This window comes from Nonomuraea maheshkhaliensis, from assembly GCF_039529435.1.
Lineage (GTDB): Bacteria > Actinomycetota > Actinomycetes > Streptosporangiales > Streptosporangiaceae > Nonomuraea > Nonomuraea maheshkhaliensis.
In genome coordinates this window covers 1-56885 of record NZ_BAAAMU010000062.1, presented here as the reverse complement: position 1 = coordinate 56885, position 56885 = coordinate 1, and the positions used below count along the sequence as shown (strand labels likewise).

The window sequence follows — 56885 nt, the reverse complement described above, 5'->3', positions numbered from 1 at the left end:
GGTGTTGTGCTTCTTCGGCGGCACCGACAGCGCGGGCGTCGCCCCCGCCTGGGCGCGGGCGCTCACGGAGACCGGGCGGCCCTTCGCGGCCACGGTCGTCAGCCCGGTCCCGTTCGAGGCCGCGCATTCCGGAGGAGGCGGGCCGATCGAGGTGATCGCGCCGACGGACCGGCTCCCCGAGCTGATGGCCGGCGCCGACCTCGTGCTCACCGCGGCCGGCTCGGCCGTCTGGGAGCTGCTCCACCTCGGCGTCCCCACCGCGCTGACCTGGGTGGCCGGCAACCAGCTCATCGGGTACGAGGAACTGGTCGGCAGGGGAGTGGCCGCCGGACTCGGCCCCGAACCGGGACCCGGGGCGGTCGGTGTGCTGGCCGGCCTGCTCGCCGACCCCGCCGCCCGTGAGGAGCACGGCCGGCGCGGCCGCGGCCTCGTGGACGGCAGAGGCCGCGAACGCGTCGCCGACGCCCTCCTCGCACCCCGCTGACACACAGCTCCCCGCGCGAGCGGGCCCGGTCAGCGCGAGCGTCCGGCTAGACGAGGTCCCACGACAGCGGTGTGCCGAACGGGACGTCGCGGGTGAAGCGGCGCCCCATCACCTGCTCGGCCGCGTCCGGCGGCAGGCCGCCCGCGGGCCGGATCGAACGCACGTTGTCAGGGGTGACCTGCTCGCCCGCCCGCACGTCGCGCACCACGTACAGGGAACGCCGGAAGCGCAGCCCCTCACGCTCCGACGGCCGCGGCCCGATCGCGGCCTCGCCCAGCGACCGCCAGGCCCGCTCGCTCTCCACCACCAGCGCCGCCAGCTCGGCCGGCTCCAGAGAGAACGCGGAGTCCACCCCGCCGTCCGCCCGCGCCATGGTGACGTGCTTCTCGATCAGGCAGGCGCCCAGCCCCACCGCGGCCAGCGCGGCCCCGAGCCCCGGCGTGTGGTCGGACAGGCCCACGACCTCACCCGTGAGCGCGGCCAGCAGCGGCAGCGAGCGCAGGTTGCTCTCGGCGGGGTCGGCGGGGTAGGAGGCGGTGCACGACAGCACGGCGAGCTGGGTGCAGCCGGCCGCGCGGGCGGCCGACACCGCGGCGTCGATCTCGGCGGCCGAGGCCATCCCGGTGGAGATGATCAGCGGCTTGCCGGTGGCCGCCGCGAGCCGGATCAGCGGCAGGTCCACGATCTCGGACGAGGCGATCTTGTACGCCGGCACGCCCAGCTTCTCCAGCAGCTCGACCGCCGTCGGGTCGAAGGGCGCCGAGAACGCGGCCAGCCCCCGCTCGCGCGCCCGCTCGAAGATCGGCCGGTGCCACTCCCACGGCGTGTGGGCCCGTTCGAAGAGCCGGTAGAGGTTCTCCCCGCCCCACAGCTCGTGCTCCTCGCCCAGCCGGAACGCGGGCCCGTCACAGTCGATGGTCAGCGTGTCGGGCCGGTAGGTCTGCAGCTTCAGCGCGTGCGCCCCGGCCTCGGCCACCGCGTCCACGATGGCAAGGGCCCGCTCCAGGCTGCCGTTGTGGTTGCCGGACAGCTCCGCGACGACGTACGGCGGCTGTCCCGGCCCGATCGTGCGTCCCCCGATGGTGATCATGTGTGTTCCCTTCTCAGCTCGATCCGCACGACCTGGCGCGGCACCCCGTCCACGTTCCTCCGATACGCCCCGACCTCGACGAACCCGAAGCGCCTGTGCAGCCGCATGACCGGCTCGTTTCCCGCCAGCACCTCGCCGCGCAGCGTGCTCACCCCGAGCGGCCCGAAGGCGTGCTCGACGGCCGCCCGCTCCAGCCCGATCCAGGCCGGCAGCAGCGCGCCCGCCCGGTCGAGGCCGTCGAAGTCGAGGTAGTAGCCCCAGAGTGCGCTTCCGCCGGACACGTCCGAGTAGGTCACCACCCCGGCGGGGACCCGCTCGTGGTCGTAGACCAGCACCCGCCTGGCCGGGTCGGAGCGGACGGCCGCCCACCAGCGGGCGTGCTCGTCCTCGGTGATCTCGTGGGTGGTGAAGCTGGCGGCGCGCACGCGCGGGTGGTTGCGCCAGCGGAGCATGACCGGCAGGTCGCCGTCGTGGACGTCTCTGAGCACCGCTCCCCCTACTGTTCGTGCTCGATGACTTGCACAACGTAGCGGATTCCGCGTCAGGTAAAGAGCTCATCAGGGACGGGCATCGAAGCCGGGATCGGCCCGCCGCTCGCGTCATGCTGCCCTCGAACCACACCGAGCCTAGGAGTGAATTCGGCATGATCCCCCTGCTCAGCGTCGTCGTCCCGTTCTACAACGTGGAGCCGTACCTCACCGAGTGCCTCAAGTCGCTGGCCGCGCAGACGCTCGACGACATCGAGGTGATCCTGGTGGACGACGGCTCCGTGGACGGCAGCCGGCGCGTCGCCGAGGACTTCGCCGCCAGGGATGAGCGCTTCGTCCTGATCGGTCAGCGCAACCTGGGCCCGGGCCCGGCCCGCAACCAGGCGGTACGCCAGGCGCGCGGCGCCTACCTGGCCTTCGCCGACAGCGACGACGTCGTGCCGCCGGAGGCGTACGAGCTGCTCGTCGGCAAGCTCGCCGAGACCGGCTCCGACCTGGCCTGCGGCGCGGTGCGGCGGCTGGTGGACGGCGAGCTGGAGGAGTCCGTCCTGCACGAGAAGGTGTTCAGGCGACCGCAGCTGTGCACCCATATCACCGACAAGCAGGTGCTGATCAGGGATCGCACGGTGTGGAACAAGGTCTACCGGCGCGACTTCTGGGAGCGCTGCGGCCTGAGCTTCCCGTCCGGCATCTACGAGGACGTGCCCGTCGCCATGCAGGCCCACGTGCTGGCCACCAGCGTGGACATGCTGGGCGAGGTGGTCTACCACTGGCGCAAGCGCGAGGAGGGGGAGCACTCGATCACGCAGCGCCGTTCCGAGCTGTCCAACCTGCGCGAGCGGCTGACGGCCATCCAGTCGGTGCGCGCCTTCCTGGACGAGCGCGCGCCCGAGCTGCTCGACGGCTTCGACGCCCTGGTGCTGGAGAAGGACACCGTCTTCCTGTTCCAGGCGCTGGAGCGCGGGGAGGAGGATCCTGGGCCGCTGCTCGACCTGGGCCGCGCCTGGATGGCCGCGCTCGGCCCGCACGTGCTGGCGAGCGCGCCGTCGCTGCGCCGCCTTGAGCTGCACCTGCTCGGCCGCGGCCTGATCTCGGAGCTGCGCGCGGTGCGCGAGTTCCGGCGTGGTCGCGAGGATCTCGCCCGGGTGGTCCCGCGCGGCCTGCGCGTCACCAACTGGTACGGCGACTACCCCTTCTTCCGCAGCCGCCGCCTGCGCATCCCCGACGAGGTGTTCGACGCCCGCGACGAGGTCAAGCTGATCGCCAGGGTCGACGCGTGCGAGTGGACCGGCACCGAGTACCGCCTGCGCGCCCACGTGGCCTTCCACCGCGTCGATCGCAGGATCCCGAAGGTCGGCCTGTGGCTGAGTGACGGCAAACGCCGCGTCCCCCTGGAGGCGCGGCGGCGGGGCCGCTACGGCGTCGTGGCCTCGTTCGACCCCGGGCGTCTCGGCGGCGCGGGGCCGTGGCGGCTGCAGGTGCGGGCCGAGCTGCGCGGCCTGGTGTTCAAGGGCTGGTGCCGCGACGGGGAGGCCGGCTCGGCGTGGCGGTTTTCCGTGCCGGGTTGGTCAAGAAGCGGCATGGACATCCCCCAGTAGTTCCAGACAGTAATCGCTCGGGCGCGGTGCGTGGTCATGCTGGAAGGCATGAGGACCTATTCGCTCGATGACGTCCACGAGACACGCAAGCGGAGAGACTCCTGGTGGACCGTGTATTTCGTGGACCCGGTCGCCTGCCGGGTCACCCTGCCCGTCGCCAATCACACCCGGTTGACGCCCAACGGGCTCACCGTGATCTCGCTGGTCCTCGGCCTGGTCTCGGCCGCCTGTTTCGCGACGAACCAGCTCATTGCGGGCGCGGGCTTCTTCTATCTCAGCTTCATGATCGACTGCGTGGACGGCAAAGTGGCCCGGCTCAAGGGCACGGGGACGCCCTTCGGCCTCTGGCTCGACTACGTGGGGGACCGGGTCAGGGTCGTCCTGTGTGCAGGGGGGCTGGCATACGGGCAGTACACGCTGACCGGCGACGTGAGCTTCGTCGTCCTCGGGGCGGCGGTGGCCGTGCTCGACCTGTTCAGGTACGTCAACGCGCCGCAGATGAAGCGCGTGCGCGAGGCGGTCAGGGAGGAGCGGCAGGAGAACGGGCTGGAGCCGCTGGGGCCGGACCCGCTGGCGGTGGACGTGATGTCACCGGATCCGCTGGCGGCCGATCCCCTCACGGGGGATCCCTTCGCGGCGGATTCCTTCACGCCGGGCCCGTACCCGGGCCGGTACAGGGCGGATCCCTTCTCGGTGGATCCGCTGGAGCCGCCGGAGCGGGAGCGGATGGGGCGGGGGCCCCGGCCGCGCGCGTTCTTCCGGCTCTTCAAGCGGCTCAACAGGTTCCTGGCCCGCCACCGCGTCCGCTCGCACTTGGTGAGCGGCATCGAGTTCCACGCGGCGGTGTTCGTGATCGCGCCCCTTGCGGGGGCATGGGCGCTGATCCCGCTGGCCGCCGCGTCCGGAGCTCTGCTGCTCGCCAACGAGATCTTCCTTGTCTACCGGATGTGGCTCTTCACGCGCAGGCACGGCGCGAGCTCGTCTCAGGAGAGCCGAGAACACGTTCTCGTCTAAGTTTTCGGGGGTTAGTACGAAATGTCAGACCGACCAGTCTTCGTCATCGGATGCCCGCGGTCCGGCACCACGATGCTCCAGCTGATGCTCCACTCGCACCCCCGCATGGCGGTGCCGCCGGAGACGCGCTTCCTCATTCCCGCTTATTACCGCCGCCGCACGTGGGGGGACCTGCGGCTCGACCAGCGCCGCCGCGCGCTCGCCGAGTGGATCGCGACCGACCGCAGCACGAAGTTCCGCGAGCTCAAGATCGACAAGGACGAGTTCGTCAGGCAGGCCGTGGAGGGCCCCGGCTCGCTCGGCTCGGTGATCGGCACGGCCTTCCGCATGTACGCCGACCGGTTCGACAAGGCCCGCTGGGGCGACAAGCGGCCCAGCTACGTCAAGCAGGTCGACCTGCTGCTCCGGCTCTTCCCCGACGCCCAGTTCATCCACCTCATCAGGGACGGCCGCGACTGCGTGGCCTCGCTGAAGGAGATGCCCTGGTACACGCTGGACTCCTTCCACGCCGTCTCCACCTGGGCCGAGGCCATCGACGCGGGCGGCCGGCTCAGGCGCACGCTGCCCGAGGACACCTACTACGAGCTGCGCTACGAGGACCTCACCGACGACCCGATGACCGAGCTGAAGAAGCTCTGCCACTTCCTGGACGAGGACTTCTCCCCAGCGATGATCTCGCCGCGCGAGGCGGCCAGCGTGGCCGTGCCGCAGCACAAGGTCTGGCACAGCAACACCCACCGCGAGGTCACCCGCAGCCGGGTCGGGAGCTGGGCGAGCCGGCTGGACGACTGGGAGATCGCGCTGTGCGAGCACATGCTCGGCGACCGCCTGGAGTCCATGGGGTACGAGCTGACCGGCGCGCCCAAGCCGGCCAAGGAGCACGTGACGGCCGCGCAGAAGACGATGCAGAAGCGCAAGGCCAGCCGTATGCGCAAGGCCATGCGCGACCGGTTCAACCGGCTGCGCGAGCCCAGCCCGGTGGCCGCCATGCTCACCACCCGCCAGCGTTCGCTGGCCGGGGTGCCGCAGCAGCGCAAGGAACTCACCGAACCGGTCTGAGCCCGACCCTCTGGGAGCCGGCACAGCTTTGAGCGCTCAGCGCTCGATGTGGGCGAACAGCGACTCCCAGCGGTCCAGCACGTGGTCGAGGCGGAACGCCTCGGCCCGTGCGCGGGCGTCGGCCCCGAGCCGGCGCCGCTCCTCCTCGTCCCCGGCCAGCCGGGCCAGCTCCGCCGCGAACGCGTCCACGTCGCCCGGCGGCACCAGCACGGGACCGGCCGAGCGCACCCCTCCCGACACGTCGAACGCCACCGCGGGCACCCCGCGCGCCGCCGCCTCCAGCAGCACGATCGGCAGCCCCTCGTGCTCGCTGGTCAGCGCCAGGACCGAGGCCGCCAGGTACTCGGCCGGCATGAGCGCGGCCGGCACCAGCCCCCTGAACACCACGCGGTCGGCCACGCCGTCCCGCTCCGCGTGCGCGCGCAGCCGTTCCCGCTCGCCGCCGTCCCCGATGAGGTGCAGCTCCCACGGGCGCGGCAGCTTCGCGCGGGCGAACGCGCTGATCAGCCGGTCGAACCGCTTGACGCCTTCCAGCCGGCCCACGCCGAGCACGCGCGGCGAGGCGAGGTCCGACATCTCCTCCGGCCAGACCGCCAGCGGGTTCGGCAGCGTGTACGCGTTCGGCAGCAGCGCGTGCTCGGAGAACAGCCTGGCGTCGTCGTCGCTGAGGAAGAGCGCCTGGTCGAGCCCGGCGTAGTGGCGGCGGATCGAGGCCAGGTGCCAGCAGCCGCGGGCGTGGTCGTACGAGCTGTGATACTGACCGATCGGCCGGAACCCCTCGGGCAGCAGCCCCGACAGCCTGGCCACCACGGACGGCGAGGTCAGGACCGCGTAGCCGGGCCCGATCCGGCGCAGCAACTCCTTGAGCCGGCGGTCGCTCAGCCGGCGCGCCAGCGGGCCCTCGGCGGCGCGGCGGCCGATCACGTGCCGCTGGTAACGCGGGTGCCGGACGTAGCGGAACGGGCTGGCGGCCGGTTGCAGGCCGATGACGTGCACCTCGTGCCCGCGCCGCGCCAGGCCCTGGGCCAGGGTGTGGGTGACCTGCTGGGTGCCGCCGAGCGTGTCGGCGTCCAGGCAGGTGAAGACCACCGTCATTGGACCCCCTCCCTGGCGTCCTGCCCTGCGTCGGCGAAGAAGTCGGCGACGATCCTGGCCGCCGCGTCGCCGTGCTCGTCGGCGCACCACAGCTCGCGGAAGGCCGCGTACCGTTCGGCGTAGGAGGCGTGCACGGCGGGCAGGTCGCGCAGCGCGGTGATCAGGTCTCCGGTCGTCGCGACGCACGGGCCCGGGGCGATGGCCGGCAGGTCGTGGTAGACGCCGCGCTCGGCGAGCCGGTAGTCGTCCCAGTCGTCGATGTAGAACAGCATCGGCTTGCCCGTCAGCGCGTAGTCGCACATGACGGAGGAGTAGTCGGTCAGCAGCGCGTCCGAGGCCAGCATCAGATCGTTGATGTCCGGATACGACCCGGCCGAGCGGACGAAGTGCTTGAGGTGCTCGGGCGGCTGGTAGCGCTCGACCGGATGCGTACGCAGCAGCACCACCCAGTCCTCGGCCAGTTCCTCGGCCATGAGCTCCAGGTCGGCCCGTACGGACCGGCCGCTGCCGATGCCCCGGTCCCGGTAGGTGGGTGCGTAGAGCAGCACCCGGCGCCCGGGCGGCACCTCCAGCCGCCGCCGCACCTCGGCCGCCTTGTCCGCCTGGTCCGGCGCCGGCTCGGCGCGGACGAGGGCGTCGCACCGGGGCGTGCCGCACCGGTACACCTTGCCCGAGTAGCCGTTCGACGGCAGGAACACCCGCGAGAACTCGGCGCTCGGCGACACCAGCGCGTCCCACCGCGCGACCGCCGCCCGCCACCGCGCCCGCGGCTTGTCGAAGTCGCCGCGCAGGTCGGGCGCGTCGAACCCGATCGACTTGATCCCCTGCCCGTGCCACGTCTGCAGGTAGCGGGTGCCCTTGGGCTTGGGGTAGTCGAGCGGGAAGCCGTGGCTGTCCACCCAGACGCCGGCCCTGGCCATGGTGTAGATGTAGCGCCAGCTCCCGCGGCGGACGAGCCGCACGTCCGCGGGGAAGTTCCTGCGCCCCCTGGCCACCGACCAGACCACCTCGATCGGCAGGCCGCGCCGGCGCAGCTCCTCGTAGATGGCCCTGGGGCTGCCGCTGTAGCCCTTGCCGACGTCCGACTCGAACAGGGCGAGGTCGTGCCGGCGCGGCAACACCTTGATCATCAGCTTGTACGCCCGCAGCTTGTTCGCCGGCGTGTTGACCCGCTTCATCAGCTGCCGCCTGATCCGCCGCCACACCGAGCGGGCGATGGAGTCGGGCCGCACGCACAGGTAGGCCGCGTAGCCTTCGACCTTGAGCGTGCAGCCGGGCAGCTCGATCGGCTCGGTGTGCGGGTCGGCGATGATCCGGTCGGTCGTGGTGTGCCCGTCGGAGGTCCTGGTGAAGCCGATGCGCGGGTCGCACCGGCCCTTGGGCGTGAACGTGACCCGGCTGACGTAGCCGCCCGCGCTCGACGGCTCCGGCGCGATGGGCACCCGGTCCCCGCCGAGCTGCAGGAACGCCGTCCAGGCCGGCGGCAGCACGCCGAACGGGTCGTAGGTGCGCACGGTCATCCGCACCCGGTCCCCGTCGGAGGACAGGTCCGCCACCTCGTGCCGCAGCCTGGAGGAGGTGTAGGGCAGCTCGGCCAGCCGCAGCCGGGTGATGTCCATGCCGGGTGAGGCCGTCGTGCCCCAGTACGTCCGCCCGTCGAGCTGCACCGCCGCCCTCGGCGCCGCCCTGGGCCCGGTCAGCGAGCCGGCCGCGATGCGTAGGTCCTCGATCCGGTCGTCGAGGATGAGCCGGCAGCAGACCCGGTCGAGCGGGGCGATCCGCTCGAACACCTCCTCCGCCACCTCCTCCAGGTACGGCCGCACCACCGAGGCGAACTCCTTGACCCACACCAGGTCGCGCCGGGGCAGCGGGTTGAGGTAGACGCGCAGGTCCTGCCGGACGAACCGGTACTGCCGGTGCGGCACCAGGTCCGCGGCCCCGTGCTCACGCAGGATGTCGTCGCTCAGCCGGGCCGCGATCACCCGTTGCCGCACGTTGTCCAGGTCGTCGATGCTGAGCGAGATGGAGTCGTTCACGGGCGCGCGGTGCCAGTGGTAGACCACCCACGGCACGACCGCGAACCTGCGGCTGGTCGCGTACAGCTCGGCGGCGAAGACGTGGTCCTCGTAGTGGATGTCCTCGGGGAAGCGCAGCACGTTGTCGCGCAGCCGGCCGACGTCGTAGAGCTTGTTGGTGCTGAAGCTGTCCAGGAACAGCTCGGGCTCCTCGCGGATGCCCTCGACCACCCGCCTCCTGGCGAACAACGACGGGTAGTACGGCTGCAGCCGCCCGCTCGGCTCGTACAGGCGGGAGATCTGCCCGGAGACGAAGTCGGCGCCGGTGCGTTCGATCTCGGCCAGCAGGCTCTTGCACGCGTGCCTGGGCAGCTCGTCGTCGCTGTCGAGGAACATGACGTACGGCGCGGCGGCCGCGTCGATGCCGTCGTTGCGCGGCGCGCCGCAGCCGCCGGAGTTGACCGGTCTGCGCAGGTAACGCACCCGCGGATCGGCCTGGGCGAGCCGCCGCGCCACCTCCGGCGTGCCATCCGTGCTGGCGTCGTCGGCGATGATCACCTCAAGGTCGCGCAGCGACTGCCCGAGCACGGAACGGACGGCCCTGGGCAGGCGGGCCGCGTCGTTGTACGTGATGACGACGACCGTGCAGTCCGGCATGCCAAGTCCCCCGTAGCTAGTTCTACCTGCGGGAATGGCACTTCCCTCAGCCACGGCGAAGTGTCCGGACTTGATGCACTATTTGCCGAAAATCACCGCATAAGGCGACGAATAATCCAGACGATGGCGAGCAGCGCCACGAGCGCGCCCGCGACCGGCGCCAGCCGCTTCAGCAGCGGCTGCCCGGCGATCCGCAGCAGGTCGAGCGCCTCCTCGTCGGGCGTGCGCGAGGTGCGCAGCGGGGCCGCGGGCCGTACTTCCTGCTCAGGCTGCTCGGGCGCCGTCGGCACCGCGCTCAGGTGCCGCTCCTCCTCCTGGCCCTGGCCCTGGTCTTGCTCTTGGACTGGGGGCACTTGTTCGACCGTGGGCTCGGAGATCAGCTCGGCCAGGTTGTCGGCGAACCTCTCGATGAGCTTGCCGCCGACGTCGGCCATGACCCCCCGCCCGAACTGCGCCGGCCGGCCCGTCACGTTGAACGACGTCTCCACCGTGACCAGCGTGGCCTCGTCGCGTTCGCGCAGGCGCGCCTTGACCGTGGCGGAAGCGGTGCCCGAGCCCCTGGCCTCCTTGCCCGACGCCTGGATGGTGAGCGTGTAGGAGTCTTTGTCCACGTCCTGGAACTTGGCCGTGCCCCGGTAGGTGACCGTGATCGGGCCGACCTTGACCTTCATCCTGCCGGTGAACTCGTCGCCCTCGAAGACGTCGAGCGCCGCACCCGGCAGGCAGGGCGCGACCCGCTCGACGTCGAGCAGCACCGCCCACGCCTGCTCGATCGGGACGGGAACAGTGAACTCGTGCTCGAACCGCATCGCCATCGATCCGCTCCTTCTCCCACGTGCCTGTGACGATATGCCGCAGCGGGGGCGCCCCGGAAGAGGCGCCCCCTTCAGATCACGGCGAGGCCGTCGCCGTCCGCACCGCGCGGTGGGTCAGCACCCTGGCCAGATGCCGCCGGTAGTCGGGCTGGGCGTGCAGATCGGCGGGCGGAGAGGTGTCGGCCGCCGCCTCCTCGCACGCCTGGCGTACCTGATCGCCCAGCTCCACGCCCTGCAGCGCGGCCTCGGTGGCACGAGCGCGCACCGGAGTGGCGCCCATGTTGGTCAGCCCGATCCTGGCCTCGGCGATCGAGCCGTTGGAGCGCCTGACCGCCGCCGCCACGCCGACGATGGCCCACGCCTGCGCGGTCCGGTGGAACTTCTCGTAGTGGAAGCCCCAGCCCGCGCCCAGTTTCGGCACCTTCACCCCGGTCAGGATCTCGCCCTGCCGCAGCGCGGACTCCCAGTAGTCGACGAAGAACGCGGCGGCCGGGATCTCCCGCTCGCCCTGCGCCGAGGCGGCCACGAACACCGCCTCCAGCGCCAGCGCCACCGCCGGCAGGTCGCCCGCCGGATCCGCGTGCGCCAGCGAGCCGCCGAACGTGCCCCGGTGCCTGATCGCCGGATCGGCCACTTGGGCCGCGGCCAGCGCCACCAGCGGGCAGCCGTCCCGCACCACGGGCGAGCGCAGCACCTCGTCGTGCGTGGCCATCGCGCCGATGAAGACGTGGTCACCGCGGTCGTGCACGCCCTTCAGCTCGGCGATCCTGCCGACGTCCACCAGCTTCGACGGGTAGGCCAGCCGCAACCGCAGCAGCGGCAGCAGCGACTGGCCGCCGGCCAGGACTTTGGCGTCCTCGTCCGAGGCGAGCGCCTGGCACGCCTGCTCCAGCGAGCTCGGACGTTCGTAGTCGAACTGAGCGGGAATCATCGCCGCACTCCTTCCAGGGCCCGCCAGACGCGCTCGGGCGTGCACGGCATCCGTAGGTCCTCGATCCCGTACGGCCGCAGCGCGTCCACGATCGCGTTCACCACGGCCGGGGTCGAGGCGATCGTGCCCGCCTCGCCGACACCCTTGGCGCCCAGCGGGTTGCTGGTCGCCGGGGTCTCGGTCCGGTCGAGGGTGAACATCGGCAGGTCGGCGGCCGACGGCAGCAGGTAGTCGGCCATCGTGGTGGTGAGCAGGTTGCCCTCGGCGTCGTACGTGGCCTCCTCGAAGAGCGCCTGCGCGATGCCCTGGGCGATGCCGCCGTGGACCTGGCCCTCCACGATCAGCGGGTTGACGACCTTGCCGATGTCGTCCACCGCCACGTACGAGCGCAGCTTCACCATGCCCGTCTCCGTGTCGACCTCCACCGCGCACAGGTGGGTGCCGTGCGGGAAGGAGTAGTTGTCCGGGTCGAACGTGGCGTCGGAGTCGAGGTTCGGCTCGACCCCTTCGGGCAGGTCGTGCGCGGTGAACGTGGCGTAGGCCAGCTCCTGGATCGTCCTGCTCGAATCCGTGCCGCGCACCTTGAACGCCCCGGCCTCGAACTCCAGGTCGTCCGGCGAGCACTCCAGCACGTACGCGGCCAGCTTGCGGGCCTTCTCCTTCACCTTCTCGCACGCCTTGAGCACCGCGACACCGCCGATGACCAGCGAGCGCGAGCCGTAGGTGTCCATGCCCTTGTGCGCGATCGCCGTGTCGCCGTGCAGCACCGTGACGTCCTCGAACGGAACGCCGAGCGCGTCGGCCACGATCTGGCTCCACGACGTCACGTGGCCCTGCCCGTGCGGCGAGGTGCCGGTGATGACCTCGACCTTGCCCGTGGGCAGCATGCGCACCGAGCCGTGCTCCCAGCCGCCCGCGCCGAAGTTCGCGTCCGCCAGCCATCGGGACGGGGCCAGGCCGCACATCTCCGTGTACGTGCTGACGCCGATCCCGAGCTGCACCGGGTCACCCCGGTCCCGCCGGTCGGCCTGTTCGGCGCGCAGCTTGTCGTAGCCGAACAGCGACAGCGCCCGGTCGGTGGCCGCCTCGTAGTTGCCCGAGTCGTACGTCAACCCCGAGATCGTGGCGTAGGGGAACTCCTCGTGCTTGATCCAGTTGCGCCTGCGCACCTCGACCGGGTCCACGTTCACCGCGGCCGCGAGCTCGTCCATCATCCGCTCGATGAGGAACGTGGCCTCGGGCCGGCCCGCCCCGCGGTAGGCGTCGGTCGGCATCTTCGTGGTGAACACGCCTGTGCAGTTGAACTGGTACGCGTCCATCTTGTAGATCGCGTTGCACATCGACGCGCCCAGCAGCGGGATGCCCGGCGTGAGCAGCATCAGGTACGCGCCCATGTCGGCCAGCAGGCTGACCTGCAGCCCCCTGATGCGCCCGTCGGCCTCGGCCGCCAGCCGTACGTGCTGGATCTGGTCACGGCCGTGGTGCACGGTCAGGTTGCCCTCTGAGCGCGACTCCGTCCACTTGACCGGCCGGCCCAGCTTGCGGGCCAGCAGCAGGCAGAGCACCTCCTCAGCGGTGACCTGCAGCTTCGAGCCGAACCCGCCGCCCACGTCGGGCGCGATCACGCGCAGCTTGTGCTCGGGGATGCCGGTGACCACGGCCAGCATGACCCGCAGCACGTGCGGGATCTGCGTGGACGACCACAGCGTGAACGACTCGCCGTCGGTGTCGGCCAGGATCGCCCGCGGCTCCATCGCGGTCGGGATGAGCCGCTGCTGGACGAAGGTCCGGTCCACGACCACGGGCGCGTCCCTGAACGCGGCCTCGATGTCGCCGAAGTCGGCCGTCATCTCGTACGCCTTGTTGCCCGACTCGTGCACCTTCGGGCTGTCCGCCGACAGCGCCTCGGTCATGTCGACCACCGCGGGCAACGGCTCGTAGTCGACCTCGATCGCCTCCAGCGCGTCGGCCGCCCGGTAGCGGTCGACCGCGATCACGCAGGCCACGGCCTCGCCCACGTACCGGACCTCGGAGACCGCCATCGGCGGGTGATCGGGGATCACGATGTCCTCGGTGACCGGCCACGCGCACGGCAGGCTGCCCTGCTCGGCGGCGAGGTCCTGGCCGCTGAAGGCCGCCACGACCCCGGGCAGTGCGCGCGCCCCCGACACGTCCACCCCGGTGATCCTGGCGTGCGCCATCGGGCTGCGCAGGAACGTCACGTGCAGCATCCCGGGACGGGACAGGTTGTCCGTCCACTGCGTGCGGCCCGTCAGCAGCCTGGCGTCCTCTTTGCGCTTACGCGGCTCGCCCACCTCCTGAACGGTCACGGCGTGCTCACCGCCTGACCCATCTCCTGCGCGCCCTTGCGGACGGCGCGCACGATGTTGCAGTAGCCGGTGCAGCGGCAGAGGTTGCCCTCAAGCCCCTGCCTGATCGTCTCTTCCGACGGCTCAGGGTCCTCCCTGAGCAGGTCTATCGCGGCCATGACCATGCCGGGCGTGCAGTAGCCGCACTGCAGCGCGTGCTCCTCGTGGAAGGCCCGCTGCATCGGGTGCATCTCGCCGGCCGCGCCCAGGCCCTCGATCGTGACGACGTCGCCGCCGTCGGCCTGCACGGCCAGCACCGAGCAGCTCTTGACGCTCTTGCCGTCGAGCATCACCGTGCAGGCGCCGCAGTTACTGGTGTCGCATCCGACCGGCGTGCCGGTCTTGCCCAGTCGTTCTCGTAGGAGATGAACGAGCAGGAGTCGCGGCTCGACTTCCTCCTCGTACGTGATCCCGTCGACAGTGACGGTGATTCGGGGCATACGTCCTCCCTCATCGAGCAGGGGGGGAAAGGCGGACACTCCGAACCTACGCCGGTGTTCTTACCGGTCAAGGGTCACTTACCGCGGACCACCCGCGCGACGATCGCGACCAGGCCCGCGAAGGCCAGTCCCAGCACCGTCACCCCGACCAGAACCAGCGGCTCGCGGATCGTGCGTGTCACCGTCAAGATGCCCAGAACGATGAAGAGCACACCGCTGAGCAGGGCCATCCAGTCCGTCCTGTGCACCCGCCTGCGCACTCGCTGGGGCCGGTCGAGGTCACGCGGCACGTCGCACCTCCATGTCGCCGACGCCGCCCTTGAGGTTCAGCACGATCGTGGAGACCTTGCCCTCCGGCTTCGTCTCCGGCTCCAGCACCTTGTCCGAGCGCACCTGCACCCCGCCCTTGAGCGACTGGTCGATGACGATGTCACCGATCTTGTTGGTGGCGTGCACCTCGACCCTGGCGGTCGGCGGCACGATCACCACCAGCTCTCCCGCCGACACCGCGGCGTTGAACGTCACGTGGGTCCCAGGCGGCAGCCGCAGCTCCGACAGGTCCAGCCGGCCGTCTCCCAGGCCCACGTCGTAGAGCTGGTTCGCCTCGGCGATCGTGGTCGGGGTCCACTCCGACGGGCCGATGTTGCGCGGCAGGCCGCCGAGCACCAGCCCCATCGCCACGATCAGCACGAGCGCGGTGCCCGCGGCCACCAGACCGGCGCCACGGCCCCACCAGGCGGCGATGAGCAGACCCGCGCCGACGGTGATGAGCATGGCGCCGCCGACGACGGTCGGGCTCACTCCGCCGGCCGACCTGGCTTGGACCGCCACGACGATCCCTCCAATGATGATTGCCAGCAGGATGGTGATGGCGCCGATGTACGACCTGGGCCGGGGCTCTCGCTTGTCCCGCCTGGGCGGGATCGGGCGGCCGTACAGGGCGGGGTCGTAAGGGGAGTGGCCGCCGGCCCGCTTGGCCGGGTCGAGCGGCTGGTAGGGGCCGTTCGGCGCGAACGGCTCGCCGTAGCCGGAGTAGTCGAGCGCGGTCGGGGGGTCGGGTCGGTAGGCGGGCCGCGGGTCGCCCGGGGCGGCCTCGGGGCGCTGGGGCCCCGGCACGGCGTGCTCCGCGGTCACCGCCTCCGGCGACACGTCCCGCCCCCGGCGGGCCGCGGCCTGGCGGGCCCGGTAGGCCGCGTCCCTGGCACTGTCGGCCGCCGCCCGCAACTCCTCGACAGAGGCCGCCTCCCGCGCCTCCCTGCCCGGCGCCGTGCTCTCTTGGGGTGCCGCGCTCTCGGCCGGCATCGCGCTCTCGGCCGGAGCCGACGGCGTGGTCGGGGGGCGCACGCTGCCGGTCGCCGGCTCCCGTCCCGCGCCCGCTGACGTGACGGATTCGTTCGCTGATGTGACAGATTCGTCCGCGTTCGCCGGGGAGACGGCCTCGTCCACGCCCTCCCGCGCCGGCGCGGGGCGCGAGGCGCGGGGGACCGGGGTGGTCGGCGGAGCCGGGGAGAAGTGGGCGGCGGGTCGTTCGCCCTGCCGCCTGAGCAGCCGTTCCGGCATCGACCTGGCCAGCCCGAGCAGATCCACCCCGCTGGAATGGGCGGCCAGCAGCGACACGGCCAGGAACACCCCGACCACCAGCGTCCCCGTGTCGAGCCAGACCGTCGCCAGGTTGAGCGCCAGCCCGAACGCCAGCACCGCCGACAGCAACGCCATCACGGCCTCGGCGTCGAAGTCGCGCCGCGTCCACTGCTCGATCAGCCCCGGCCGGCCGTTCGGCTCCTTCATCAGCAGGAACGCCGCCAAATAGAGAAGCAGCCCGACCCCTGACCCCAGCAGCAGCACGGCGACGCCCACCCGGAACACCACCGGGTCGATGCCGGTGTAGCGTCCCAGGCCCGCGCAGACTCCCATGAGGAAGCGCCCCTCGCTGCTGCGTCGCAGCTCACGGGGTGGGGCGGCCGGTTGCCTGGGCGGAGCTTCTGTCATGCCTACATCGTGGACCCACGCGCGGGCGGCTCGCATCCGGGAGACCCCTGACCCGACCCGGGGGTTGTTCCCTGATGCTGGAATGCCCCCGACATGTGACTATGGCCATGTTATGGCTGACCAGAAGCTTCTCGCCGAGCAGAGCGGCGACACGCCCTACCGCCGGATGATGCGCCCCATGGAGGGGCGCCTGCTCGGCGGTGTCGCCCAGGGGCTGGCTGCGCAGCTCAAGCTTGATCCCGTGGTGATCAGGCTGATGTTCGTGCTGCTCACCGTCGTCCATGGGATCGGCGCGGTGGCGTACGCCGTGCTGTGGATGGTCACGCCGCGGCAGCCCTACCAGGGGCAGCAGCCGCAGCGTGACTGGAGCCAGCTGGCCGCGTTCAGCGCGATCGGGGTGGCGCTGCTGGCGTTCGGCTGGCTGACGGGGGCCTCGCAGGGCGGCATCGGCATGCTGCCGTTCGCCGTCGGCGGGATCGGCGCGCTGATCCTCTGGCAGCAGGCCGACCCGGAACGCCGCAAGGGCTGGGTCAGCGGCGCCACGCTCAGCATGCGCAAGAACCGGGTGCGCACCCTGCTCGGCGTCGGCCTGGTCGTGATCGGCGCGACCGGGTTCCTGGCCGCGGAGGGCGAGCTGCCCCAGATCAGGGACAGCCTGCTGTTCACCGTGGTCGTGGTCGGCGGGCTGGCCGTCATCGCCGCACCCTGGCTGGCGGGCCTGTGGAAAGAGCTGCAGCTTGAGCGGCGCGAGCGCATCAGGCAGGAGGAGCGGGCCGAGGTCGCGGCCATGGTGCACGACTCCGTGCTGCACACGCTCACGCTGATCCAGCGGGTCGCGCACGACCCGCGCGAGGTCTCGCGGCTGGCTCGCTCGCAGGAGCGCGAGCTGCGCAACTGGCTCTACCAGCCGGCGCAGGACGCCGACGCCACGGTGGCGGCGGCCGTACGCAGGATCGCGGCCGAGGAGGAGGACTCCCACGGGGTGCCGATCGAGGTCGTCTGCGTCGGGGACATCGCCCTCGACCCGGCGGGCAAGCTGGGGGCCATGCTCAAGGCGGCCCGGCAGGCGATGGTCAACGCGGCCAAATACTCTGAGAGTCCCTCTATTTCCGTCTATGCCGAAGTGGAGGGTGAAGAGGTCACGATTTTCGTGAAGGATCGTGGCAAGGGGTTCGACCTTGAGGCGGTGCCGCTCGACAGGATGGGGATCAGGGAGTCCATCATCGGGAGAATGGAACGTCACGGAGGCGCGGCCCGCGTTCGCACGGAGCCCGGCGAGGGCACGGAAGTGATGTTGACGATGAAGGTGGAGAAGGCATGACGCGCGTACTGATCGTCGACGATCACCGGCTGTTCCGATCGGGCGTGCGCGCCGAGCTCGGCGACTCCATCGAGGTGGTCGGCGAGGCGGAGGACGTCGAGAGCGCGGTCAAGGCGATCGCCGCGCACCAGCCCGACGTGGTGCTGCTCGACGTGCACATGCCCGGTGGCGGCGGCCAGGAGGTGCTGCGCCGGGTGCTGGGCGCCGGCTCCCAGGTGCGCTTCCTCGCGCTGTCGGTCTCCGACGCCGCCGAGGACGTCATCGGCGTGATCAGGGGAGGTGCCCGCGGCTACGTGACCAAGAACATCAGCGGCAAGGAGCTCACCGACGCCATCCGCCGGGTGGCCGACGGCGACGCGGTGTTCTCGCCGCGGCTGGCGGGGTTCGTGCTGGACGCGTTCGCCTCGTCGGAGGCGCCCTCCATCGATCCCGAGCTCGACTCGCTGACGCAGCGCGAGCGGGAGGTGCTGCGGCTGATCGCGCGGGGGTACGCGTACAAGGAGATCGCCAAGGAGCTGTTCATCTCGGTCAAGACCGTGGAGACCCACGTGTCGTCCGTCCTGCGCAAACTCCAGCTCTCCAACCGCCACGAGCTGTCCCGCTGGGCCACCGCGCGGCGCCTCGTCTGATCTGTCCCTTACGCCGATCTCGCCAGTTTTTGGCGGGTCTTGGACCGTTACAGGAAAGTTATCGGGATTTCGCCAGCGAAACTCTCGTCTCCGTTGTCACACAAGGAGGTAGTCGAAGCACTTAAGTCCAGGAGTAACCCCTTTGAAGCGCGTCACCCGGATGCTTCCGGCTCTGCTCGCTCTGGCCGCCGCCACGGCATGTGCGGCGGAGAGCGTCCCCGCTCCACAGCCCGGCGCCCGAGCCGCCGCTGTGGCCCAGAGCACCACGATCCCTGCTCCCGCCCCCGCCGCGGGTGCCGTCGCCGCCCCGGCGAAGAAGGCGAAGCTGGAGATCGCCGACATCACCCCCATGGGGGAGAAGACGGAGAAGGTGGGGGTCGGGTTCCCGATCATCGTCACCTTCGACCGTGACGTCAAAGACAAGGCCACGGTCGAGGCCCTGCTCGACGTCGAACCGGAGAAGCCCGTCGAGGGCGCCTGGCGCTGGGTGTCCCCGCGCAAGGTCATCTACCGGACGAAGACGTACTGGAAGCCGTACCAGAAGGTGCTCTTCACCGCGCGGCTGTCCGAGCTGCCCGGCAACGAGAAGACCAAGAACGTCTCACGCCGCTTCGCGGTCGGCTCCCAGCAGATCTCCTTGGTCAACACGCGGAACCACACGATGAAGGTCTACCGCAACGGCAAGCTGGCCAAGAAGATCGCGATCAGCGCCGGCAAGGGCGGCTTCGTCCGCAACGGCGTGGACGTGTACCTCACCACGAGCGGCACCCACCTCACGATGGGCAAGAAGGCCGTCGAGACCATGACCTCCTCCTGGATGGGCGTGACGGATCCCAAGGATCCGCGCTACTACAAGGAGGAGATCCCGTGGGCGGTGCGCATCTCCGACAGCGGCGAGTACGTGCACCAGAGCGCCGGCTACTACCAGTTCCTGGGGCGCTCGAACCAGAGCCACGGCTGCGTGCGCGCCACCCCGGCCGGGGCCAAGTGGTTCTACACGATCGCCCAGCGCGGTGACGTCGTGAAGATCACCGGCACCAAGCGCAAGCTGCAGTGGAACAACGGCTGGAGCTACTGGCAGCTCAACTGGACCCAGTGGAAGAAGGGCAGCGCCCTCAAGCCCTGACCCACGGCACTCGGCATAAACGGAGGGGCCGCTCCCCGGCAACGGGAAACGGCCCCTCTTGCGTTCTCTGGGGTCGCGGCCCTTCCACGCGCGCTCGCAACCCTCCAGACCACAGGCTCAGCCCAGACCCAGACCACACACTCAGCCCAGATCCAGCCCAACGCAGCCCAGCCCCACCCAGGCTCAGAGCTTTTCCAGCGGGGCGTAGGCCAGCAGCAGGGTCTTCTCGCCGCCACTGCCGAAGTCGATCTTCACCTTGGTCTTCTCCGCCACCCCGTCCACGGACACCACCGTGCCCAGCCCGAACGCGTCGTGCGTGACCCGGTCGCCCGGCGTCAGGGACGGGATCTTGCGCCCGCCGCTCTTGGCCGGAGCCGGGCGCGCGGCCGGCTCGCGCTTCGTGGCGGCGCTCCAGGCGGACTTCTCCGGGTCGGTACGCCAGTCGATCAGCGTGCCCGGCACCTCGTTGACGAAGCGCGAGGCCGGGTTGAACGACGGCGCCCCCCACGAGCTGCGCACGGCCGCCCGCGTCAGGTAGAGCCGCTTCTGCGCCCTGGTGATGCCGACGTAGGCCAGCCGCCGCTCCTCCTCCAGCTCCTTGGGCTCGCCCAGGGACCGGATGTGCGGGAACACGCCGTCCTCCATGGCCGTCAGGAACACGACGGGGAACTCCAGCCCCTTGGCGGTGTGCAGGGTCATCAGGGTGACCACTCCCTGCCCGCCGTCGGCGTCGGGGATCTGGTCGGCGTCGGCCACCAGCGACACCTGCTCCAGGAACTCCACCAGCGTGCCCTCCGGGTTGGCCTCCTCGAACTCGGAGGCCACGGAGATGAGCTCGTTGAGGTTTTCCAGGCGGGACTCGTCCTGCGGATCCTCCGACGCCTCAAGCTCGGCGCGGTAGCCGGTGGCCACCAGGATCTCCTCGGCCAGCGCGGACGGCGGCATGCCCTCGGCCTTGGCGATCAGCCCTTCGAGCATCGAGACGAACTCGCGGATGGCGTTGAGCGAGCGCGTGGCCATCCCGTACGCCTCGTCGGCCCGGCGCAGCGCGTCCCAGAACGGGATCTGCTCGCGCGAGGACAGCGCCTCCACCATCGCCTCGGCCCGGTCGCCGATGCCGCGCTTGGGCACGTTGAGAATGCGCCGCAGCGACACCACGTCGGCCGGGTTGGCCAGCACCCGCAGGTAGGCCAGCAGGTCCTTGACCTCCTTGCGCTCGTAGAAGCGCACCCCGCCGACGACCTTGTAGGGCAGGCCGGTGCGGATGAAGATCTCCTCGAACACGCGGGAAGCGGCGTTGGTGCGGTAGAAGACCGCGACCTCGCCCGGCTTGACGTCCTCCTCGTCGCTGAGCCGATCGACCTCCTGGGCCACGAACATGGCCTCGTCGTGCTCGTTGTCGGCCACGTAGCCCACGATCTTGGGCCCGTCGCCCTGGTCGGACCAGAGGTTCTTCGGCTTGCGCGACTCGTTGCGCGAGATCACCGCGTTGGCGGCGGCCAGGATGTTCTGCGTGGAGCGGTAGTTCTGCTCCAGCAGGATGGTGCGCGCGTCGGGATAGTCGCGCTCGAACTCCAGGATGTTGCGGATCGTCGCGCCGCGGAAGGCGTAGATCGACTGGTCGGCGTCGCCCACCACGCACAACTGCGACATGTCGGCGCCCGAGCGCACCAGCTCACCGTCGCCGGTGCGCAGCTCGGGATGGCCGACCAGCTCCCTGATCAGGATGTATTGGGCGTGGTTGGTGTCCTGGTATTCGTCGACCAGCACGTGCCTGAACCGCATCCGGTAGTGCTCGGCCACCTCGGGGAAGAGCTGGAACAACGTCACCGTGTTCATGATGATGTCGTCGAAGTCCATCGCGCCGGCCTCGGTCAGCTTGAGCTGATAGGCCTTGTACGCCTGCGCGAGCGTCTTCTCCAGATGCGAGCCGGCCCGGTCGATCGCGCTCTCGTAGTCGACCAGCTCGTTCTTGAAGTTGCTGACCTGCGCCGAGAACGAACGCGGCGGATAACGCTTGGGGTCGAGCTCCATCTCCCTGCAGACCATGGCCATCAGCCGCTGGGAGTCGGCCTGGTCGTAGATCGAGAAGCTGGACGGGAAGCCCAGCCGCTTGGCCTCCCTGCGCAGGATGCGCATGCAGGCGCTGTGGAACGTCATCACCCACATCGCCTTGGAGCGCGGCCCGACGAGCTTGTCGATGCGCTCCTTCATCTCCCTGGCGGCCTTGTTGGTGAAGGTGATGGCCAGGATCTCGCCCGGATGCACCCCACGTTCGGCCAGCAGATAGGCGATGCGGTGCGTGAGCACCCGCGTCTTTCCCGAGCCCGCCCCGGCCACGATGAGCAGTGGACTGCCGTGATGGATCACGGCCTCGCGCTGTTGCGGGTTGAGGCCGTCGAGCAAGGGGTGGTCAACAGAGACTTGGGTCGGCACCTACCTAGGTTAAGACGCTCCACCGACATTCGGCGCCCGGAATGCCTCCGGCGGGGTCCCGGTTGTCCTCCATGGAAGGTCCAGAGAGGGGAATCATGCTGCCGGAGAGCGAGATCAACCGGGTGCTCGTCGTGACCGCCCACCCTGACGACGCCGATTTCGGCTCGGCGGGCAGCGTGGCGCTGTTCGTGGACCGCGGCGTCGAGGTCACCTACCTGCTGGTCACGGACGGCGACGCGGGCGGCAACGAGCGCGAGCTGGACAACTCCGGCATGGCCGAGCTGCGCAGGGCTGAGCAACTGGCCGCGGCCAAGGCGGTCGGGGTCACCGACGTGCGCTTCCTCGGCCGCCCCGACGGGCAGGTGGTGCCCTCGCTCGACCTGCGGCGCTCGATCGCCAGGGTCATCCGCCAGGTCAGGCCCGACCTGGTCATCACCCATCACCCCGACCGCAACTACCAGTTCATCGCCCCCAGCCATCCGGACCACCGCGCCGTGGGCGGCGCCACCCTGGACGCGGTCTATCCGGACGCGCGCAACCCGTACGCGTTCCCGGAGCTGATCAAGGAGGAGGGGCTGGAGGCGTGGACCGTACGTGAGGTGTGGCTGAACGGGGGCTCCACCCCCAACCACTTCGTGGACATCACCGAGGCCATGGACCGCAAGCTCGCGGCCTTGCAGTCACATGTCAGCCAGGTCGCCCACGTGGACGGCTTCGCCGACTTCGTCAAGAGCCGCTTCGCCGCCTGGGCGAAGCAGGCCGGCCTCGGCGACGACCGCTACGCGGAGGGCTTCCAGGTCGTCCCCACGGCCTGACCCGCGCGACCCGCGCCGCCCTCGCCATCCGGGGCGGGTCAGGGGGAGCAAGCCAGGTGACACCACCCCGAGCAAGGGCCGCCCTGTCACCCGGGGCGGTCACGGGACGGAGCCTGGTGGCACCACCCAGAGCGACGGCTGCCCCGTCACCTCCGAGATGATGTCGAAGGCGTGCCCGTAGTGCAGGATCGTCGCCCCGTGCACCTCGGCGCAGGCGGCGATCAGCAGCTCGTCGGGGCCGATGCCCCGGTGCTGGGAGATCTCGACGAGCTGCCGCTGCACGACCATGGCCCGCGTCTGCACCTCCTGGTCGACCGGCAGCACGATGCACTGCCGCTGGGCGTGCACCATGCGCTGGTAGTGGCCGTAGTCCTGGGCGCTGTAGAACACCTCGAGATCCACGACGCTGCAGGTCGCCACCGCCCTGGCCGCGTAGAGCGGCTGGAGGGCCTTGGCGATCACGTCGCTGGCCCTGATGCGGGCCAGCGCGCTCTTGTCGAGGAGGTACATCAGTCCTGTCGTCGCCACACCTGCGTCGTGATCTCCGGATCCAGCAGGTCCGGGCTCCCCTCCGTGCGCCAGAACTCGAACGCTCTGATCGCACACTCCTTGTCCGCGTCCTTGTCGACCACTCCGCGCAGCGCGGCGTGGACCGTTTCTCTCATGGTCGGCGTACCGAGCTTCTGCTGGGCCGCTTCCAGCAGTTCCTGGTCGATGTCGATTACCGTACGCATGCGACAGCACCTCCGTACCTCCGGCGTATCTGAGTTTCCGTGTTCATCCGTCTTTTTCGGGCATGCGCCAAGCCGGAACCGGGGTGGGCTCGAAACAGGCGCCTCGGAGACGGTAAAGCCTGGACATGCGCAGGTCACAGCGGGGCCGGCTGAGCGGGGGAGAAAATCCTTCCGTTAGGTGAAAACTCTTATCCCGCACGACGCGGATGATCTATCGCGACGCGATCTGCCGGTCACCTCATTCGCTCACTTTTCATGGCGAACAGGTGCCAACCCGCCTTCTCCTGATATGCCGCCCTCGCGTTTGGCGGCGATTCTGGCGAAAAGGTAGCCGAGCGAGTTGGTGGCGAGATGCAGCATGGCCGGAGTGAGCAGGCCACGGCGGCGGCGCAGCTCGCAGAACAGCACCCCGGCCGCCGCCGTGGACACGACGCTGCCCGCGACCACCCTGGCGGTGTCGAGATGCCCGGGCGACTCACCGGCCGTCAGTGCGCCCAGCGCCGGGTTGGCGCGCGCCATGTCGATCGCGGGAAGGATGTGCCAGAGCCCGAACAGGGTGGACGAGACCGCCGTCGCGGCGGCCGTGCCCCGGCGGCGCCGCACCATGCCGTAGAGAGCGCCGCGGAACCCGACCTCCTCCAGCAGAACCGTGCCCAGCGGCACCTGGAGCAGCGCCTCCTCCAGGACGCGGGCCCGCGACAGCGACAGGGCGCGCTCGTCACGGAAGAACGGCCTGGTGCGGGGGGAGAGGATGCCGACGGTGTAGACGGCCGCCACACCCGCCGCCAGCGCCCCACCGGCCACGGCGCCCCGCCGCCCGTCCTCGAACCCGATCTCCTGCCAGGACAGCCCGGAGCGACGAGCCATCGCGACGAGGGCGGCCGTGGCCAGGGTGGAGGTCAAGGGGCCCAGGCGCGGGGCGACCTTGTTGTTCAGCAGGTTGGCGGCGGTGAGCACGACGATCGACCGAAGCAGCACCCTTGCAGGCTACGCAATCCCCACGCAGCCACCGCCCCGCAACCTCGATCCGCCCCTGACCCACCGTCCAGCCACCCTCAGCCCAACCCACCAGACCGCGCGACCCTCCCGAGCCCACCCGGCCAGATCGCGCGACGGTCCTGAGGTCCGCCCGGACAGCCTGCGCGGCGCCCCCGAGGGCTGACCGTGCTGGGCGAGGGCGAGTCCGGGCAGGCCGCGTGATGGTCCCACGGTTGCCCGGACGGGCTGGGCGATGGTCAGGAGGCCGCGGGGCGGCGCCAGGTTTCGGGGGTGCGGGCGCGGCGGCGTTCTTCCGGGGTGAGGCCGCCCCAGATGCCGTCCGACTCGCCGGCTCGTAAGGCGTAGGAACGGCACTCCTGGATGACCTGGCAGCCGGCGCAGACCGCCTTGGCTCTGGCCTCCTGCAACGGCGTGGGGGCGAGAGGGAAGAAGAGGTCAGGGTCGCTGGATCTGCACGCCCCCCTGCGCAGCCAGCCGATCTCCTCCAGTTGCATGGGTCAAAGGTAGAGCGTGGTCATGATCGACCACATCATTCTCCGGGTTGACTCTCGTGTACGTCCTACGGTTTGATCACACACCCCCCGAGTAGACCCTGTGCCGGTGCCGGTCACATGTCCGGCATTTCGCCGCACGCGTCCTCGGCGGCCCCGCCCTCGGCAGGCGTCCGCTGTCAGGAGGCGTGCATTCCGGCGGGCGTCCCGTTCAGCAGGCGTCCCCCTTCAGCGGCGTCCCCCTTCAGCAGGCGTTCACCGTCAGCAGGAGTCCACGCTGTCCCGGTAGCCCGTCGCGAACGACGCCTGTCGTTGTTCGGCCGTCCCGTGGGCCGCCGGGTCGAGCCAGTCGTCGGTCGGGTCGCCCGCCGCCTCCAGGCTCAGCAGCAACTCGTCCTCGTCACCCGCCTCCGCCGTCAGCGCCCCCGAGCCGACCAGGGCCGACAGCGTGCCACCCGCGTAGCAGTCGGCCTGCAGCTCCATCTGGACGTTGAGCCGGAAGTTCGTCTGCAACTGGGCCTGGACGGCGTGCCCGAACTCGTGCGGAATGATCACATAGACGGAGCCGTCGCCCATCTCGCTCCAGAGCGACTCCATCCAGTCCTGGTCATAGGCGATGAAATGGCCGATAGGGCAGTAGAAGGCATTGTTCGGTGCGGACTTCTCCCCGCCGCAGGACGGCCCGGAGGTTCCCGAATACGGGACGAAGTCGGCGATCGGTCGATAGGTCTGGCCGAGCTGCTGGAAGTGCTGCGTCCAGAACTGCTCCGTGAGCGTGCGCGCCGTGCGGATGTCGTCCTCGAACGAGTCGGCCCCCTGGCGGTCCATCGACCGCGGGGCGACGATGCCGCAGCCGGCGACCAGCAGCACCAGTACGGCCGCGAGCCGGGCGAGGCCGGTGCGGGAGGTCAGGGCGGGGGAGATCCGGTCACGCGTCACGGGTTTCACGCATCCCAGGTGTGCGAGGTGGTCGGTCGGCATCCGGCTGCGCATTCCAGCCGTGCGGGGGTGGTCGATGTGTCCCAGCCGTGCGGCAGCGGTCGGTGTGTGCGGGTTTCACGTGTCCCAAGTGTGCACGGGGTCGTTGGTGTGCATGCGTTCGATGTAGTCGAGTGTCATGCCTCGCAGGGCCTCGTGTCGATCACCCTTCCGTGCCCGTACGTGCTCGACCTGCCACGTGGCCCCCGTACGCCCGGTCAGGCACCGCCCCTCGATGACCGACAGCAGCCGGTCCGCCACGGGACCGTCCACGCCCCACCGGACCAGGCCCTCGTGCGCCACGGGCAGCAGCCGCCGCAGGATCAGCTCGGCGGCGGGCACCTCGCCCAGCCCGGGCCAGTACAGCCGCGCGTCCAGCCCGTGCCTGGCCGCCGCGGCGAGGTTGTCCTCGGCCGCGCGGAACGACATCTGGCTCCAGATCGGACGCTCGTCGTACGGCAGCATGCGCATCAACCCGTAGTAGAAGGCCGCGTTGGCCGAGATGTCGGCCACGGACGGCCCGGCGGGCAGCACCCGGTTCTCCACGCGCAGGTGCGGCACCCCTTCGACCACCGCGTACACCGGCCGGTTCCACCGGTAGATCGTGCCGTTGTGCAGGGTGAGCTCGTGGAGCTGGGGGATGCGGCCCTGTCCGAGTTCGGCGCGCGGGTCCTCCTCCTCGCAGACGGGCAGCAGGGCCGGGTAGTAGTTGACGTTCTCCTCGAACAGGTCGAAGACGCTGGTGATCCACCGCTCCCCGAACCACACCCTGGGCCGTACGCCCTGCGCCTTGAGCTCGGCCGGACGCGTGTCCGTGGACTGCTCGAACAGCGCGATCCTGGTCTCCCTGTGCAGTTCCTTGCCGAACAGGAACGGCGAGTTCGCCGCCACCGCGACCTGGGCCCCGGCGATGGCCTGGGCGGCGTTCCAGTGGGCGGCGAACATCTCGGGGCTGACCTGCAGATGGAGCTGCACGCTCGTGCAGGCGGCCTCGGGCGCGAGGCTGTCGGCGCGCGTGTCGAGGCGTTCGACGCCCTCGATGGAGATGTGCAGGTCCTCGCCCCTGGCGGCGAAGATCTGCTCGTTCAGCAGGCGGTAGCGCGGGTTGGCCGACAGGATGCCCTCGCTGATGTCCTGCTCGCGCAGCGTGGGCAGGATGCCGATCAGGACCAGGTGGGCGTCCTGCGAACGGGCGCGTTCGTTGGCGTGGTTGAGCCGGGCCCTGACGTCGTTCTCCAGGCGCAGGGCCCCGTCGCCGGCCAGGTCCTGGGGCTGGACGTTGATCTCGATGTTGAACTGGCCCAGCTCCGTGGCCCAGTCCGGCTCGGCGATGGCGTTGAGCACCTGGGCGTTGCGCATGGCGGCCTCGCCGAGGCCGTCCACGATGTTGAGCTCGATCTCCAGGCCGGCCAGCGGGTGGTCGAAGTCGAAACGCGCTTCCCGCAGCATCTGGGCGAAGACGTCGAGACACTGATGGACCTTTTCACGATATTTCCGGCGGTCGTCCCGGCTGAACACGACTGCTGGCACATCTCTGCCCATAACTCGAAATGTCGCACGTCAAAGCCCGCAAGACCAGTGCCCGAATGTGAAAGACCGGGTCCAGCCCGCATGACGGAGCCGCCGCCCTCTCCACAGGTGCGGAAGTTGTCCACAGGCCGTCCGCGAGACGACTCCCGGGACGCACGGCAATGGCTAGGGTTCAGGGATGCGCGTTTTGATAACCGGCGGGGCGGGATATATCGGCAGCACGATCGCGTCGGCGTGCCTCGACGCCGGGATCGAGCCCGTCATCCTCGACAGTCTCGTGACGGGGCGGCGGGAGTTCGCCGAGGGCCGGGCGTTCTACGAGGGGAAGATCAGCGACGGCCCGCTGATTGACAGGATATTTACCGAAAATCCCGATATCGAGGCCGTCATCCATTGCGCGGCGCTCATCGTGGTCCCCGATTCCGTGGCCGACCCCATCGGCTACTACCGCGCCAACGTCGCCGAGAGCCTGGAGCTCGTCGACCACCTGATCCGCAACGGCCGCACCCGCATGATCTTCAGCTCCTCGGCGTCGATCTACCGCGCGGGCGACGACCACACGGTGACCGAGGAGTCCCCGCTCGACCCGCAGAGCCCCTACGCGCGCACCAAGGCCGTCTGCGAGGGCATGTTCGCCGACATCGCGGCCGGCGCGCCGATCAGGATCCTGTCCCTGCGTTACTTCAACCCGATCGGCGCCGACCCCAAGATGCGCACGGGCCTGCAACTGCGCCGCCCGAGCCACGCCCTGGGCAAGCTGATCGAGGCGTACGACGACGGCGTCCCGTTCCGGATCACCGGCACCGGCTGGCCGACCGCCGACGGCACGGGCATCCGCGACTACGTCCACGTCTGGGACCTGGCCACCGCCCACGTCGCGGCGCTCGAACGCTTCGACGGGCTGGAGGCCGGCGTGATCAACCTGGGCACCGGCGCGGGCACCACCGTGCGCGAGCTGGTCGACGCCTTCAACCGGGTCGTCGACCGTCCCGTCGAGGTCGTCGAGGCCCCGGCCAGGCCAGGCGACGTCGCCGGCGCCTACACCCGCAGCGACCTGGCCCACCGCCTGCTCGGCTGGCGGGCCCGCCACTCGATCGAGGAGGGGATCAGGCATTCGCTCGAATGGGCCGCCCTGCGCGACTCCCGCCTGACCTGAGGCGCCTGACCTGAGGCGCCGCGGCCGCTCCGGCCGCGTGAGATGCCGCGGCCGGACCGGCCGCGGCGTGGGTCCTCCGTGGGAGGGGCCTGAGCTATCCGGCGATGGCGCCGACGGAGCTCTCCGAGAGCTGGTCCGGGACCTCGCTGTCCTCACCGAGGTCCTTGGCGTCGATCCACAGGTCCTCGGCCGGCGCCTTGATGGTGACCTTGGAGCCCCAGCCGATGTACTTGGTGGCGGTGCTGGAGCTGTACTTGCCGAGCACGCCGAAGTCCATGGTCCAGCTCGACCGCAGCTCCCTGACCAGCCCCTTGGAGTTGACCGACAGGGCGTACTCCACCTTGATCTTGCCCAGCTTGCCGCCGAGCTTGCGGCTGTGCGAGGCGGCGGCGAGCTGGTCCTGGGTCAGCGCGCCCTTGTACGTGCCGCCCTTGACGCTCTTGGCCTTCGTCACCAGAGCCTTGAGCACGCCCGGCTGGAACACGTCGATCATCTGGTTGAACGTGGCCCCGGCGGCCACGCCCGGGTAGCGCACCCACTTCTTGCCCTCGGGCAGGTCCTGGCTGAAGGCACCGCCCTGGACGTAACTGTGGCCGCCGATCGTGATGATGCGCGGCGGCGCCACGGCGGCGGCGGCCTTGGGCGCCTTGTTCTTCATGTCGGAGGCCACGACCCCCGACTTGCCGAAGAGGAAGGTCCCGCTGCTCTTGCCGGTCGAGGCGCTCTTGCCGTCCACGGCCATCCGCGACGTCTCGACGATGCGCACGCCCTTGCCCGCGACGAACTGCTTCTTCAGCGCCTTCACGGGGTCCACGGGGGCGGCATGGGCCGGCGCCACGGTCACGAGCGCGGCGGCCGTCGTCAACGCGAGGCCCGCGAGAATTCGCTTCATGGGTTTTCCTTCGCTTCAAAGAAGAGGGAAGCAGCAGCCTGCCAATGGAAGATCACGACCCTATATCGAGAAACTGGCCATATGCCCCCGAAACGGTGCACTTCCGGTGCACGTCCCGCCCTGAAGAAGTGAGATCACCGTCACATAGTGGAAGAACCACGACCCGATGACCTGGTCAGGTCAAGCTTCGGGCTAGGCTTCACTGGCGGAAACGCCCGGCACGCATCCCCGAGCGTAGGAGCTCGCCGTGAAAGGGCAAGGCACGATGCCAAGGAGCGGCGAAGCGGACGCGACCGTCAGTGCCGTTGCCCGGGCCGCCGAACATCAGTCGCAATGGAAGAGGACGGACCCTCGTGGACCTGTTCGAACATCAAGCGAAGGAGCTCTTCGCTGACTACGGCATCCCGGTGCCACGTGGCATCGTCGCCCACACCGTGGAGGAGGTACGGTCGGCGGCCACGGAGCTGACCGGCCGCGTTGTCGTCAAGGCCCAGGTCAAGACCGGCGGCCGCGGCAAGGCCGGCGGCGTGAAGGTGGCCGACGACGCCGCCGACGCCGTCACCAAGGCCGAGGCCATCCTCGGCATGGACATCAAGGGCCACACGGTCCACAAGGTCCTCGTGGAGGAGGCCAGCGCGATCGCGGAGGAGTACTACTTCTCCTTCCTGCTCGACCGCGCGAACCGTACCTTCCTCGCCATCTGCTCCGCCGCGGGCGGCATGGACATCGAAGAAGTAGCCCACACCTCGCCGGAGAAGGTCGCCAAGGTGCCGGTCTCGGCGCTGAGCGGCGTCGACCGGGCGAAGGCCCGCGAGATCGCGGTGGCCGGCGGCCTGCCGGAGAAGTCGCTCGACGGCGCGGCCGAGCTCATCGAGAAGCTCTGGTGCTGCTTCGTCGACGAGGACGCCACGCTGGTCGAGGTCAACCCGATGATCCTGTCCGCCGACGGCCAGGTGAAGGCCCTCGACGGCAAGGTCACGCTCGACGAGAACGCCGCGTTCCGCCAGCCCGACCACGAGGCGCTGGCCGACAAGGCCGCCGAGGACCCGCTCGAGGCCAAGGCCAAGGAGAAGGACCTCAACTACGTCAAGCTCGACGGCGACGTCGGCATCATCGGCAACGGCGCGGGCCTGGTCATGTCCACCCTCGACGTGGTGGCCTACGCCGGCGAGGCGTTCCCCGGCAAGCCGTCCCCCGCCAACTTCCTCGACATCGGCGGCGGCGCCTCGGCCGAGGTCATGGCCGCGGGCCTGGAGATCATCCTCTCCGACCCGAGCGTCAAGTCGATCTTCGTGAACGTCTTCGGCGGCATCACCGCCTGCGACGCCGTCGCCAACGGCATCGTCTCGGCGTTCAAGCTGCTGGAAAGCCGCGGCGAGGCCGTCACCCACCCGCTGGTGGTCCGCCTCGACGGCAACAACGCCCAGCTCGGGCGGCAGATCCTGGCCGACGCCGCGCTCCCGCGCGTCGAGCTGGTTGACACGATGGACGAGGCGGCCAAGCGTGCCGCCGAGCTCGCTGCGGTAGGTGCGTGACCCATGGCCATCTGGTTGACTGAGAACAGCAAGATCATCGTTCAGGGCATGACCGGCGGCGAGGGCACCAAGCACACCCGCCGCATGCTCGCCTCCGGTGCCCGCGTCGTCGGCGGCGTGAACGCGCGCAAGGCCGGCACCACGCACGAGGGCCTGCCCGTGTTCGGCACGGTCAAGGAGGCCATCGCACAGACCGGCGCCGACGTGTCGGTCGTCTTCGTGCCGCCGGCGTTCACCAAGGACGCGGTCATCGAGGCCATCGACGCCGAGATCCCGCTCGTCGTGGTGATCACCGAGGGCGTGCCGGTGCACGACTCGACGGCCTTCTGGGCGTACGCCGTCGAAAAGGGCAACAAGACCCGCATCATCGGCCCCAACTGCCCGGGCATCGCCTCTCCCGGCGCCTCCAACGCCGGCATCATCCCCGCCGACATCACCACCGCCGGCCGCATCGGCCTGGTCTCGAAGTCCGGCACGCTCACCTACCAGCTCATGTACGAGCTGCGTGACTTCGGCTTCTCGACCGCCGTCGGCATCGGTGGCGACCCCGTGATCGGCACCACCCACATCGACGCCCTCCAGGCCTTCCAGGAGGACCCGGGCACCGACGCCATCGTGATGATCGGCGAGATCGGCGGCGACGCCGAAGAGCGGGCCGCTGCCTACATCGAGGAGCACGTCACCAAGCCGGTCGTCGCCTACGTCGCGGGCTTCACCGCCCCCGAGGGCAAGACGATGGGCCACGCGGGCGCCATCGTGTCCGGCTCGGCCGGCACCGCGCAGGCCAAGAAGGAAGCGCTGGAGAAGGTCGGCGTCCGCGTCGGCAAGACTCCGTCCGAGACGGCTCGCCTCATGCGCGAGATCATGCAGGCGCGCTGACGGGCTTCCGTCCGTCAACACCGCGCTTCACCGTTTTTCGCCAGGGCCCTGCTCGATGCGGGGCCCTTCGCGTTCCCTCACCGTCCGACGGAACCCGCCGGACGGTGCCGCGGCCCGCGCTGTACGGCCTCAGAGCCCGTGCGGAGGCCCACAAAGTGGGCGGCGGGCGGCGCGTCAACCAAGCTTCGGTCGGGAAAGCTTGAGAAAATCGCCTACTGTGACGGCGATTCTCGACCAGCTGCGTACCGCCCCCCGGTCGGTGCTCGGCAAGCTCCCCGGGGTCTCGAGCGACGACGACGAGACACGGCGGCCGCTGCCGGTGTCGGGAATGCTGGCCGCCGCCTGCACCCTCGGCGTCGGCCTGGCCGCACTCACCACACTCACCCTGGTCGGCTGGATCGCCGCGCCACGCGGCGCGCTGGGCGCGGGCCTGCCGGGAGTGTTCAGAACGGCGGCGCAGCTCTGGCTGGCCGCCCACCACGCCGGGTTCGCGATCCCCGGCGGGCGCGTCGGGCTGCTGCCGCTCGGGCTGATGATCCTGCCCGCCATGCTGCTCTACCGCGCGGGCCGCTGGATGGCGAATGACGCCGACCTGCGCCTGCGGCTGCCCGCCCGGCTGCCCAAGAACAGCCCGAAGGAGCAGGCGGGAGCCCGCCGCCGGGCCCAGCTCGTGCTGGTGATGCAGGCCGGGGTGTCGCTGGCGGCCCCGTACGCGCTGCTCGCCGGACTGATCGCGCTCGTCGCGAGCAACGAGATCACCCAGCCCTTCATCGGCGAGGCGCTGCTCAGCCACTTCGTGCTGGCGTTCCTGTGCGGCGCGCTGGCCACCGCGCGCATGATCGGGCCGTGGCGGGTGATGCTGCGGCTGCTGCCCGAACGGGTGCGGGCGCTGACCGTCGGCACGGCGCTCGCCACGGCGGTGCTGCTGGTGGCCGGGCTGGCGCTGGTGCTGGTCGCCGTCGTGCTGAACTTCGGGCAGGTCAAGCAGCTGTCCGACGTGCTCGCGCCCGGGTTCGTCGGCGGGGTGCTGCTGGCCCTGGTCCAGCTCCTCTACCTGCTCAACGCCGTCATCTGGGCCTTCTCCTACATCGCCGGCCCCGGCTTCGCGATCGGCGCCGAGACGCTGGTCGCGCCGACGGGCGTGCAACTCGGCACCGTGCCGAGCCTGCCGCTGCTGGGGGCGCTGCCGGAGAGCGGGCCCGTGCCGGCGTGGATGATGGCGGTGATCGCGCTGCCGTTCGCGGCCGGGGCCGTGGCGGGCGTGATGGTGGCCAGGATCGCGCCCTCGCCGTCGTACGAGGCGGCGCCGCTGTGGGGGTTCATCAGCGGGGTGTCGACCGGGCTGGTTGCCGGGGTGCTGGCGGCGCTGTCGGGTGGGCCCATCGGCGGCGGACGGCTGGCCACGGTCGGGCCCTCGCCCTGGGAGGTGGCGCTGTCGGTCGCGATCGAGGTCGGGGTGGCGGCCGGCATCTCGGCGGGCGTGACCAACCTGCTGCTGATCAACAAACGCGCCAGGACCCCGCTCGACAAGGCGGCCGCCCCCGTACGCAAGGCCGGCGCCGCCATCGCCAAGGCGGCCAGCAAGGTCGGGCTGGCCGAGTCCGACCCGCGCCCGCTGCCCGGCCACTGGATGGACGCCACCGAGGCCGACACCCAGGAGATCCCGGTCATCAGGGACGACTGGCAGGACGAGCACGCGTCCGCCGAGGCCGAGACCCTGGCCCAGGCCCGGCCCCGCCCACCGGAGCCCGAGCCCGCCGCCCGCCCGCCCCGCAAGGACATCGTGGACGAGTCGGACGACCGGGGCGGCCACGTCATCTACGTCGATCCGTATGCCTGGGACCGCGACTAGCCGGACGATCGCCGCCCTGGCTGGGCCCGGCAGCGTCACCGATCGTGGGCGCGCGCGTGTGCTAGCGTCTGTGGCGACTTCTCACCGTAGGGTCTCCGCCCTCGCCAGCCAGCCTCCTCGTGTCCGGTGACACCGGGAAGGTGAAAGTCACACTAGATCCTGTTCAGGGGTGTGACGATGGGTGCTGCCCAGAAAGCGGATCCGGCCGTGGAGGCCGTCGATCTGACCAAGACCTATGCCGCGGGCCGACGCAAGGCGCCGCTCCCGGCGCTGCGGGGGCTGAGCTTCGCCGCGGTGAAGGGAAGCGTTTTCGGGCTGCTCGGCCCGAACGGAGCCGGCAAGTCCACCACGGTGAGGATCCTCTCGACGCTGACGGCCGCCGACTCGGGATCCGCGCGCGTGGCCGGGATCGACGTACGGACCCGGCCCGAGCAGGTGCGCCGGGCGATCGGGTTCGTGTCCCAGAAGCCCGGCACCGACCCGATGGCCACCGCGACTGAGAACCTGCTGCTGGCCGGGCGCCTGCACGGGATGTCCCGTCGGGACGCCGTGGCGCGGGCCCGCGAGCTCGTCGACCGGTTCGGCCTGGCCGATGTGGCGGACCGGCTGGTGCGGACGTACTCCGGCGGGATGGCGCGCAAGCTCGACCTCGCGCTAGGGCTGATGCACCGCCCCCAGGTGTTGTTCCTCGACGAGCCGACGACGGGGCTCGACCCGCAGGCCCGCGGTGAGCTGTGGGCCGAGATCGCGCGGATGGCCGGGGAGGAGGAGATGACGGTGCTCCTGACGACGCACTACCTGGAGGAGGCCGACCGCCTCGCCGACCGGCTCGCGATCGTCGATCACGGCACCGTGGTCGCCGCGGGCCGCCCCGACGAGCTCAAGAGCGAGCTGCGTGGCGATGCGGTGCTCGTGGAACTCGTCCAGACCGACGACAGGGCGCTCGCGGTGTTGCGGACGGTGCCGGGGCTGCGGGAGGTCGCCCTGGAGGGCCGTACCGTACGCGGCCGTACCGGTGACGGCGCCCGGGCGTTGCCGGAGGTCCTCGCCGCGCTGGAGGAGGCGGGCGTCGCGGTGAGCTCCGCGACGCTCGCCAGGCCTTCGCTCGATGACGTCTATCTCCGGCACACCGGTCACAGCCTCGGCGTCGGCCCGGCCCCGAAGCCGCTGGAGGCGATGAATCCTCTGGAGGCGACGGAGGCTTCGGAGGGGACGAAGTGACCACCGTGCGCCCGGCCGGTCCGGCCCCGCTGACCGTGATCACGCACTCCGTACTGCTGACCGGCAGGCTGCTGCGCGGCCTGCGGCGGATGCCCACGTTCCTCGTCATCGGCCTGGTCCAGCCGGTGATCTGGCTGCTGCTGTTCGGCCGGCTCTTCGGCTCGGTCGTGGACCTGCCCGGCTTCGCCCACGCGGACGGCGGCTTCCTGCGGTTCCTCACCCCGGGCGTGGTGATGATGACCGCGCTGTTCAGCAGCGCGTGGGCGGGAACGACCTACCTCCAGGACATTGACCGCGGCGTGATGGACCGGATGCTCACCTCGCCCGCCAGCCGGGCCGCGCTGGTGATCGCGACCATGGCGTACCAGGCGATCCAGACGGTCGTCCAGAGTCTGATCATCGTGGTCATCGCGCTGGCCGGCGGTGCCCGTTTCCCCGGAGGAGTGGTGGGTGTCGCGACCACTGTCCTGGCCGCGGTGCTGCTCAGCCTGATCTTCTCGGCGCTGTCCGGTGCCGTCGCCCTGATGACCCGTACGCAGGCGACGCTCGTCGCGATCTCCCAGTTCACCACGCTGCCGCTGATGTTCCTCAGCTCGGCCGTGATGGACCTGGCCCTGGCGCCTGCCTGGGTCGGCCACGTCGCCGGCTACAACCCCATGGAATGGGCCGTTACCGCGGCCCGGGAGGCGCTGCTCGCCCCCGCCGGCTGGGGCACGGTGTGGGCTCGCCTGGGGCTGCTCGCGGCGACGGTCCTGGTGATGGGCCTGGTGTCCGCGCGGGCCTTCCGTGCCTATCGGCAGGCGGTCTGACCTGGTACGTCAGGGTGTCTCCGCCGGAACCGCCCGCCGGTAGCGGTCGGCCAGGGCGCGGATCTCCGCGACGAGTTCGGGCGGCTCGGTGACCTCGAAAGGGGCGCCGAGCATGCCGAGGTAGGAGGCCAGCAGCTGTGGCGTGTCCGAGCCGACCTCGGCCACGCAGGCGTCGTCGCCCAGGGGTTCCACCCGGACGCCGGACGGCAGCCGGTCGCGTACGTGCTGGGCCGGCGCGCGGACCGTCACCCGCGCCCGGCACTGCCAGGTCGCGGTGGCCAGGCCGGTGGTGACGTGGCCTGCCAGGTCGCCGCCGGGGTCCTCGCGCGGGGTGAAGCGGGGGCCGTTCGGCGTCCGCAGCCGCATCCGGTCCACCCGGAACGTACGCCAGTCGGACCGCGCGATGTCCCATCCGACCAGGTACCAGCGGCCCCGGCTGTGCGCGAGCCGGTGCGGCTCGACCTCGCGGCGGGTGGCTGACCCGTCGTGGGCGGCGTAGTCGAACCGGAGCCGCTCGTGGTCGCGGGCGGCCGCCGCGATCGCGGTGAGCGTCTCGGCGTCCACGTGGGAGCCCGCGTGCGGCAGTGGGACGACGGAGGCGCGCAGGCCGTTGAGCCGGTGCCGAAGCCGTGACGGCAGCAACTGCTCCAGCTTGGTCAGCGCACGCAGCGCCGCCTCCTCGATTCCGGTGACCGCGCCCTGCGTGGCACCCACCCGCAGCCCGACCGCGACTGCGACCGCCTCGTCGTCGTCGAGCAGCAGGGGTGGCAGCTGCGCGCCGGGCCCGAGCCGGTATCCGCCGGTGACGCCCCTGATGCCGTGCACCGGATAGCCGAGGCCGCGCAGGCGTTCGACGTCGTTGCGCACGGTGCGCCCGGTGACGCCGAGCCGCTCGGCCAGCTCGGGCCCGCTCCAGTCGCGTGGCGTCTGCAACAGGGAGAGCAGCCGCAGCAGTCGTTGTGCTGTGTCCGACATATTTGCCAGTCTGCCTTGATACAGGAACGTATGGTTCCTGTATCGATCCTAGATTTCCGGTATGACGAACAACACGGACATCCGCCCGTTCCGCATCGACATCCCCCAGGCCGAGCTGGACGACCTGCGCGACCGCCTCACCCGCGCCCGCTGGCCCCGGCAGCTCCACGGCGCCGGCTGGGAGCGCGGCGTTCCCGTGGACCACCTCAAGGACCTGGCGGACTACTGGGCGAACGGCTTCGACTGGCGCGCGCAGGAGAAGGCGCTGAACGAATTCCCGCAGTTCATGACCACGATCGACGGCCAGGACCTGCACTTCCTGCACGTCCGCTCACCCGAGCCGGACGCGCTGCCGCTGATCCTCTCCCACGGCTGGCCGGGCTCGTTCGCGGACTTCCTGGACGTCATCGGGCCGCTGACCGACCCCCGCGCGCACGGCGGTGACCCGGCAGACGCGTTCCACGTCGTGATCCCGTCGCTGCCCGGCTTCGGCTTCTCCAACCCGGTGCGGGAGCCGGGCTGGGGCAACCTGTTCCGGGTGGCCGCCGCGTTCGCGGAGCTGATGACCCGGCTCGGGTACGAGCGGTTCGCCGCGCAGGGCGGGGACGTCGGGGGCGGCGTGACCATGCTGCTGCCCATGGTCGCCCCCGGCCGGGTGGTCGCCACCCACATCAACGGTCCTTCGCCGTACCCGTTCGGGCCGCCCATCGAGCTGGACGGCCTGTCCGGCGCGGACCGGGATCGTGCCGAGCGCTTCAACGCCTTCCGCGAGGACGGTCTCGGGTATCTGCACCTGCAGTCCACCCGCCCGCAGACGCTGGGCTACTCGCTGAACGACTCGCCGATCGGGCAGCTGGCGTGGATCGTGGAGAAGTTCAAGGAATGGACGGATCCCGCCGCCGCACTGCCGGAGGACGCGGTGGACCGTGATCGGCTGCTCACCGAGGTGAGTCTTTACTGGTTCACCGGGTCCGGGGCGTCTTCGGCCGGCGTTCTTTACGAGGGCATGCGCGCCTATCGAGAGATGGCCGCCTCCTCATCGCACAACGACGACGATCAGTCCGGCGACCAGGCCGGTGCCGAGCAGGCCGGGTGGCCGTCCGTGCCGGTGCCGCCGCAGGGGATCGCGGTGTTCGCGGCGGACATGACGATCCGCGCCCTCGCCGACCCGGCGAACACCGTCGGCCACTGGTCGGAGTTCGACCGGGGCGGCCACTTCCCGGCGCTGGAGACGCCGGACCTGCTGGTCGGCGACCTGCGCGCGTTCTTCCGCATCGCGCGCTGATCCCGGCGGCGGGCGGGCGGCAGGCGGCGCTCGACGCGGCGAACAGCCGCCGTCGGCCGGCGGCGGGACGGCAGGCGGCGCGAGGGGACGCGCCGCCTACGGCTGCATGGCGCCGAGCATCTCCAGGACGTCGGGCGGAAGCTTGCGCTGGGCCGCCTCCCTGAACTGGGCGAAGCACTCGCCCTGCGACGACACCGTGCCCGCGCCCTTCAGGCACTCCTGATAGGCGGAGTATTCGTCCATCAGGTAGAGCTGCATGCCCGTGGCCATGGCCGACAGCGCCAGCGCGATGGAGGAGACCGTGATGCCGCCCACCGCCACGCCCGTCGGCTTGCCCTCGGCCCTCAGCAGCGGCAGCGCCCGGACCCCGGCCATCAGCGCGAACAGCGCCATGACCAGACCCGCGAGCGGCAACATGAACGTCATGGCCAGCGCTGCGATGGACAACCAAATCGCTCGGCGGCCCGCTGCGTCAGCGGGCTGCTGGCCTGCCGGTGCCTTCACCGGTGTCGACACCTGACCTCCTCTGCGTCGCCGGGCGAGGAACAGATACCCTGTGACCCCCACCCTGTTTCCTCTTTGGAGTATGTGTGTCTAAGGCTGGGCGGCTCGTCGTCCTCGTCTCCGGCTCTGGAACCAACCTACAGGCCCTGCTGGACGCTTCTGCCGACCCGTCGTACGGCGCTCGCGTGATAGCGGTCGGCGCCGACAGGGAGGGCATCGAAGGACTGGCCAGAGCATCGAGGTCAGGCGTCCCGACATTCGTCGAAAAAGTGGGCGATTATGCGACGCGGGCGGATTGGGATGCCGCCATCGCGGCCAGGATCGCGGCGTACGAGCCGGACCTCGTCGTCTCGGCGGGATTCATGAAGATCCTGGGCCCGCCCACGCTCGACGCCTTCCCCGTGCTGAACACCCACCCGGCGCTGCTGCCGTCGTTCCCCGGAGCCCATGGCGTCCGCGACGCGCTCGCCCACGGGGTCAAGGTGACCGGATGCACGGTGATGCTGGCCGACGCGGGCGTCGACACGGGGCCGATCGTGGCGCAGGAGGCGGTGTCCGTGCTCCCCGACGACGATGAGAAGGTCCTGCACGAGCGCATCAAGACGGTCGAGCGCCGGCTGCTCGTCGAGATCGTCGGCCGGATGGCTCGCGAGGGCTGGACGGTCAGCGGACGTAGCGTCCGAATCGGCAACCACACAGGAGGGGAATCCACGTGACTCGCATCGCCATCCGGCGCGCGTTGATCGCTGTTTACGACAAGTCCGGGCTTGAGGAGCTGGCCAGAGCCCTCGACGGCGCCGGGGTGGAGATCGTCTCGACCGGCGGCACGGCCGCCGCCATCTCCTCCTACGGGATCCCGGTGACGAAGGTGGAGCAGCTCACCGGCTTCCCCGAGTGCCTGGACGGGCGGGTCAAGACGCTGCACCCGCGCGTGCACGCCGGGCTGCTGGCCGACGTCACCAAGCCGCACCACGTGGCCCAGCTGGAGGAGCTGGAGATCGACCCGTTCCAGCTGGTCGTGGTCAACCTCTACCCCTTCCAGGAGACCGTCGCCTCGGGCGCCTCCGCCGAGGAGTGCGTCGAGCAGATCGACATCGGCGGCCCTGCCATGATCAGGGGCGCGGCGAAGAACCACAGCACCTGCGCGGTCGTGGTCGACCCCGCCTTCTACGGTGACGTGCTCGACGCGCTGGGCGAGGGCGGTTTCACGCTGACCGAGCGCAGGCGGCTGGCGGGCATCGCGTACGCGCACACCGCCTCCTACGACGTGGCCGTGGCGAACTGGTTCGCGGGGACGTACGCGAGCGAGGACGAGTTCCCCGCCTTCGCCGGGTCGGCGTACCAGCGCAAGGCCACCCTCCGCTACGGCGAGAACCCGCACCAGCGCGCGGCCCTCTACACCGGCGGCACGGCGGGCGAGGGCGGGCTGGCGGGCGCCGAGCAGTTGCACGGCAAGGAGATGTCCTACAACAACTACCTCGACGCCGACGCCGCCTGGCGCGCGGCGTGGGACTTCGCCGAGCCGTGCGTGGCCATCATCAAGCACCAGAACCCGTGCGGCATCGCCATCGGCGCCGACGTGGCCGAGGCGCACCGCAAGGCGCACGCGTGCGACCCGGTGTCGGCGTACGGCGGCGTGATCGCGGTCAACGGGGCGGTCACGGAGGAGCTGGCCAGGCAGATCTTCGACGTGTTCACCGAGGTTGTGGTGGCTCCGGCGTACGACGCGCAGGCCCTTGAGGTGCTGCGCGGCAAGAAGAGCCTGCGCCTGCTGTTGTGCCCTGAGGGGCCTTCCGAGCCGACCGAGTTCCGCAAGATCAGCGGCGGCCTGCTCGTGCAGACGGTCGACCGGGTCGACGCGCCCGGCGACGTGGCCGCCCAGTGGGAGCTCAAGGCGGGCTCACCCGCCACGCCCGAGCTGCTGGCGGACCTGGAGTTCGCCTGGCGGGCCAGCCGCTCGGTGAAGTCCAACGCCATCCTGCTGGCCGGCGGCGGGGCGACCGTCGGGGTGGGCATGGGCCAGGTCAACCGGGTCGACTCGTGCCGCCTGGCGGTCACCAGGGCGGGGGAGCGGGCTTCTGGGTCGGTGGCGGCTTCCGACGCGTTCTTCCCCTTCCCTGACGGGCTGGAGGTGCTGACGGAGGCCGGCGTACGCGCGATCGTGGAGCCTGGTGGCTCGATCCGGGACGAACAGGTCATCGAGGCGGCCCAGAAGGCCGGCATCACCCTCTACTTCACCGGAACCCGTCACTTCTTCCACTGATCACGTGCGACCGGCGCCGATCGTTCCTGGAGAGGGCTGATCGTCACCGTAAAGTGCTGATCATTGCAATAAGGGCGACATGTGCGATCATGTCGCCCTTATCCCATTTTGCCGCGAGCACTCATCGCATCCGGTTACTCTGAACCTCTCCCCGTTGCCGTCACTCGGAGTACCCCTATGGCGCTCGACGCGATCCTGCAGGCATTCGTCACCCTGAACGGCCTGTCCACCAGCCCCTTCGTGCTCGTGGCACTCGCCTTCGTCGGTGCTTACCTCGGCAGCCGCGCCGTGGAGCTCATTCCTTACACCCGCCGCATCATCGAGCGCCGCGAGGCCCAGGCCGCCGCCGCCGAACGCGACGCCTGACCTTTTCCGCGTCCAGCGCACGCCCAGGTCCCGGCGCACGCTGAGCAGGTCCCGGCCCCATGCCCGGGTTTCCGGCGGGCGCCCGCAGGTCAGGTCGGTTCCTGCGGGCGGGTTGCCGTGATGGGTGCCGCGTCTCGTGGGCCGGATGAACGCGGTCAGCTCGTGGGTGGTGGGTGCCAGGCCAGGTGGGCCGCGCCGGCCAGGCTGGCGCGTACGCCCAAAGTGCTCTGCCTGACCTGGACCGCCTTCACGAAGGGCAGGCCGGCGACGTCGTCGAGAGCCTGCTCCAGCGGTTCGAAGAGCACCTTGCCCGCGGCCGAGACGCCGCCGCCGATGACCACCGCGTTGATCTCGACGGCGGCCGCGGTGGAGGCGATCATGCCGGCCAGGGCCCGGGCGCCGCGTTCGAAGGCGGCCACCGCGATGGGGTCGCCCTCGGCGGCGTCCTGCGCGAGCGCCCGCGCGTCCGCCTTCGCGGGGGTGCCGTGGGGAGCCTGGGCGGTGGTGCCGGAGCCGGCGCCAGTGACACCCGGGTCGGAGCCGCTGGGACTGGAAGCGGTGCCGGTGGTGCCGGGGCCGGTACGGGTGGTGCCGGTGGTGGTGCCGGTGGTGCCGGTGGCGGTGCCGGCGATGTTGGAGGCGGTGCCGGGGGTCCAGCCGTTCTCCAGGGCCCAGCGGGTCATGTTGGGGCCGCTGGAGTAGCGCTCGACGCAGCCACGTCCGCCGCATTCGCAGCGCTCGCCGTACGGGTCGATGCTCATGTGGCCGACATGTCCGGCGTTTCCGGTGGGGCCCAGCAGCGGGATGCCGTCGATCACCAGGCCGCCGCCGATGCCGGTCGACACGACGACGCCGAGCAGCGAGGCGCAGTCGCGGCCGGCGCCCAGCCAGTGCTCCCCGAGGGCGAAGCACTGCGCGTCGCCCGCCAGCACGGTGGGCAGGCCGGTCAGCTCGCGTACTTCCCGGCGCAGCGGGAATTCGCGCCAGCTCGGCATGTTGACCGGGCTGACGGTGCCGGCGGCGAGGTCGACCGGGCCCGCGCAGCCGATGCCGGCGGCCAGAGGCGGGGGACCGTCGTCCATCACCTCCTTGACGAGGGCGGCCAGAGCGGACATCACGTCGGAACGCGGCGTCGGCCGGGTGTCGGAACGCAGGATGGAGCCCGCCTCGTCCACCAGTGCGGCGGCGAGCTTGGTCCCTCCGATGTCGATGGCGAGTACGCAGGTCATCGGTTTCCGCGGTGGTCGTCGGGCCGGCGGGACTCGCCGGGGTGCTCCAGGCCGGGCACGGGTCTCGCTTTCCCGGCGCACGGATCATCCAGCCGGTGAGCCGGAATCACGCATCGTGTGGCGCGCGGGAGGTCCATCTGATCCGGGCCTTGCGGGAGGTCGGGCCGTCGCGTGGTTCGCGGGAAGGCCGTCCGTCGTGTGGCGCGCGGGCCGGACGTCCGTCGCGCTCTCGGCCGGAGACGGTGGGCGGGGCCGCTCGGTTCGCGGGGGTGGGCGATGGGCTCCGTGTCGAGGTGTGGGATGGCGCTCTCCCGGGTCGTGAGGGTGGGGGCAGGTGGTTGCTGGGGCATGCGTAACTTTAGGCCCTTCCAAGATCAATGACAACGATGTCAACATGAGGCTGTGGATAACTCGGGGTGGACTGCCTGGCCTCTGTGGATAACTGGGCGATGGTGGGTGTTGTGCGGCTTCCGCACGCGGCAGAGCCCCGCCGGTGCGGAGGAGCGGGAGCGGCATGGAAGGATTGCGACATGAGCGCAGTGAAACTCGATGGCAAGGCCACCGCCGCCAAGATCAAGGAAGACCTCAAGAGGCGGGTCGCCGCGCTCAAGGAACGCGGCATCACCCCGGGCCTGGGCACCGTGCTCGTGGGCGACGACCCCGGCAGCCAGATCTACGTGGCCGGCAAGCACCGTGACTGCGCCGAGGTGGGCATCGCCTCCCTTCGCGTCGACCTGCCCGCCACCGCCGCCCAGGCCGACGTCGAGGCGGCCATCGACGAGCTCAACGCCTCGCCCGCGTGCACCGGCTACATCGTGCAGCTGCCGCTGCCCAAGCACCTCGACACGATGGCCCTGCTTGAGCGCATCGACCCGGCGAAGGACGCCGACGGCCTGCACCCGGTCAACCTGGGCCGGCTCGTCCACATGGTCGACGCCCCGCTGCCCTGCACCCCGCACGGCATCGTGCTGCTCCTCCAGGAATACGGCGTGCCCATCAAGGGCGCGGAGGTGGTCGTGGTGGGCCGGGGCATCACCGTGGGGCGCTCGCTGGGGCTGCTGCTGACCCGCCGCAGCGAAAACGCCACCGTGACCCTCTGCCACACCGGCACCCAAGACCTGGCCGCTCACGTGCGCCGCGCCGACATCGTGGTCGCGGCGGCCGGCGTGCCCGAGCTCATCAAGCGCGACATGATCAAGCCGGGGGCGGCGGTGCTCGACGTCGGGGTCTCCCGCGTGGACGGCAAGATCGCCGGTGACGTGGCGCTCGACGTCGAGGAGGTGGCCGGCCACCTCACGCCCAACCCGGGCGGCGTCGGGCCGATGACCCGCGCCCTGCTCCTGTCCAACGTGGTCGAGGCCGCAGAAAACCGCCTCTGACACCACATTCTCGAACGCCGCCCCGGGGCTTCCCGCTGCCGGTCCGCAATCCCCTGTGCGACGGGGATGCCCGTGGCATCCCTCGGACGCGCCGGGCCCGGTGCCGGTGAGTTGGTCATGGGCGGGTGGCGGGGGACAGGGAGGACAGGTCAGTCTCGATCTTGGTGGCTGTGGCCAGCAGGGGCGGCAACAGGTCGCGCCGGGCCGCCTGCAAGCTCGTCCGCGTGGCATGCGTCGAGACGTTCACCGCGGCCACCGTCCGCCCCGCACGATCGCGAATGGGCGCCGCGATCGAGCGCAGCCCCTCCTCCAGCTCCTGGTCCACCATCGCCCACCCGCGCCCCCGCACCTCGTCCAGCTCGGCCCGCAGCGCCGCGGGCAGGACGATGGTGTGGGAGGTGAGGCGCCGCAGCTCGGCCCGCCCGAGGTAGGTCTCCAGCGCCTCCGGCGGCAGCGCGGCCAGGAGCACCCGGCCCATCGAGGTGCAGTACGCGGGGAACCGGGTGCCGATGCTGATCGTGACCCGCATGATCCGGGCCGTGGCCACCCGCGCCACGTACACCACGTCCTGCCCGTCCAGCACCGCCACCGAGGCGGATTCGCCCACCTCGGCGGCCAGCCGTTCGAGGTGCGGGTCGGCCACCTCGGGCAGCGACAGGCTGGACAGGTAGGCATAGCCCAGCTCCAGCACCCTCGGCGTGAGCGCGAACAGCCGCCCGTCGCTGCGCACGTATCCGAGATCGGTGAGCGTGAGCAGGAACCTTCTGGCCGCGGCCCTGCTGAGCCCGGTCGCGCGGGCGACCTGGCTGAGCGTCAGCTCAGGCTCGGCGGCGCTGAACGCCCGGATCACCGCGAGGCCGCGCGCCAGCGACTGCACGTGATCGACCATGCTGATCCCCCTTGACAGGAGCCGGCAGGAGCGTAGGTTCCGCGATACGGGGCTGTTCGGTCAGAGAATACATGTGCGCATCGCGAACAAGTAGGAGCTCATCATGACGTTCCTGGACCCCAAGGTCTGGACGGGCTCGATCTTCGACGGAAGCTGGACGGTCTCGCGCGCCGGTGACGCGCCCGTGGTCGAGCCCGCTACGGGCGAGGAACTCGGCCGCGCGGGAACGGCGGGCGCCGAGGACGTGGCCGCCGCCGCCCTGCGCGCCCGGCAGGAGCAGCGGGCGTGGGCCGCGACGCCGTACGAGGAGCGGGCCGCGCTGCTGCGGCGCGCCGGGCGGCTGTTCGAGGAGCACGCGCAGGAGATCCAGGACTGGATCGTGCGCGAGTCCGGCGGCGTGCCGGGCAAGGCGGGCTTCGAGACGCACGTGGCCGCGCAGGAGTGCTACGAGGCGGCGGCGCTGGCCTCGCAGCCGCTCGGCGAGGTGCTGCCCACGGCACGCAAGCGGCTCAGCTTCGCCCGCCGGGTGCCGGTCGGCGTCGTGGGGGTGATCGCCCCGTTCAACTTCCCGCTGATCCTCGGCATCAGGTCGGTCGCCCCGGCCCTGGCGCTCGGGAACGCGGTCGTCTTCAAGCCGGACCAGCGCACCGCCGTCTGCGGCGGGTACGCCATCGCCCGCGTCTTCGAGGAGGCCGGGCTGCCCCCTGGCCTGCTGCACGTGCTGCCCGGCGGCGCCGAGGCCGGGCAGGCCGTGGTGACCGACCCGAACATCCCGGTGATCTCGTTCACCGGCTCCACGGCGGCGGGCCGCAAGGTCGGCGAGGCGGGAGCGCGCCTGCTCAAGCGGGTGCACCTGGAGCTGGGCGGCAACTCCGCACTGGTGATCTTCGACGACGCCGACCTCGGCCTGGCGGCCTCGGCGGGCGCGTGGGCGACGTTCTTCCACCAGGGCCAGATCTGCATGACCTCGGGACGGCACCTCGTGCACGAGGCCGTGGCGGAGGAGTACGTGGAACGCCTGGCCGCCAAGGCCGACGGCCTGCCCGTCGGCGACCCGGCCACGGGACAGGTCGCGCTCGGCCCGCTCATCGACGCCCACCAGCGCGACCGGGTGCACCGGCTGGTCACCGAGAGCGTGGCGGCCGGGGCCCGGCTGGCCACGGGAGGGACGTTCGAAGGGCTGTTCTACCGGCCCACGGTGCTGGCCGAGGTGCCGGTCGCGGCGCCCGCGTACGCGGAGGAGGTGTTCGGGCCGGTGGCGCCGGTGACCACGTTCTCCACCCTGGAGGAGGCGGCGGCCCTGGCGGCCGACTCGGAGTACGGCCTGTCGCTCGGCATCCTGACCAGGGACGTGATGAAGGGCATGGCCCTGGCCGACCTGGTGCCGACGGGCATCGTGCACATCAACGACCAGACGGTGGACGACGAGGCGGTGGCTCCCTTCGGCGGGGTGGGGGCTTCGGGGACGGGGAGCAGGTTCGGCGGGACGGGGGCCAACGTGGACGCCTTCACCGAGACGCAGTGGGTCACGATGCAGGGCGACATCGCGGCCTACCCGTTCTGATCAGCACGATCCGCCAGGGGGTCACCGGTTGCGGTAGCGGTCGGTGGCCTCCCTGGTCGCGCGGATGGCGGCGTCGGCCGTCTCGTAGCGCCGCTGCGCCAGCCCCACGAAGATGCAGTCCACGATCAATAGCTGGCTGATCCGGCTGGCCAGCGCCCCGGGCCTGAAGGCGGTCTCCCGCCCGGCGGACACCAGCGTGTGATCGGCCAGCTCGGCCAGCGTGGAGCGCGGGTTGTTGGTGATCCCCACGATCAGCGCGCCCGCCTCGGCCGCGGTCCTGGCCGGCACCAGCACGTCGGGCGTCTCACCGCTGCAGCTGATCGCCACCGCCACGTCGCCGTCGTGCAGCAGCGCCGCGCTGGTCAGCGCCAGGTGGGCGTCGCTGAACGGATGGCTGGACAGGCCGATGCGCAGCAGCTTCTGCGACATGTCGGTGGCCACCAGCCCCGAGGCCGCCACGCCGTACACGTCCACCCGCCGCGCCTCGGAGATCGCCTTCACCACCTCCCCGAGCCGGTCGGGGTCGAGCTGGGCGGCCGTGTCGGCCAGCGCCTCCGACTCCGCCCGCGCGACCTTGGCGATCACGTCCGTGAGCGGGTCGTCGGGTGCGAGGTCGCCGGGCACCAGCCGTTCCGGCTCCTTGGCCACGGCGGCGGCCAGCGCGAAGCGCATCTGCGAGTACCCGGCGAAGCCGAGCGCCCGCGCCGTGCGCACGATGGTCGCCTCGCTCGTTCCCGACACCGCGCTGAACTCGGTGATCGTGCTGCGCACGACCAGCCCGGGATCGTCGAGGATGATGCGGGCGATGGACTGCGCGGCCGGGGTCAGCGAGGGCAGCACGGCGCGTACGGCCGCGACGGGGTTCGCGGGCTCGGTGCTCACCGCAGCAGCCATTCCGCCGCGGCCTGCGCCGAGACGCGGGAGATGCCGTGCGTGGCGACGTGGGTCGCGCCCTCGGGGGCGGCGGCGATGCCGGTGTCCACCACGATCGCGCCGGGCCGCAGCGCGAGGGCCTTGGCCACGGTGTCGCGCACCCAGGCGTGCCTGGCCGCGTCGTGCGCCACCAGCACCACCGGCCGCTCGTCGAACGCGGGCAGCTCGCCCTCCTGCTCCATCTGCACCCGTTCGGTGCCGGGCAGCAGGGACGTCAGCGCGGCGGTGATGCCGGTCGGCGTGGCGGGGTCCACGGCCTTGCTGAAGCGGGTGTTGATCTCGACGACCAGGGGGCCGCGGTCGAGCGTGGCACTGCCCTGGGTGGTCAGCGCCGCGCGGGCGGCACGCAGGCCCACGCCCTCGTCGACGTCGTCGTGGACCTCCTGGCGCAGCGCGGCCTGGGCGGCGTACCAGTCGGCCAGGGCGCGGACCCGCTCGGCCGCCCGGGCCAGCCGCTCCTCGGGGAGCGTGCCGTTCCTGACCGCCGCGACGATCGCGTCGCGGATCTCGTGCAGGCTCTCCTCGGTCGACAGTCCCACGCAGATGGCGTCCACGCCCGCGCCGAGCGCCCGCACCGCGATCTCGCCGGGGCCGAACATGGCGGCCACCGCCCGCATCTCGATCGCGTCGGTGACGAGCATCCCGTCGAAGCCGAGCTCGCCCCTCAGGAGCTCGGTCATGGCGGTACGGCTCAGCGTCGCAGGCAGGGACGGATCGAGCGCGGGGATGAGCAGGTGGCCGGACATGATCGAACGCACCCCGGCCTCGATCGCGGCCCGGAACGGCGGCAGGTCGCGCTCGGCGAGCACCTCGCGCGAGGCGTGCACGGTCGGCAGAGCCAGGTGGGAGTCGGTGATCGTGTCGCCGTGGCCGGGGAAGTGCTTGGCGCACGCGGCCACGCCCGCGCCCTGGACGCCGTCGATGTAGGCGACCGTGTGGCGGGCGACCAGCTCCGGCGTCGGCCCGAACGAGCGCACGCCGATCACGGGGTTGGCCGGGTTGGCGTTCACGTCGGCGGAGGGCGCGTAGTTGAGGGTGATGTCGAGATCTGCGAGCATCCTGCCGATCTGGCGGCCCACCCGCTCGGTCAGCTTCACGTCGTCCACCACGCCGAGGGCCCGGTTTCCTGGGAAGGAGCTGCCGGCCATGACCTCAAGCCGGGTGACCGCGCCGCCCTCCTCGTCTATGGAGACGACGGTGTCGGGGTTCTCGGCGCGCAAATCCCTGATCAGCCGGTCGTCGATGGCGTTGCGGGCGAACAGCACCACGCCGCCCAGACCCTCGCCCAGCGCCCGGCGGAGCCAGTCGGGGGCGGAGGTGCCTTCGTACCCCGGATGCAGCACCGTCATCGCCAGTCTGTACAGGTCACCGCTCATCGGCATTTTCCTTCACAGTTGTTGATCTGAAGGTAATTTTCTGTCATCGTCGCCTTCGATACAACCACTTCCGAGAGGCCACCCCCCATGCCCAGCAGAAGAACTCTCCTGAAGGGTCTCGCCCTCGCCGCCGCCGCCTCGGCCGTTCCGCTGCCCGCCTTCGCGGAAGCGGGCTACGTTCCGCCGTTACGGCAGATGCGCGGCATGTGGATCGCGTCCGTGGTCAACATCAACTGGCCGTCGAAGCCCGGCCTCAGCGCCGACGAGCAGAAGGCCGAATATCTCGCCTGGCTGGACGTGGCCGTACAGCGCAAGCTCAACTCGGTGTTCGTGCAGATCAGGCCGACCGCCGACGCGTTCTGGCCGTCACCGTACGAGCCGTGGTCGCAGTATCTGACCGGCACCCAGGGGCAGGACCCCGGCTACGACCCGCTCGCCTTCGCCGTGGAAGAGACGCACAAGCGCGGCCTGGCCTTCCACGCCTGGTTCAACCCGTACCGCGTGTCGATGCAGGCCGACCCGGCCAAGCTGCACCCCGACCACCCCGGCCGCAAGAATCCCGACTGGATCCTGCCGTTCGGCGGCAAGCTCTACTACAACCCGGGCATGCCCGAGGTGCGCAAGTTCTGCCAGGACGCGATGCTGGACGCGGTCACCCGCTACGACATCGACGGCCTGCACTTCGACGACTATTTCTACCCGACCAACACCAGCGCGTTCGACGACGCCGAGGAGTTCGCCAAGTACGGCGCCGGCTTCCCCGACCTGGCCGCCTGGCGGCGCAACAACGTCGACCTCATGGTCCAGGAGATGCAGCAGCGCGTGCGCGCGGCCAAGCCCGAGATCGCCTGGGGCATCAGCCCGTCGGGCATCTGGCGGAACAAGGCCACCGACCCGCTCGGCTCCGAGACCAACGGCGGGCAGTCCTACGACAACCTGCACGCCGACACCCGCGGCTGGGTCAAGAAGGGCTGGCTGGACTACATCGCGCCGCAGCTCTACTGGTACATCGGGCAGCCGCCGGCCGACTACTCCAAGCTGGTGCCGTGGTGGTCGGACGTGGCGAGCGGCACGAAGACGCTGCTGTGGATCGGGCAGGCGGCGTACAAGGCGGGCGATCCCGCCCAGGCGGCCGAGTGGCAGGCCCCGGACGAGCTGTCCAGGCACCTGACGCTCAACCGCGCGCACCCCGAGATCGGCGGCGACATCTGGTACAACGCCAACGACGTCAAGGTCGACCGGCTCGCCTCCATCTCCACCGCGGTCGGCGACCACTACCAGCGGCCCGCGCTCGCGCCCGTGCTGCCCAGGCTGGCCAGGGGAGAGGCGCCCAGGCGGCCGGTGCTGGCCTACGCGTTGCGCCGCCACGGCGGCGGGGTCGAGGTGCGGGCGGTGGCGACGGGCAGGGACGAGCCGTTCCTGTACGCCGTCTTCCGCTTCGACCGGCCCGCGGGCAGCAGGGCGTTCGACGACGCCCGTGACCTGGTCGCCGTCGTGCCCGGTGACCGGCAGCTGCGCTGGACCGACCCCGAGGGCAGGCGCGGCCACCACTACTACGTGGTCGCGGTGGACCGGGCCAACAGGACCAGCAAGCCGAGCAACGGCTTCAGGGTGCTCTGAGGGAACGCTACGCCCGCTCGCGTCGCCGGTCAGGTGCCGACCGGCGACGAGCCCGGCGGGCGTCCTCCAGGGACGCTCGCCGGCGCTCGTGAACGTGCCCGCGGGCACGGTGGACGCTCAGGTTCCGATGCTGCCGGAACCCCTCGCCGAAGCCCCGGTCGCGATCCGGTCCCTAAGAAGCCCTGCGCCCGGCGGCCGACGGCTGCTCGGTCGAAGCTCCCGACGACCTCTGCGGCGGAACCACGGGGGTCGGACGCACCAGACCGAGCGCGACGACCTCGTTGGCCAGTCGGGTGCGCCGGTTGGTGCCTTCGGGAATCCTGAACTTCTGGTAGAGCCGCAGCAGATGCTGTTTCACCGCGGCTTCGGTCACGACCAGGTCGTCGGCGATCTCACGTGCCGTCGCCGGAGCGACGAACGCCTCGTCGGACAGCGCCGGCCGGCAGAGCGAGGTCAGCACGTCGACCTCACGCCTGGTCAGCTCGGGCGCGGCCGCTCTGCGCAGCTCGACCTCAGGGGTGAAGTCCTCTCGGGGGACTCCACCGATGCGACCCCGGGCCGCGCCGAAGGAGACGACGTCGCCGTCGTCAAGGACCCTCCGGGCGATCGGCCTGCCATTCACCCGCGTGCCGTTCCTGGACAGCCCCAGGTCCACGACGTACAGGTAGGGTCCTCGTCTGACGAACTCGGCATGGAGTCGAGACACGCTGGGATCGGTGAGCCGGATGTCGACACCGCGGCCCCTCCCCACAGTCGTGATCTCGGGGCGCAACGGGACCACCTCGCCAGTGTCCTCGATGCGTATGAACGGCCCCTCCACGGCAGTTCCTCCCCAGGTAGCCCGCCGTAACTATTACTACAGCTCCGGCTTACCCAAACGAGGGGATGCGGAATCTCCTTTGCCGAAAGGAGAATCCCACGTGAAATTGGTCTGGACCTCTGCAGTCGGTTTTGCCTGCTCACGGGTAGACTTCGGGCGGAGATAAGCGGAGGAAACACTCATGGCGGACAAGCCCACGAAAGGTCTGGCCGATGTCGTAGCGGCGTCCACCGCGCTGAGCGACATCGACGGAAAGGCCGGCCGGCTCTTCTACCGTGGATACGACATCCACGACCTGGCCGGCCGCGCGACGTTCGAGGAGACCGCACACCTGCTCCAGCGTGGCAAGCTGCCCACCCGAGCCGAGCTCGACGCGTACGGCGCGGAGCTGGCGAGGGGCCGGGAGCTGGGCGCCCTGGTGTCCGCGAACATCGCCGAAATCGCCGAGAAACAGAAACCCATGGAGGCGTTGCGCTCGCTGGTCTCCCTGTCGGCCGCCGACGATCCCGACAAGGACGACATCTCCCCTGAGGCCAACCTGCGCAAGGCCGCACGCCTGGTGGCCCAGCAGCCCCTGCTCGTCGCCCGCTACCACGCCGCCCGCACGGGGACGGAGGTCCCCGAGGCCGACCCGTCGCTGAGCATCGCCGCGAACTTCCTGCTCCAGGTCACCGGCCGCACCCCGGGCCCGCGCGAGGTCGAGATCTTCGACGAGTGCCTGGTCCTGCACGCCGACCACACGATGAACGCCTCCACGTTCGCCGCCCGCGTCTGCGCCGCGACCCTGTCGGACATGCACTCCGCCATCGTCGCCGCCATCGGCACCCTCAAGGGCCCGCTGCACGGCGGGGCGAACGAGCAGGTCATGAAGACGCTGGAGTCGCTGTCGCCCGGCGGCGTGGCACAGGCCGTACGCGACAAGCTCGCCGCCGGCGAGAAGATCATGGGCTTCGGGCACCGCGTCTACAAGACCGAGGACCCCCGCGCCACGCACCTGCGCCGGATGTCGGCCGAGCTGGCCGAGTCGGCCGGGGACGACACCTACTACCGGATGTCGAAGGAGATGGAGGAGGTCGTCCTGGAGACGAAGGGCCTCTATCCGAACGTCGACTTCTTCGCCGCCTCGGTCTATCACTACCTCGGCATACCGACCGACCTGTTCACTCCGGTATTCTCCATCAGCCGCATGTCGGGGTGGACGGCTCATGTCATCGAGCAGCACGCCGACAATCGGTTGATCCGCCCTGACAGCGAGTACATCGGTGAGACGGACCAGAAGTGGAAGCCGATAGAAGAGCGATGAGCAGCGGGCAGGACAGCGCGCGAACGCCGCCGCCCCGCCGCGAGCATGACCCTGAGCAGGTGTGTTGAGCCAGAACGGGACCGAACGCGAAAGCTGGGGGCCGTACCCGCTGATCCTGGCGGGTGCGGCTGCCGGCGTGCTGGTGATCTTCGTCGCGAATCCGCGCTGGGGCGGGTTCGCGCTGGGCGCCGTCATCATGGTCGCCGCCGCGCTGCGCTTCGCCGGCTACGGCGGGCAGCTCGCGCTGCGGAGCAGGAAGGTCGACGTCATCACGCTGTCCGTCTTCGGATTCGTGCTGGTGCTGACCTCACTCCTGCTTTACAACAACGAGCTCAAGGCGCTCATCCAGTCCCTTTTCGCCCCGTGACCGGACGGTCCGATAGCCTCAACGCATCAATTCATTGAAGGGGAACCATTCGCATGCCCAAGATCAAGGTGGAGAATCCCGTCGTCGAGCTTGACGGCGACGAGATGACCCGGATCATCTGGCAGTTCATCAAGGACCAGCTGATCCTTCCCTATCTCGACGTCGACCTGAAGTACTACGACCTCGGTATCGAACACCGGGACGCGACGGACGACCAGGTCACCATCGACGCCGCGAACGCCATCAAGAAGTACGGCGTCGGTGTGAAGTGCGCCACCATCACCCCGGACGAGGCGCGCGTCGAGGAGTTCGGCCTCAAGAAGATGTGGCGATCCCCCAACGGGACCATCCGCAACATCCTCGGCGGCGTCATCTTCCGCGAGCCGATCATCATGTCGAACGTGCCGCGGCTCGTCCCCGGCTGGACCAAGCCGATCGTCGTCGGCCGTCACGCCTTCGGCGACCAGTACCGCGCCACCGACCTGAGGATCCCCGGTGAGGGCACGCTGACCCTGACGTACACGCCGAAGGACGGCTCCGAGCCGATCGAGCTCGACGTGTACGACTTCCCCGGCTCCGGCGTCGCGATGGCGATGTACAACCTGGACGAGTCGATCCGCGACTTCGCCCGCGCTTCCATGCGCTACGGCCTCAACCGCGGCTACCCGGTCTACCTCTCCACGAAGAACACGATCCTGAAGGCGTACGACGGCCGCTTCAAGGACATCTTCGCCGAGGTCTTCGAGTCCGAGTTCAAGGACGAGTTCGACAAGGCCGGCCTCACCTACGAGCACCGCCTCATCGACGACATGGTCGCCGCGGCGCTGAAGTGGGAGGGCGGTTACGTCTGGGCCGCCAAGAACTACGACGGCGACGTGCAGTCCGACACGGTCGCTCAGGGCTTCGGCTCGCTCGGCCTGATGACCTCGGTCCTGATGACCCCCGACGGCCAGACCGTCGAGGCCGAGGCCGCCCACGGCACGGTGACCCGCCACTACCGCCAGCACCAGCAGGGCAAGCCCACCTCCACCAACCCGATCGCCTCGATCTTCGCGTGGACGCGTGGCCTGGCCCACCGCGGCAAGCTCGACAACACCCCCGCGGTGACCGAGTTCGCCGACAAGCTGGAGCAGGTCTGCGTCGAGACCGTCGAGAGCGGCCAGATGACCAAGGACCTGGCGCTCCTGGTCGGCGGCGACGCCAAGTGGCTCACCACCCAGGACTTCCTGGCGGCCCTGGACGAGAACCTCAAGAAGAAGATGTCCGCCTGAATGCCGAAAACGGCCTCCACCTGCGGCGAACGCCGCACGGTCGGGGCCGTTTCGCATGCGCGGGCCCGCTCGCCGCTCGTGACCTATATGCTCCTGCGCCATGTCAACATCGTCTTCGTCGCTCGACATTGCCTTCGCCCTGGTGCGGGAGGGCCGGCTGGTCGACGCTGAGCAGGTCATGGCGCGCGAACTCCAGGAGGTCACGCGCACGTACGGCGCCGGCAGCCCCGAGTGGGCGTCGGTGCAGTGTGATCTCGGTAACGTCCTGCTCAACTCGGACCAGCCGGCCAGAGCGGTCGATTGTTACCGGGCCGCCTGCTCCGGTCCGATGCCCGGTGATCCCGAGGCGCACAAGGACCGCCTGACGTACCGGATGAACCTCGGCATGGTGCTCGGCAGGCTGGGGCGCCTCGACGAGGCGGAGACGGAGCTGCGCGCCAACGCGCAGGAGCGGCTCGCCTTCTACGGCCGCGAGCACCCGGGTTACGCGTTCGGTCTTGAGCCGCTGGCGGACGTGCAGCTCAGGCGCGGCGACCTGCGCGCGGCCCGCGAGAGCGTGGAGGAGGCGATCCAGAACTTCTGGCGCAGCGGTCACGAGCGGCTCGCCACCGCGCTGGCGCTGCGGGCCACGATCGTGACGGCCGCCGGCGGCGACGAGCCGGCCTTCGTCACGCTGGAGCAGTTGCCGGACGAGGTCGTCGAGAACGTGGCGCTGGCCGTGCTCAACCGGACCGGCGAGCATCCGGAGACCGACGGCGCCGTGCTGTCCCTGCTGGCCGAGGCCATGGAAGCCCGCCTGGGCCCGGACCACCAGGCGACGCTCAACGCGCTCTCCCAGCTGGCCAACCACGGCCGGGACGGCCACGGCGTGGACCGCGTCGCGGCGATCAGGAAGGTGCTCGCCTCCTACCACCGGCAGGGCATGCGTGAGGAGGCGCTCATGGCCGAGCTCGGCCTGGCGATGGCGCAGAGCGACGCCGGTGACCTCGACGGCGCGCTCCGCACGTATGCCGAGGCTCTGGTCCGGGCGCAGAGCCTCGGCCGGGCCGATCTGGTCTCCCAGGTGTTACGGAACTGGGGGCTGGCGCTGTCGGAGGCGGAACTGCCGGACGAGGCGGAGCGGTGCCTGCGCGAGGCGCTGTCCGCCGCGGAGGACAGCGGCGACCCGGAGACGCTGGGGCGCGTACGCATCGCGCTCGGCCTGTTCCTCCAGCACCAGGAGCGGCTGGAGGAGGCCCGTCAGATCGTGGAGGCCGGGCTGAGCACGCTCGACGTGGCGCATCCCGACGCGCTCGTGGGGCGCGGCCACCTGGGCGCCATCATGGAGGGCCGCTCATGCGGCTGCGGCGACATGCCCGAGGTGATCGCCGCGGCGTTCAGGGAGTTCGTCCTCGGCAGGCTGCCGCGGGATCTGCTCGACGACCTCGAGGTGGACCTCAAGGACGGCGACTTCGCGGTCAACGTGCGACTGCGCAGGGAGCCGGCCGAGGACGAGCTGGAGGAGCTCGACCGGGTGATGCGGGCCGCCACCGCCGAGTTCCGCCGGCGCGTCGCCGAGAGGTGACATGACGCCCAGGAAGGGCGCCCCCGGGCGTTTTCCCATGTCTTGACGCTACGGCAGGCGTGCCGTAGTTGATCAGCTGGGTATGAGGCACCTCACAACAGTCGTGCGCGTCTCGGGGGGTTCGGATGCGACTGCGTATTTTGAGTGGGCTAGGGGTGCTCGCGGCCGCCGCAATCCTGACGGGGTGCGACTCGGAGCCGGAGACCGCCAAGCTGCCCGACACCAAGGCACAGGCCGCGGCCAAGCTCAAGGCCGGCAAGGCCGCCAAGGTGAAGGCCGCCGCGGCGGTCAGGGCGAACGAGCTGGGGCAGATCCCGGTGCTGATGTGGCACCGCATCGTGCCGAAGCCGCAGACCACGGACGACCGGTCGCCGGCGCAGTTCAGGGCGGATCTGGAGCGGCTGGTCAGAGATGGCTACGTGCCGATCACCGCCGCCGAGCTGGCGGCCGGGAAGATCGACATCCCGGCGGGCAAGCACCCCGTGGTGCTGACGTTCGACGACTCCTCGCCCTCCCAGCTCACCCTGAACGAGATGGGCGAGCCGCAGAAGGACACCGCGGTCGCGATCCTGCGGGAGGTGGCCGCCAAGCATCCGGGCTGGAAGCCGAAGGCGACCTTCTACGTGACGCGCGACATGTTCGGCAAGACCGTGCGCGAGGAGCAGGCCCAGGCGCTGCTCTGGCTCAAGGACAACGGCTTCGACATCGGCAACCACACGCGCGACCATCTCAACCTGCGCGGACGCTCGAAGCAGGAGGTCGAGGAGCAGATCGGGACGATCGGCAAGACGATCAGCTCGCTGGCCTACCTGAACCCGACCACGATCGCGCTGCCGTACGGCAACCAGCCGAGCAAGAAGGAATGGGCGCTGAAGGGCAAGCAGTACCACCACCAGGGCGCGTTCCTGGCCGGGTACACGCCGGCGCCGGCGCCGTTCAGCAAGTCGTACGACGCGGCGGGCATCCCGCGGATCAAGGCCATGGAGAAGAAGGGCGACTGCGCCCAGTTCTGCTCGGAGGCCTGGCTCGACTGGCTCAAGAAGAACCCGGACATGCGCTACACCTCCGACGGTGACGTGAGCACGGTGGCCTATCCGAAGTACAAGGCGCCGTACCTGCGCAAGTCGTTCACGACCTGGAGCCTGCCGTACTGACCGGGATCAGGATCTGGTGGTGAACGTGATACCCGCGCGGTGCAGGCGGTCGATGAGGGGCCGGCCCATGGCGGAGGCCGTCGTGAGCTGGCCCGCCCGCGCGGGCACGTCGTCGAAGGCGAGGCAGAGCGCGGACTCGGCGAACATCTTGGCCGTCTCGTCGTAGCCGGGGTCGCCGCCCGCCACCTGCGTGATCACGCGTTCGCCGCCGCCCTCGCCCAGGAAGGTGACCTTGAACCAGCTCCTGGCCCGCTGCTCGGCCGAAGGGCCTTCGCCGGGCTTCAGGCGGGCCTGGACGCGGTCGCGTACCGGCGGGACCTGGGCGAGCGCGGCGAACGCGCCCGCGCCCGCCACGGTGGCCACAGCGGCGGGCAGGGTCCTGACCGCGTAGTGCTGCCGGTAGGTGAAGTCGGGGCCGTAGCGGTCGAGCAGCCGGGCCGAGTAGCCGACGATGAGCGGATCGATGGTCGGCATCGGCAGCGCCCAGCCGCCGACGTAGCGCAGGCCGCCCGGCAGGGCGCTCACCCGGCTGCTCGACCGCTACGGCCCCGGCCTCACCTACCGGCAGCACTACCC

Annotated in this window: 52 protein-coding genes (1 of these 52 running past the window's edge); 26 read left to right on the top strand and 26 right to left on the bottom strand. The window is 70.6% G+C overall.

Features of this window, described 5'->3' with window-relative positions:
* Window positions 1–484 carry the 3' end of a PseG/SpsG family protein gene (locus tag ABFX54_RS33610; protein WP_346110613.1) on the top strand. 539 nt of this gene lie to the left of the window's left edge, so the window shows 484 of its 1023 coding nt (coding positions 540–1023); its start codon lies off the left edge, out of view; its stop codon occupies window positions 482–484.
* 46 nt (window positions 485–530) lie between these two features.
* Here ABFX54_RS33610 and pseI read toward each other — a convergent pair whose 3' ends face one another.
* Window positions 531–1574 (bottom strand): pseudaminic acid synthase, encoded by a 1044-nt coding sequence (gene pseI / locus ABFX54_RS33605; RefSeq protein ID WP_346110612.1) that lies wholly within the window; start codon window positions 1572–1574, stop codon window positions 531–533.
* Entirely contained in the window at window positions 1571–2062 is a 492-nt protein-coding gene (locus tag ABFX54_RS33600; protein ID WP_346110611.1) for a GNAT family N-acetyltransferase, read from the bottom strand. Before ABFX54_RS33600 ends, pseI begins: the two co-directional genes overlap by 4 nt.
* 155 nt (window positions 2063–2217) lie before the next feature.
* On the opposite strand from ABFX54_RS33600, the gene ABFX54_RS33595 reads away from it, so the two are divergent.
* From ABFX54_RS33595 to ABFX54_RS33585, 3 genes are read left to right on the top strand one after another with little or no spacing between them, the layout of a single operon-like run.
* Complete coding sequence (locus ABFX54_RS33595; protein ID WP_346110610.1) at window positions 2218–3660, top strand: glycosyltransferase family 2 protein; 1443 nt, start codon at window positions 2218–2220, stop codon at window positions 3658–3660.
* Window positions 3661–3708: 48 nt separating this feature from the next.
* On the top strand, window positions 3709–4674 hold the full coding sequence (locus ABFX54_RS33590) for a CDP-alcohol phosphatidyltransferase family protein (RefSeq protein ID WP_346110609.1): 966 nt from the start codon (window positions 3709–3711) through the stop codon (window positions 4672–4674).
* Between the two features lie 21 nt (window positions 4675–4695).
* Complete coding sequence (locus ABFX54_RS33585) at window positions 4696–5733, top strand: sulfotransferase family protein (RefSeq protein ID WP_346110608.1); 1038 nt, start codon at window positions 4696–4698, stop codon at window positions 5731–5733.
* A gap of 36 nt (window positions 5734–5769) precedes the next feature.
* On the opposite strand, the gene ABFX54_RS33580 is transcribed toward ABFX54_RS33585, so the two are convergent.
* The 8 genes from ABFX54_RS33580 to ABFX54_RS33545 all read right to left on the bottom strand — a co-directional run bounded on the left by ABFX54_RS33580 (window position 5770) and on the right by ABFX54_RS33545 (window position 16044).
* Window positions 5770–6828 (bottom strand): glycosyltransferase, encoded by a 1059-nt coding sequence (locus ABFX54_RS33580; protein WP_346110607.1) that lies wholly within the window; start codon window positions 6826–6828, stop codon window positions 5770–5772.
* A complete protein-coding gene (locus ABFX54_RS33575) occupies window positions 6825–9500 on the bottom strand; it encodes a bifunctional glycosyltransferase/CDP-glycerol:glycerophosphate glycerophosphotransferase (protein WP_346110605.1) in 2676 nt (891 codons plus the stop codon). Before ABFX54_RS33575 ends, ABFX54_RS33580 begins: the two co-directional genes overlap by 4 nt.
* 92 nt (window positions 9501–9592) lie before the next feature.
* Window positions 9593–10315 (bottom strand): SRPBCC family protein, encoded by a 723-nt coding sequence (locus tag ABFX54_RS33570; protein WP_346110604.1) that lies wholly within the window; start codon window positions 10313–10315, stop codon window positions 9593–9595.
* 76 nt (window positions 10316–10391) lie between these two features.
* A complete protein-coding gene (locus tag ABFX54_RS33565) occupies window positions 10392–11246 on the bottom strand; it encodes an FAD binding domain-containing protein (RefSeq protein WP_326630871.1) in 855 nt (284 codons plus the stop codon).
* Window positions 11243–13576, bottom strand: a complete 2334-nt coding sequence (locus ABFX54_RS33560; RefSeq protein ID WP_346110603.1) for a xanthine dehydrogenase family protein molybdopterin-binding subunit — start codon at window positions 13574–13576, stop codon at window positions 11243–11245. Before ABFX54_RS33560 ends, ABFX54_RS33565 begins: the two co-directional genes overlap by 4 nt.
* On the bottom strand, window positions 13573–14055 hold the full coding sequence (locus tag ABFX54_RS33555) for a (2Fe-2S)-binding protein (protein ID WP_106236243.1): 483 nt from the start codon (window positions 14053–14055) through the stop codon (window positions 13573–13575). Before ABFX54_RS33555 ends, ABFX54_RS33560 begins: the two co-directional genes overlap by 4 nt.
* A 74-nt stretch (window positions 14056–14129) precedes the next feature.
* Window positions 14130–14345 (bottom strand): hypothetical protein, encoded by a 216-nt coding sequence (locus ABFX54_RS33550; protein ID WP_346110602.1) that lies wholly within the window; start codon window positions 14343–14345, stop codon window positions 14130–14132.
* Window positions 14335–16044, bottom strand: coding sequence for a PspC domain-containing protein (locus ABFX54_RS33545; RefSeq protein ID WP_346110601.1), 1710 nt, complete (start codon window positions 16042–16044; stop codon window positions 14335–14337). The genes ABFX54_RS33550 and ABFX54_RS33545 overlap by 11 nt, the downstream gene beginning before the upstream one ends.
* Before the next feature lie 112 nt (window positions 16045–16156).
* Here ABFX54_RS33545 and ABFX54_RS33540 point away from each other — a divergent pair, with 112 nt between their 5' ends.
* The 3 genes from ABFX54_RS33540 (at window position 16157) to ABFX54_RS33530 (ending at window position 19120) form a co-directional block, all read left to right on the top strand.
* Window positions 16157–17365, top strand: a complete 1209-nt coding sequence (locus ABFX54_RS33540; protein ID WP_346110600.1) for an ATP-binding protein — start codon at window positions 16157–16159, stop codon at window positions 17363–17365.
* Complete coding sequence (locus tag ABFX54_RS33535) at window positions 17362–17994, top strand: response regulator (protein WP_346110599.1); 633 nt, start codon at window positions 17362–17364, stop codon at window positions 17992–17994. Before ABFX54_RS33540 ends, ABFX54_RS33535 begins: the two co-directional genes overlap by 4 nt.
* A gap of 142 nt (window positions 17995–18136) precedes the next feature.
* The gene (locus ABFX54_RS33530) at window positions 18137–19120 is read left to right on the top strand and encodes a L,D-transpeptidase (protein ID WP_346110598.1); all 984 of its coding nucleotides are present in this window, start codon (window positions 18137–18139) and stop codon (window positions 19118–19120) included.
* A 183-nt stretch (window positions 19121–19303) separates the two neighbouring features.
* On the opposite strand, the gene pcrA is transcribed toward ABFX54_RS33530, so the two are convergent.
* Window positions 19304–21526 carry a DNA helicase PcrA gene (gene pcrA, locus ABFX54_RS33525; protein WP_346110621.1) on the bottom strand — a complete coding sequence of 741 codons (2223 nt, stop codon included), beginning with the start codon at window positions 21524–21526 and terminating at the stop codon, window positions 19304–19306.
* A gap of 125 nt (window positions 21527–21651) precedes the next feature.
* Between pcrA and ABFX54_RS33520 the strand changes: the two genes are divergently transcribed.
* Entirely contained in the window at window positions 21652–22371 is a 720-nt protein-coding gene (locus ABFX54_RS33520; RefSeq protein WP_346110597.1) for a PIG-L deacetylase family protein, read from the top strand.
* A gap of 99 nt (window positions 22372–22470) precedes the next feature.
* On the opposite strand, the gene ABFX54_RS33515 is transcribed toward ABFX54_RS33520, so the two are convergent.
* From ABFX54_RS33515 to ABFX54_RS33490, 6 genes are all read right to left on the bottom strand, one after another.
* A complete protein-coding gene (locus tag ABFX54_RS33515) occupies window positions 22471–22899 on the bottom strand; it encodes a PIN domain-containing protein (RefSeq protein WP_346110596.1) in 429 nt (142 codons plus the stop codon).
* Complete coding sequence (locus ABFX54_RS33510) at window positions 22881–23105, bottom strand: type II toxin-antitoxin system VapB family antitoxin (protein ID WP_346110595.1); 225 nt, start codon at window positions 23103–23105, stop codon at window positions 22881–22883. Before ABFX54_RS33510 ends, ABFX54_RS33515 begins: the two co-directional genes overlap by 19 nt.
* A gap of 246 nt (window positions 23106–23351) precedes the next feature.
* Entirely contained in the window at window positions 23352–24083 is a 732-nt protein-coding gene (locus tag ABFX54_RS33505) for a CPBP family intramembrane glutamic endopeptidase (protein ID WP_346110593.1), read from the bottom strand.
* Between the two features lie 257 nt (window positions 24084–24340).
* The gene (locus ABFX54_RS33500; RefSeq protein ID WP_346110592.1) at window positions 24341–24598 is read right to left on the bottom strand and encodes a WhiB family transcriptional regulator; all 258 of its coding nucleotides are present in this window, start codon (window positions 24596–24598) and stop codon (window positions 24341–24343) included.
* Between the two features lie 258 nt (window positions 24599–24856).
* Complete coding sequence (locus tag ABFX54_RS33495; protein ID WP_346110591.1) at window positions 24857–25543, bottom strand: neutral zinc metallopeptidase; 687 nt, start codon at window positions 25541–25543, stop codon at window positions 24857–24859.
* A gap of 108 nt (window positions 25544–25651) precedes the next feature.
* Window positions 25652–27115: a glutamate-cysteine ligase family protein gene (locus ABFX54_RS33490; protein ID WP_346110590.1), complete on the bottom strand. Its 1464-nt coding sequence runs from the start codon at window positions 27113–27115 to the stop codon at window positions 25652–25654.
* 166 nt (window positions 27116–27281) lie between these two features.
* On the opposite strand from ABFX54_RS33490, the gene galE reads away from it, so the two are divergent.
* Window positions 27282–28259, top strand: coding sequence for a UDP-glucose 4-epimerase GalE (gene galE / locus ABFX54_RS33485; protein WP_346110589.1), 978 nt, complete (start codon window positions 27282–27284; stop codon window positions 28257–28259).
* 94 nt (window positions 28260–28353) lie between these two features.
* On the opposite strand, the gene ABFX54_RS33480 is transcribed toward galE, so the two are convergent.
* Window positions 28354–29151 carry a hypothetical protein gene (locus tag ABFX54_RS33480; protein WP_346110588.1) on the bottom strand — a complete coding sequence of 266 codons (798 nt, stop codon included), beginning with the start codon at window positions 29149–29151 and terminating at the stop codon, window positions 28354–28356.
* A gap of 353 nt (window positions 29152–29504) precedes the next feature.
* Here ABFX54_RS33480 and sucC point away from each other — a divergent pair, with 353 nt between their 5' ends.
* From sucC to ABFX54_RS33455, 5 genes are all read left to right on the top strand, one after another.
* The gene (gene sucC / locus ABFX54_RS33475) at window positions 29505–30686 is read left to right on the top strand and encodes an ADP-forming succinate--CoA ligase subunit beta (RefSeq protein WP_346110587.1); all 1182 of its coding nucleotides are present in this window, start codon (window positions 29505–29507) and stop codon (window positions 30684–30686) included.
* Window positions 30687–30689: 3 nt separating this feature from the next.
* The gene (gene sucD / locus ABFX54_RS33470) at window positions 30690–31565 is read left to right on the top strand and encodes a succinate--CoA ligase subunit alpha (RefSeq protein ID WP_346110586.1); all 876 of its coding nucleotides are present in this window, start codon (window positions 30690–30692) and stop codon (window positions 31563–31565) included.
* A 217-nt stretch (window positions 31566–31782) separates the two neighbouring features.
* Window positions 31783–33417, top strand: a complete 1635-nt coding sequence (locus ABFX54_RS33465) for a cell division protein PerM (protein WP_346110585.1) — start codon at window positions 31783–31785, stop codon at window positions 33415–33417.
* Between the two features lie 177 nt (window positions 33418–33594).
* Window positions 33595–34638, top strand: coding sequence for an ATP-binding cassette domain-containing protein (locus ABFX54_RS33460; protein ID WP_346110584.1), 1044 nt, complete (start codon window positions 33595–33597; stop codon window positions 34636–34638).
* Window positions 34635–35447, top strand: a complete 813-nt coding sequence (locus tag ABFX54_RS33455; protein ID WP_346110583.1) for an ABC transporter permease — start codon at window positions 34635–34637, stop codon at window positions 35445–35447. Before ABFX54_RS33460 ends, ABFX54_RS33455 begins: the two co-directional genes overlap by 4 nt.
* Before the next feature lie 9 nt (window positions 35448–35456).
* On the opposite strand, the gene ABFX54_RS33450 is transcribed toward ABFX54_RS33455, so the two are convergent.
* Complete coding sequence (locus ABFX54_RS33450; protein ID WP_346110582.1) at window positions 35457–36422, bottom strand: helix-turn-helix transcriptional regulator; 966 nt, start codon at window positions 36420–36422, stop codon at window positions 35457–35459.
* 61 nt (window positions 36423–36483) lie between these two features.
* Here ABFX54_RS33450 and ABFX54_RS33445 point away from each other — a divergent pair, with 61 nt between their 5' ends.
* Entirely contained in the window at window positions 36484–37707 is a 1224-nt protein-coding gene (locus tag ABFX54_RS33445; RefSeq protein ID WP_346110581.1) for an epoxide hydrolase family protein, read from the top strand.
* A 96-nt stretch (window positions 37708–37803) separates the two neighbouring features.
* Here the strand turns inward: ABFX54_RS33445 and ABFX54_RS33440 are convergent, their stop codons facing one another.
* Entirely contained in the window at window positions 37804–38154 is a 351-nt protein-coding gene (locus tag ABFX54_RS33440) for a hypothetical protein (RefSeq protein ID WP_346110580.1), read from the bottom strand.
* A gap of 143 nt (window positions 38155–38297) precedes the next feature.
* Between ABFX54_RS33440 and purN the strand changes: the two genes are divergently transcribed.
* The 3 genes from purN to ABFX54_RS33425 all read left to right on the top strand — a co-directional run bounded on the left by purN (window position 38298) and on the right by ABFX54_RS33425 (window position 40840).
* Window positions 38298–38927, top strand: coding sequence for a phosphoribosylglycinamide formyltransferase (purN, locus tag ABFX54_RS33435; protein WP_346110579.1), 630 nt, complete (start codon window positions 38298–38300; stop codon window positions 38925–38927).
* Window positions 38924–40474 (top strand): bifunctional phosphoribosylaminoimidazolecarboxamide formyltransferase/IMP cyclohydrolase, encoded by a 1551-nt coding sequence (gene purH / locus ABFX54_RS33430; protein WP_346110578.1) that lies wholly within the window; start codon window positions 38924–38926, stop codon window positions 40472–40474. Before purN ends, purH begins: the two co-directional genes overlap by 4 nt.
* 177 nt (window positions 40475–40651) lie before the next feature.
* Entirely contained in the window at window positions 40652–40840 is a 189-nt protein-coding gene (locus ABFX54_RS33425; RefSeq protein WP_346110577.1) for a hypothetical protein, read from the top strand.
* Between the two features lie 155 nt (window positions 40841–40995).
* On the opposite strand, the gene ABFX54_RS33420 is transcribed toward ABFX54_RS33425, so the two are convergent.
* Window positions 40996–42069 carry an ROK family protein gene (locus ABFX54_RS33420; RefSeq protein ID WP_346110576.1) on the bottom strand — a complete coding sequence of 358 codons (1074 nt, stop codon included), beginning with the start codon at window positions 42067–42069 and terminating at the stop codon, window positions 40996–40998.
* Window positions 42070–42599: 530 nt separating this feature from the next.
* On the opposite strand from ABFX54_RS33420, the gene ABFX54_RS33415 reads away from it, so the two are divergent.
* A complete protein-coding gene (locus tag ABFX54_RS33415) occupies window positions 42600–43448 on the top strand; it encodes a bifunctional methylenetetrahydrofolate dehydrogenase/methenyltetrahydrofolate cyclohydrolase (RefSeq protein ID WP_346110575.1) in 849 nt (282 codons plus the stop codon).
* 115 nt (window positions 43449–43563) lie between these two features.
* Here the strand turns inward: ABFX54_RS33415 and ABFX54_RS33410 are convergent, their stop codons facing one another.
* On the bottom strand, window positions 43564–44337 hold the full coding sequence (locus ABFX54_RS33410) for an IclR family transcriptional regulator domain-containing protein (protein ID WP_346110574.1): 774 nt from the start codon (window positions 44335–44337) through the stop codon (window positions 43564–43566).
* 103 nt (window positions 44338–44440) lie between these two features.
* Between ABFX54_RS33410 and ABFX54_RS33405 the strand changes: the two genes are divergently transcribed.
* Window positions 44441–45901 carry a benzaldehyde dehydrogenase gene (locus tag ABFX54_RS33405; protein WP_346110573.1) on the top strand — a complete coding sequence of 487 codons (1461 nt, stop codon included), beginning with the start codon at window positions 44441–44443 and terminating at the stop codon, window positions 45899–45901.
* Window positions 45902–45922: 21 nt separating this feature from the next.
* Here the strand turns inward: ABFX54_RS33405 and ABFX54_RS33400 are convergent, their stop codons facing one another.
* On the bottom strand, window positions 45923–46783 hold the full coding sequence (locus ABFX54_RS33400; RefSeq protein ID WP_346110572.1) for a MurR/RpiR family transcriptional regulator: 861 nt from the start codon (window positions 46781–46783) through the stop codon (window positions 45923–45925).
* Window positions 46780–48210, bottom strand: coding sequence for a glycoside hydrolase family 3 protein (locus tag ABFX54_RS33395; RefSeq protein WP_346110571.1), 1431 nt, complete (start codon window positions 48208–48210; stop codon window positions 46780–46782). Before ABFX54_RS33395 ends, ABFX54_RS33400 begins: the two co-directional genes overlap by 4 nt.
* 87 nt (window positions 48211–48297) lie before the next feature.
* Here ABFX54_RS33395 and ABFX54_RS33390 point away from each other — a divergent pair, with 87 nt between their 5' ends.
* Entirely contained in the window at window positions 48298–49830 is a 1533-nt protein-coding gene (locus ABFX54_RS33390; protein ID WP_346110569.1) for a glycoside hydrolase family 10-like protein, read from the top strand.
* 172 nt (window positions 49831–50002) lie between these two features.
* Here ABFX54_RS33390 and ABFX54_RS33385 read toward each other — a convergent pair whose 3' ends face one another.
* Window positions 50003–50650 carry an FHA domain-containing protein gene (locus ABFX54_RS33385; protein WP_106236302.1) on the bottom strand — a complete coding sequence of 216 codons (648 nt, stop codon included), beginning with the start codon at window positions 50648–50650 and terminating at the stop codon, window positions 50003–50005.
* A 181-nt stretch (window positions 50651–50831) separates the two neighbouring features.
* Between ABFX54_RS33385 and ABFX54_RS33380 the strand changes: the two genes are divergently transcribed.
* From ABFX54_RS33380 to ABFX54_RS33360, 5 genes are all read left to right on the top strand, one after another.
* Window positions 50832–51953 (top strand): citrate/2-methylcitrate synthase, encoded by a 1122-nt coding sequence (locus ABFX54_RS33380; RefSeq protein WP_346110568.1) that lies wholly within the window; start codon window positions 50832–50834, stop codon window positions 51951–51953.
* Window positions 51954–52017: 64 nt separating this feature from the next.
* Entirely contained in the window at window positions 52018–52320 is a 303-nt protein-coding gene (locus ABFX54_RS33375; RefSeq protein ID WP_346110567.1) for a DUF3017 domain-containing protein, read from the top strand.
* A 53-nt stretch (window positions 52321–52373) separates the two neighbouring features.
* A complete protein-coding gene (locus ABFX54_RS33370; protein ID WP_346110566.1) occupies window positions 52374–53591 on the top strand; it encodes an NADP-dependent isocitrate dehydrogenase in 1218 nt (405 codons plus the stop codon).
* A gap of 100 nt (window positions 53592–53691) precedes the next feature.
* Window positions 53692–55155, top strand: a complete 1464-nt coding sequence (locus tag ABFX54_RS33365) for a tetratricopeptide repeat protein (protein ID WP_346110565.1) — start codon at window positions 53692–53694, stop codon at window positions 55153–55155.
* Window positions 55156–55280: 125 nt separating this feature from the next.
* On the top strand, window positions 55281–56309 hold the full coding sequence (locus ABFX54_RS33360; protein ID WP_346110564.1) for a polysaccharide deacetylase family protein: 1029 nt from the start codon (window positions 55281–55283) through the stop codon (window positions 56307–56309).
* 6 nt (window positions 56310–56315) lie between these two features.
* On the opposite strand, the gene ABFX54_RS33355 is transcribed toward ABFX54_RS33360, so the two are convergent.
* On the bottom strand, window positions 56316–56834 hold the full coding sequence (locus ABFX54_RS33355; RefSeq protein WP_346110562.1) for a saccharopine dehydrogenase family protein: 519 nt from the start codon (window positions 56832–56834) through the stop codon (window positions 56316–56318).
* Window positions 56835–56885 lie beyond the last annotated feature (51 nt).

Bases quoted from the DNA above. Each gene is read 5' to 3' on its own strand.
- ABFX54_RS33590 (WP_346110609.1), top strand. From the start codon at position 3,709: ATGAGGACCTATTCGCTCGATGACGTCCACGAGACACGCAAGCGGAGA.
- ABFX54_RS33535 (WP_346110599.1), top strand. From the start codon at position 17,362: ATGACGCGCGTACTGATCGTCGACGATCACCGGCTGTTCCGATCGGGC.
- sucD (WP_346110586.1), top strand. From the start codon at position 30,690: ATGGCCATCTGGTTGACTGAGAACAGCAAGATCATCGTTCAGGGCATG.
- ABFX54_RS33445 (WP_346110581.1), top strand. From the start codon at position 36,484: ATGACGAACAACACGGACATCCGCCCGTTCCGCATCGACATCCCCCAG.
- ABFX54_RS33380 (WP_346110568.1), top strand. From the start codon at position 50,832: ATGGCGGACAAGCCCACGAAAGGTCTGGCCGATGTCGTAGCGGCGTCC.
- pseI (WP_346110612.1), bottom strand. From the start codon at position 1,574: ATGATCACCATCGGGGGACGCACGATCGGGCCGGGACAGCCGCCGTAC.
- ABFX54_RS33500 (WP_346110592.1), bottom strand. From the start codon at position 24,598: ATGCAACTGGAGGAGATCGGCTGGCTGCGCAGGGGGGCGTGCAGATCC.
- ABFX54_RS33510 (WP_346110595.1), bottom strand. From the start codon at position 23,105: ATGCGTACGGTAATCGACATCGACCAGGAACTGCTGGAAGCGGCCCAG.
- ABFX54_RS33545 (WP_346110601.1), bottom strand. From the start codon at position 16,044: ATGACAGAAGCTCCGCCCAGGCAACCGGCCGCCCCACCCCGTGAGCTG.
- ABFX54_RS33390 (WP_346110569.1), top strand. From the start codon at position 48,298: ATGCCCAGCAGAAGAACTCTCCTGAAGGGTCTCGCCCTCGCCGCCGCC.
- ABFX54_RS33395 (WP_346110571.1), bottom strand. From the start codon at position 48,210: ATGAGCGGTGACCTGTACAGACTGGCGATGACGGTGCTGCATCCGGGG.
- galE (WP_346110589.1), top strand. From the start codon at position 27,282: ATGCGCGTTTTGATAACCGGCGGGGCGGGATATATCGGCAGCACGATC.
- ABFX54_RS33365 (WP_346110565.1), top strand. From the start codon at position 53,692: ATGTCAACATCGTCTTCGTCGCTCGACATTGCCTTCGCCCTGGTGCGG.
- ABFX54_RS33460 (WP_346110584.1), top strand. From the start codon at position 33,595: ATGGGTGCTGCCCAGAAAGCGGATCCGGCCGTGGAGGCCGTCGATCTG.
- ABFX54_RS33595 (WP_346110610.1), top strand. From the start codon at position 2,218: ATGATCCCCCTGCTCAGCGTCGTCGTCCCGTTCTACAACGTGGAGCCG.
- ABFX54_RS33480 (WP_346110588.1), bottom strand. From the start codon at position 29,151: ATGAAGCGAATTCTCGCGGGCCTCGCGTTGACGACGGCCGCCGCGCTC.
- ABFX54_RS33570 (WP_346110604.1), bottom strand. From the start codon at position 10,315: ATGGCGATGCGGTTCGAGCACGAGTTCACTGTTCCCGTCCCGATCGAG.
- ABFX54_RS33425 (WP_346110577.1), top strand. From the start codon at position 40,652: ATGGCGCTCGACGCGATCCTGCAGGCATTCGTCACCCTGAACGGCCTG.
- ABFX54_RS33575 (WP_346110605.1), bottom strand. From the start codon at position 9,500: ATGCCGGACTGCACGGTCGTCGTCATCACGTACAACGACGCGGCCCGC.
- ABFX54_RS33405 (WP_346110573.1), top strand. From the start codon at position 44,441: ATGACGTTCCTGGACCCCAAGGTCTGGACGGGCTCGATCTTCGACGGA.
- ABFX54_RS33555 (WP_106236243.1), bottom strand. From the start codon at position 14,055: ATGCCCCGAATCACCGTCACTGTCGACGGGATCACGTACGAGGAGGAA.
- ABFX54_RS33410 (WP_346110574.1), bottom strand. From the start codon at position 44,337: ATGGTCGATCACGTGCAGTCGCTGGCGCGCGGCCTCGCGGTGATCCGG.
- ABFX54_RS33585 (WP_346110608.1), top strand. From the start codon at position 4,696: ATGTCAGACCGACCAGTCTTCGTCATCGGATGCCCGCGGTCCGGCACC.
- ABFX54_RS33370 (WP_346110566.1), top strand. From the start codon at position 52,374: ATGCCCAAGATCAAGGTGGAGAATCCCGTCGTCGAGCTTGACGGCGAC.
- ABFX54_RS33450 (WP_346110582.1), bottom strand. From the start codon at position 36,422: ATGTCGGACACAGCACAACGACTGCTGCGGCTGCTCTCCCTGTTGCAG.
- ABFX54_RS33360 (WP_346110564.1), top strand. From the start codon at position 55,281: ATGCGACTGCGTATTTTGAGTGGGCTAGGGGTGCTCGCGGCCGCCGCA.
- ABFX54_RS33490 (WP_346110590.1), bottom strand. From the start codon at position 27,115: ATGGGCAGAGATGTGCCAGCAGTCGTGTTCAGCCGGGACGACCGCCGG.
- ABFX54_RS33565 (WP_326630871.1), bottom strand. From the start codon at position 11,246: ATGATTCCCGCTCAGTTCGACTACGAACGTCCGAGCTCGCTGGAGCAG.
- ABFX54_RS33540 (WP_346110600.1), top strand. From the start codon at position 16,157: ATGGCTGACCAGAAGCTTCTCGCCGAGCAGAGCGGCGACACGCCCTAC.
- ABFX54_RS33520 (WP_346110597.1), top strand. From the start codon at position 21,652: ATGCTGCCGGAGAGCGAGATCAACCGGGTGCTCGTCGTGACCGCCCAC.
- ABFX54_RS33415 (WP_346110575.1), top strand. From the start codon at position 42,600: ATGAGCGCAGTGAAACTCGATGGCAAGGCCACCGCCGCCAAGATCAAG.
- ABFX54_RS33420 (WP_346110576.1), bottom strand. From the start codon at position 42,069: ATGACCTGCGTACTCGCCATCGACATCGGAGGGACCAAGCTCGCCGCC.
- ABFX54_RS33580 (WP_346110607.1), bottom strand. From the start codon at position 6,828: ATGACGGTGGTCTTCACCTGCCTGGACGCCGACACGCTCGGCGGCACC.